The organism is Fulvivirga sedimenti, assembly GCF_020328055.1.
On the sequence record NZ_JAIXNE010000004.1, the window covers coordinates 576,714 to 634,384 of the forward strand.

Annotated in this window: 62 protein-coding genes (1 of these 62 only partly in view); all 62 read left to right on the plus strand. The window is 42.5% G+C overall.

Going from position 1 to position 57,671, the window contains the following annotated elements; genetic code table 11:
* The first annotated feature begins 82 nt into the window (after nt 1–82).
* Nucleotides 83–361, plus strand: coding sequence for a DUF4242 domain-containing protein (locus LDX50_RS20525; protein ID WP_225698079.1), 279 nt, complete (start codon nt 83–85; stop codon nt 359–361).
* A gap of 137 nt (nt 362–498) precedes the next feature.
* On the plus strand, nt 499–690 hold the full coding sequence (locus LDX50_RS20530; protein ID WP_225698080.1) for a cold-shock protein: 192 nt from the start codon (nt 499–501) through the stop codon (nt 688–690).
* An 87-nt stretch (nt 691–777) separates the two neighbouring features.
* The gene (locus LDX50_RS20535) at nt 778–2,016 is read left to right on the plus strand and encodes a DEAD/DEAH box helicase (protein WP_225698081.1); all 1,239 of its coding nucleotides are present in this window, start codon (nt 778–780) and stop codon (nt 2,014–2,016) included.
* 113 nt (nt 2,017–2,129) lie between these two features.
* Nucleotides 2,130–2,564: a hypothetical protein gene (locus tag LDX50_RS20540; RefSeq protein ID WP_225698082.1), complete on the plus strand. Its 435-nt coding sequence runs from the start codon at nt 2,130–2,132 to the stop codon at nt 2,562–2,564.
* Nucleotides 2,565–2,688: 124 nt separating this feature from the next.
* Complete coding sequence (locus LDX50_RS20545; RefSeq protein ID WP_225698083.1) at nt 2,689–4,212, plus strand: LamG domain-containing protein; 1,524 nt, start codon at nt 2,689–2,691, stop codon at nt 4,210–4,212.
* 88 nt (nt 4,213–4,300) lie between these two features.
* Nucleotides 4,301–5,959, plus strand: coding sequence for an N-acyl-D-amino-acid deacylase family protein (locus LDX50_RS20550; protein WP_225698084.1), 1,659 nt, complete (start codon nt 4,301–4,303; stop codon nt 5,957–5,959).
* On the plus strand, nt 5,959–6,201 hold the full coding sequence (locus LDX50_RS20555) for a hypothetical protein (RefSeq protein WP_225698085.1): 243 nt from the start codon (nt 5,959–5,961) through the stop codon (nt 6,199–6,201). Before LDX50_RS20550 ends, LDX50_RS20555 begins: the two co-directional genes overlap by 1 nt.
* 173 nt (nt 6,202–6,374) lie before the next feature.
* The gene (locus LDX50_RS20560) at nt 6,375–6,956 is read left to right on the plus strand and encodes a tetratricopeptide repeat protein (RefSeq protein ID WP_225698086.1); all 582 of its coding nucleotides are present in this window, start codon (nt 6,375–6,377) and stop codon (nt 6,954–6,956) included.
* Nucleotides 6,957–6,987: 31 nt separating this feature from the next.
* Nucleotides 6,988–8,394 carry a sulfatase family protein gene (locus LDX50_RS20565; protein WP_225698087.1) on the plus strand — a complete coding sequence of 469 codons (1,407 nt, stop codon included), beginning with the start codon at nt 6,988–6,990 and terminating at the stop codon, nt 8,392–8,394.
* A gap of 141 nt (nt 8,395–8,535) precedes the next feature.
* On the plus strand, nt 8,536–8,868 hold the full coding sequence (locus LDX50_RS20570) for a hypothetical protein (RefSeq protein WP_225698088.1): 333 nt from the start codon (nt 8,536–8,538) through the stop codon (nt 8,866–8,868).
* 62 nt (nt 8,869–8,930) lie between these two features.
* Nucleotides 8,931–9,113, plus strand: coding sequence for a hypothetical protein (locus LDX50_RS20575; RefSeq protein WP_225698089.1), 183 nt, complete (start codon nt 8,931–8,933; stop codon nt 9,111–9,113).
* A 138-nt stretch (nt 9,114–9,251) separates the two neighbouring features.
* Nucleotides 9,252–9,800, plus strand: coding sequence for a pyridoxamine 5'-phosphate oxidase family protein (locus LDX50_RS20580; RefSeq protein ID WP_225698090.1), 549 nt, complete (start codon nt 9,252–9,254; stop codon nt 9,798–9,800).
* Nucleotides 9,801–9,806: 6 nt separating this feature from the next.
* On the plus strand, nt 9,807–10,256 hold the full coding sequence (locus LDX50_RS20585; RefSeq protein WP_225698091.1) for a GNAT family N-acetyltransferase: 450 nt from the start codon (nt 9,807–9,809) through the stop codon (nt 10,254–10,256).
* Nucleotides 10,257–10,398: 142 nt separating this feature from the next.
* On the plus strand, nt 10,399–12,606 hold the full coding sequence (locus LDX50_RS30960; protein WP_275951757.1) for a molybdopterin-containing oxidoreductase family protein: 2,208 nt from the start codon (nt 10,399–10,401) through the stop codon (nt 12,604–12,606).
* 58 nt (nt 12,607–12,664) lie between these two features.
* Entirely contained in the window at nt 12,665–13,402 is a 738-nt protein-coding gene (locus LDX50_RS20600; RefSeq protein WP_225698092.1) for an MBL fold metallo-hydrolase, read from the plus strand.
* A 55-nt stretch (nt 13,403–13,457) separates the two neighbouring features.
* The gene (locus LDX50_RS20605) at nt 13,458–13,976 is read left to right on the plus strand and encodes a RidA family protein (RefSeq protein WP_225698093.1); all 519 of its coding nucleotides are present in this window, start codon (nt 13,458–13,460) and stop codon (nt 13,974–13,976) included.
* Between the two features lie 34 nt (nt 13,977–14,010).
* Nucleotides 14,011–14,961: an MBL fold metallo-hydrolase gene (locus LDX50_RS20610; protein WP_225698094.1), complete on the plus strand. Its 951-nt coding sequence runs from the start codon at nt 14,011–14,013 to the stop codon at nt 14,959–14,961.
* A 16-nt stretch (nt 14,962–14,977) separates the two neighbouring features.
* A complete protein-coding gene (locus LDX50_RS20615) occupies nt 14,978–15,319 on the plus strand; it encodes a hypothetical protein (protein ID WP_225698095.1) in 342 nt (113 codons plus the stop codon).
* Between the two features lie 59 nt (nt 15,320–15,378).
* Nucleotides 15,379–15,978, plus strand: a complete 600-nt coding sequence (locus LDX50_RS20620) for a GNAT family protein (protein WP_225698096.1) — start codon at nt 15,379–15,381, stop codon at nt 15,976–15,978.
* Between the two features lie 144 nt (nt 15,979–16,122).
* On the plus strand, nt 16,123–18,837 hold the full coding sequence (locus LDX50_RS20625; RefSeq protein WP_225698097.1) for a phosphoenolpyruvate carboxylase: 2,715 nt from the start codon (nt 16,123–16,125) through the stop codon (nt 18,835–18,837).
* Nucleotides 18,834–19,193: a tyrosine-type recombinase/integrase gene (locus LDX50_RS20630; RefSeq protein WP_225698752.1), complete on the plus strand. Its 360-nt coding sequence runs from the start codon at nt 18,834–18,836 to the stop codon at nt 19,191–19,193. Before LDX50_RS20625 ends, LDX50_RS20630 begins: the two co-directional genes overlap by 4 nt.
* A 59-nt stretch (nt 19,194–19,252) precedes the next feature.
* A complete protein-coding gene (locus tag LDX50_RS20635; protein ID WP_225698098.1) occupies nt 19,253–19,930 on the plus strand; it encodes a hypothetical protein in 678 nt (225 codons plus the stop codon).
* A 201-nt stretch (nt 19,931–20,131) separates the two neighbouring features.
* On the plus strand, nt 20,132–20,605 hold the full coding sequence (locus tag LDX50_RS20640; protein ID WP_225698099.1) for a hypothetical protein: 474 nt from the start codon (nt 20,132–20,134) through the stop codon (nt 20,603–20,605).
* A gap of 421 nt (nt 20,606–21,026) precedes the next feature.
* The gene (locus tag LDX50_RS20645) at nt 21,027–21,500 is read left to right on the plus strand and encodes a hypothetical protein (protein ID WP_225698100.1); all 474 of its coding nucleotides are present in this window, start codon (nt 21,027–21,029) and stop codon (nt 21,498–21,500) included.
* 241 nt (nt 21,501–21,741) lie between these two features.
* A complete protein-coding gene (locus LDX50_RS20650) occupies nt 21,742–22,728 on the plus strand; it encodes an AraC family transcriptional regulator (protein ID WP_225698101.1) in 987 nt (328 codons plus the stop codon).
* 105 nt (nt 22,729–22,833) lie between these two features.
* On the plus strand, nt 22,834–23,187 hold the full coding sequence (locus LDX50_RS20655; RefSeq protein ID WP_225698102.1) for a hypothetical protein: 354 nt from the start codon (nt 22,834–22,836) through the stop codon (nt 23,185–23,187).
* 2 nt (nt 23,188–23,189) lie between these two features.
* Nucleotides 23,190–23,699 (plus strand): anthrone oxygenase family protein, encoded by a 510-nt coding sequence (locus LDX50_RS20660; RefSeq protein ID WP_225698103.1) that lies wholly within the window; start codon nt 23,190–23,192, stop codon nt 23,697–23,699.
* A 12-nt stretch (nt 23,700–23,711) separates the two neighbouring features.
* On the plus strand, nt 23,712–24,314 hold the full coding sequence (locus tag LDX50_RS20665; protein WP_225698104.1) for a carboxymuconolactone decarboxylase family protein: 603 nt from the start codon (nt 23,712–23,714) through the stop codon (nt 24,312–24,314).
* A gap of 28 nt (nt 24,315–24,342) precedes the next feature.
* The gene (locus LDX50_RS20670) at nt 24,343–25,185 is read left to right on the plus strand and encodes an NmrA family NAD(P)-binding protein (protein WP_225698105.1); all 843 of its coding nucleotides are present in this window, start codon (nt 24,343–24,345) and stop codon (nt 25,183–25,185) included.
* 288 nt (nt 25,186–25,473) lie between these two features.
* Nucleotides 25,474–26,232, plus strand: a complete 759-nt coding sequence (locus LDX50_RS20675) for a DUF2268 domain-containing putative Zn-dependent protease (RefSeq protein WP_225698106.1) — start codon at nt 25,474–25,476, stop codon at nt 26,230–26,232.
* A gap of 295 nt (nt 26,233–26,527) precedes the next feature.
* Complete coding sequence (locus LDX50_RS20680) at nt 26,528–27,505, plus strand: TolB family protein (protein WP_225698107.1); 978 nt, start codon at nt 26,528–26,530, stop codon at nt 27,503–27,505.
* Nucleotides 27,502–28,845, plus strand: coding sequence for a serine hydrolase domain-containing protein (locus LDX50_RS20685; protein WP_225698108.1), 1,344 nt, complete (start codon nt 27,502–27,504; stop codon nt 28,843–28,845). The genes LDX50_RS20680 and LDX50_RS20685 overlap by 4 nt, the downstream gene beginning before the upstream one ends.
* A 101-nt stretch (nt 28,846–28,946) precedes the next feature.
* Nucleotides 28,947–29,399, plus strand: a complete 453-nt coding sequence (locus LDX50_RS20690; protein WP_225698109.1) for a GNAT family N-acetyltransferase — start codon at nt 28,947–28,949, stop codon at nt 29,397–29,399.
* A gap of 79 nt (nt 29,400–29,478) precedes the next feature.
* Nucleotides 29,479–30,423, plus strand: coding sequence for a TolB-like translocation protein (locus LDX50_RS20695; protein WP_225698110.1), 945 nt, complete (start codon nt 29,479–29,481; stop codon nt 30,421–30,423).
* A gap of 714 nt (nt 30,424–31,137) precedes the next feature.
* Nucleotides 31,138–31,377, plus strand: a complete 240-nt coding sequence (locus LDX50_RS20700; RefSeq protein WP_225698111.1) for a ribbon-helix-helix domain-containing protein — start codon at nt 31,138–31,140, stop codon at nt 31,375–31,377.
* Nucleotides 31,370–31,660 carry a type II toxin-antitoxin system RelE/ParE family toxin gene (locus tag LDX50_RS20705; RefSeq protein WP_225698112.1) on the plus strand — a complete coding sequence of 97 codons (291 nt, stop codon included), beginning with the start codon at nt 31,370–31,372 and terminating at the stop codon, nt 31,658–31,660. The genes LDX50_RS20700 and LDX50_RS20705 overlap by 8 nt, the downstream gene beginning before the upstream one ends.
* Nucleotides 31,661–31,861: 201 nt before the next feature.
* A complete protein-coding gene (locus LDX50_RS20710) occupies nt 31,862–33,574 on the plus strand; it encodes an amidohydrolase (protein ID WP_225698113.1) in 1,713 nt (570 codons plus the stop codon).
* A 170-nt stretch (nt 33,575–33,744) separates the two neighbouring features.
* Nucleotides 33,745–34,080: a hypothetical protein gene (locus tag LDX50_RS20715; protein ID WP_225698114.1), complete on the plus strand. Its 336-nt coding sequence runs from the start codon at nt 33,745–33,747 to the stop codon at nt 34,078–34,080.
* Nucleotides 34,081–34,177: 97 nt separating this feature from the next.
* A complete protein-coding gene (locus LDX50_RS20720) occupies nt 34,178–35,500 on the plus strand; it encodes a serine hydrolase domain-containing protein (protein WP_225698115.1) in 1,323 nt (440 codons plus the stop codon).
* Nucleotides 35,501–35,705: 205 nt separating this feature from the next.
* Entirely contained in the window at nt 35,706–36,827 is a 1,122-nt protein-coding gene (locus LDX50_RS20725) for a hypothetical protein (protein WP_225698116.1), read from the plus strand.
* A 60-nt stretch (nt 36,828–36,887) separates the two neighbouring features.
* Nucleotides 36,888–37,640: a DUF6090 family protein gene (locus LDX50_RS20730; RefSeq protein WP_225698117.1), complete on the plus strand. Its 753-nt coding sequence runs from the start codon at nt 36,888–36,890 to the stop codon at nt 37,638–37,640.
* Between the two features lie 216 nt (nt 37,641–37,856).
* Nucleotides 37,857–38,321 (plus strand): Cif family virulence factor, encoded by a 465-nt coding sequence (locus LDX50_RS20735; RefSeq protein WP_225698118.1) that lies wholly within the window; start codon nt 37,857–37,859, stop codon nt 38,319–38,321.
* 4 nt (nt 38,322–38,325) lie between these two features.
* Nucleotides 38,326–38,625, plus strand: a complete 300-nt coding sequence (locus LDX50_RS20740; RefSeq protein WP_225698119.1) for a hypothetical protein — start codon at nt 38,326–38,328, stop codon at nt 38,623–38,625.
* A 45-nt stretch (nt 38,626–38,670) separates the two neighbouring features.
* The gene (locus LDX50_RS20745; RefSeq protein WP_225698120.1) at nt 38,671–39,153 is read left to right on the plus strand and encodes a nuclear transport factor 2 family protein; all 483 of its coding nucleotides are present in this window, start codon (nt 38,671–38,673) and stop codon (nt 39,151–39,153) included.
* Nucleotides 39,154–39,268: 115 nt separating this feature from the next.
* Nucleotides 39,269–40,810: an amidohydrolase family protein gene (locus LDX50_RS20750; protein ID WP_225698121.1), complete on the plus strand. Its 1,542-nt coding sequence runs from the start codon at nt 39,269–39,271 to the stop codon at nt 40,808–40,810.
* Nucleotides 40,811–40,900: 90 nt separating this feature from the next.
* A complete protein-coding gene (locus LDX50_RS20755) occupies nt 40,901–42,028 on the plus strand; it encodes a TolB-like translocation protein (RefSeq protein ID WP_225698122.1) in 1,128 nt (375 codons plus the stop codon).
* A 31-nt stretch (nt 42,029–42,059) separates the two neighbouring features.
* A complete protein-coding gene (locus LDX50_RS20760) occupies nt 42,060–42,827 on the plus strand; it encodes a DUF6090 family protein (RefSeq protein ID WP_225698123.1) in 768 nt (255 codons plus the stop codon).
* 26 nt (nt 42,828–42,853) lie between these two features.
* Nucleotides 42,854–43,645: a DUF6090 family protein gene (locus tag LDX50_RS20765; RefSeq protein WP_225698124.1), complete on the plus strand. Its 792-nt coding sequence runs from the start codon at nt 42,854–42,856 to the stop codon at nt 43,643–43,645.
* A 74-nt stretch (nt 43,646–43,719) separates the two neighbouring features.
* Nucleotides 43,720–44,211 (plus strand): hypothetical protein, encoded by a 492-nt coding sequence (locus LDX50_RS20770; RefSeq protein ID WP_225698125.1) that lies wholly within the window; start codon nt 43,720–43,722, stop codon nt 44,209–44,211.
* A gap of 159 nt (nt 44,212–44,370) precedes the next feature.
* Nucleotides 44,371–45,876: a serine hydrolase domain-containing protein gene (locus LDX50_RS20775; RefSeq protein ID WP_225698126.1), complete on the plus strand. Its 1,506-nt coding sequence runs from the start codon at nt 44,371–44,373 to the stop codon at nt 45,874–45,876.
* A gap of 35 nt (nt 45,877–45,911) precedes the next feature.
* Complete coding sequence (locus LDX50_RS20780) at nt 45,912–46,424, plus strand: GNAT family N-acetyltransferase (RefSeq protein WP_225698127.1); 513 nt, start codon at nt 45,912–45,914, stop codon at nt 46,422–46,424.
* Nucleotides 46,425–46,495: 71 nt separating this feature from the next.
* Nucleotides 46,496–47,182, plus strand: a complete 687-nt coding sequence (locus tag LDX50_RS20785; protein WP_225698128.1) for a DUF6090 family protein — start codon at nt 46,496–46,498, stop codon at nt 47,180–47,182.
* Between the two features lie 251 nt (nt 47,183–47,433).
* Entirely contained in the window at nt 47,434–48,438 is a 1,005-nt protein-coding gene (locus tag LDX50_RS20790; RefSeq protein WP_225698129.1) for a peptidyl-alpha-hydroxyglycine alpha-amidating lyase family protein, read from the plus strand.
* A 70-nt stretch (nt 48,439–48,508) separates the two neighbouring features.
* Entirely contained in the window at nt 48,509–49,264 is a 756-nt protein-coding gene (locus tag LDX50_RS20795) for a hypothetical protein (protein WP_225698130.1), read from the plus strand.
* Nucleotides 49,265–49,402: 138 nt separating this feature from the next.
* Entirely contained in the window at nt 49,403–49,849 is a 447-nt protein-coding gene (locus LDX50_RS20800) for a DUF6326 family protein (RefSeq protein ID WP_225698131.1), read from the plus strand.
* Nucleotides 49,850–49,905: 56 nt separating this feature from the next.
* Nucleotides 49,906–50,601 carry a DUF4386 domain-containing protein gene (locus LDX50_RS20805; protein WP_225698132.1) on the plus strand — a complete coding sequence of 232 codons (696 nt, stop codon included), beginning with the start codon at nt 49,906–49,908 and terminating at the stop codon, nt 50,599–50,601.
* 119 nt (nt 50,602–50,720) lie between these two features.
* A complete protein-coding gene (locus tag LDX50_RS30850) occupies nt 50,721–50,855 on the plus strand; it encodes a hypothetical protein (protein ID WP_255647359.1) in 135 nt (44 codons plus the stop codon).
* 187 nt (nt 50,856–51,042) lie between these two features.
* The gene (locus LDX50_RS20810) at nt 51,043–52,482 is read left to right on the plus strand and encodes an amidohydrolase (RefSeq protein ID WP_225698133.1); all 1,440 of its coding nucleotides are present in this window, start codon (nt 51,043–51,045) and stop codon (nt 52,480–52,482) included.
* 59 nt (nt 52,483–52,541) lie between these two features.
* Nucleotides 52,542–52,715: a hypothetical protein gene (locus LDX50_RS20815; protein ID WP_225698134.1), complete on the plus strand. Its 174-nt coding sequence runs from the start codon at nt 52,542–52,544 to the stop codon at nt 52,713–52,715.
* A gap of 122 nt (nt 52,716–52,837) precedes the next feature.
* Nucleotides 52,838–54,298, plus strand: coding sequence for an alpha/beta hydrolase family protein (locus tag LDX50_RS20820; protein ID WP_225698135.1), 1,461 nt, complete (start codon nt 52,838–52,840; stop codon nt 54,296–54,298).
* A 143-nt stretch (nt 54,299–54,441) separates the two neighbouring features.
* The gene (locus LDX50_RS20825) at nt 54,442–56,571 is read left to right on the plus strand and encodes a M20/M25/M40 family metallo-hydrolase (protein WP_225698136.1); all 2,130 of its coding nucleotides are present in this window, start codon (nt 54,442–54,444) and stop codon (nt 56,569–56,571) included.
* 120 nt (nt 56,572–56,691) lie between these two features.
* Nucleotides 56,692–57,671: the 5' portion of a hybrid sensor histidine kinase/response regulator transcription factor gene (locus LDX50_RS20830; RefSeq protein WP_225698137.1), read on the plus strand. Its footprint extends 3,088 nt past the window's final position; only the first 980 of its 4,068 coding nucleotides appear in the window; its start codon is at nt 56,692–56,694; its stop codon lies beyond the right edge, outside the window.

Below are 57,671 nucleotides of genomic sequence, written 5' to 3' on the forward strand. Positions count from 1 at the left end.
CTTTCTTTGCTTCCGTTACACCGGTCATACCGGTTATATTATAAGTACGATAGCCTCTTTAAAGAACAAAAAAATACCAGCAATGCCAAAGTTTTTAATTGAGCGTGATATACCCAATGTCGGTAGCCTCTCAGCGGAGGAAATGCGCGCCGTTTCGCAAACATCCTGTAATACACTGCAACATCTCGGGCCTTCTGTTCAGTGGGTCCAAAGCTTTGTGACCGATAACAAGGTTTACTGTGTTTACATTGCACCAAATGCCGAAATGATCCGTAAGCATTCGGAGCATTCCGGAATTCCTGCACATAAAATCAGTCAGATTTCAGGGATAATTGATCCAACTACGGCTGAATTGGTGTAGATTCACCGTCCTAACATGCATTTTACGCCTCAAAAAGGACGATTACCGGAGAATTTTAAAAATAAATCAAAGAATTCGGTAGTATCCATTTATTTAAGCGTACCTTCACACTTTATTATTTTCAATTAATTATTATCATGAGTAAAGGAACAGTAAAATTCTTCAATGAATCGAAAGGATTCGGATTCATCAAAGAAGATGGTTCAAACGAAGAACACTTTGTACACGTATCAGGCTTGATCGATGAGATCCGTGAAGGTGACGAAGTAGAATTTGAATTGCAACAAGGAAGAAAAGGATTAAACGCGGTTAACGTTAAAGTTGTTTAAGCGTTACGCGCTAACTTTATATCGCTTGAAAGCCCTTCGCGAAGAAGGGCTTTTTTTTGCCCCACATTTTTTAGTAACACAACCCCTATGAATTTTAAAGAACTGGGCATTATCACGCCCATCCTTCAGGCCCTGGCCGAAGAAGGATATACATCACCCACGCCCATACAGGAGGCGTCAATCCCTGTATTACTACGTAAAAAAGATTTAATGGCGAGTGCGCAAACAGGAACCGGTAAAACCGCTTCATTTGCGATTCCCATTCTGCAAAATATTGTTTCAGACAGCAACCGAAAAAAAGGCGGCCGTCAGCCATTACGCGCACTGATCGTTACCCCTACCCGTGAGCTCGCCATTCAGATCGGCGAAAGCTTTACAGCCTATGGCCGTCATACGGACGTCCGGAATACCGTAATTTTCGGCGGCGTTAAGCAGGGCAATCAGACCAACGCCCTTCAAAGGCACCCGGAAGTACTGATTGCCACTCCCGGACGATTACTTGACCTTATGAACCAGGGATACATTTCCCTAAGGGATATTGAATATTTTATCCTGGATGAAGCTGATCGAATGCTCGATATGGGATTCATTCACGATGTAAAGCGCATCATTCGCGAATTGCCTGAGCGCAGACAATCGCTGTTCTTTTCAGCAACGATGCCACAGCCAATTATTGAACTGTCGGCCAAGATCCTGCACAACGCCGAAAAGGTGATCATCAAACCAGAGCAAACAACGGCAGAGAAAATTAACCAATCGGTTTATTTCGTTGAGAAAAAACAGAAGGCATCATTATTGATCCATCTGCTTGAAGAAGAGAACATTCCTTCAGCCATCGTTTTTTCAAGGACCAAGCATGGTGCAAACAAAATTGTAAAACAACTGGACCGCGCCGGCATAAGCTCAAGCGCGATACATGGCAATAAATCTCAGGGAGCCCGACAGAAATCACTTTCTGATTTCAAAAACGGCGATATCCGGATTCTGGTTGCCACTGATATTGCCGCACGTGGCATTGATATTGACGAATTGTCACATGTGATCAACTTTGATCTTCCCAATGTTTCAGAGACCTATGTACACCGGATCGGACGTACCGGACGGGCGGGAGCGAGCGGCAGAGCCATTTCATTCTGTGATTTGGAAGAACGCGCATACCTGAAGGATATTCAGCAATTGATCCGTCAGCAGCTGCCGGTGATCCAGCCGCATCCGTATATGGATGCCGACCGGCCGGTGAAGGATGCACCACAAACAAGACAGGATTCAAGGACGGGGAATCCGAGAAACCGGAACTCCCGAAACCGATATTCACGATCACGGTAAACAACACAGAGGCCGGAGAATTACTCTCCGGCTTTTTTATTCCCTGAAGAATCGGCAGCCCTTTAATATTCCAACCAAATTTGTATATTATAGATCTTTCAAAAGAACTGATCATGATAAAACGTGATTATTTGCAGGATCAAATTCAGCAACTCGGTAAGGTCCTGGGGAAAATACTGGCAGAACTCCTGGGCACTTCGCTGGACAGCGATATAAATGATGTCATTGTCGATACGGAGCAGGCGCTGGAAGAACACCTGGATATTCGCCTCAGGAGTGCCGTGCGAATCGACGACCGCGAGTTTATTGATTTTTTGTCGGAAAAAAATATTAAAGGTGATTCAGTCCTTGAACAAATGGCAACCCTGCTTTTTGAACTGGGTTTACGAAAAAAAGAAATGGATGATGACGATGGTGCGCGACTGCTAATGTCGAAAGCCCGGGTTCTCTATCAGTTCCTTGCTGAAAATGCTGCCACATATTCTTTCGACTGGATGTATAAAATTCAGGATCTGGATGATTACCTGGAGTCCGGAAATACACTATAAAGTATACAAATTTTACCTCACAAAAAGAAGCTGAAGAATCATGTCAATCCATGATTTAAATAGCTGATTAGCAAAAATTTAATATTATCAAAGACTGTTTTACAGGTAGATAAGCTCCTGTAAAATGAAAACTTTCAACAGAATTTTTGCACCGTTTATGATAGTGGCCATTTTTGGCCTTTTGCTGTCATGTAACGAAGAGGAAATTTCCGATCCCCTTGCTGAGGGTTATGTGGAAATATCCTTGAATGAAATTTATCAAAACTTTCCATCGGGAAAAGCAGGTGACACGGAACTTCCGGCGCAACTCAATCTGCTGATATCCCTGGAAAATACCAACGGCGGTATTGTTTGGAACTCGGAGGAGATCAAGCTGAAAAAATGGGGTGAATCCTATGCCTCCAAACCTATTCGCCTTCAGGTTGGAGAATACGCGGTAACAGAGTTCCTGGTAGTCGATTACGACTATAATGTATTATTAGCAGCACCTGTTGCGGGCTCACCCCTGGCCTATTTAACCGACAATCCCCTGCCGGTATCATTCATAGTCTATACAGGTGAAACCACGTCCGTCACACCACAGGTTTTGGATGCCCTCAATAAAAAACCTGAGGATTTCGGTTACACCAGTTTCAAGTTCGACAAGATCAAAACCCTCGATTTTGACCTTCGTGTTTTCGATCTGAATCGAACTACCGGCGAATTTGTGTTAAGCGAAGCATTTCTGATGGTCGAAGCCAGCGGTGATATTTTATTTGAAAAACCGGTAGGCAACACTAGCAATCATATCACCGTACGCGACGGTTATGAGGATTATTTGCTGCACGTAACCAAGCCGAACCGTGTTACTCTTGATACGCTCATCAATGAACAGGTACTTAAAAAACTGCTTGAAGGAAAAGACGGGCCACTTGATTTATATCTGTCAGATGGTTTGATCGTCTGGAACAAGCTGGGAAGCACTGATGAACTGGCTAATAGTGAGGTTGGTCCATCATTGGTTGTTCCTGGAACACCAAATTTCGCGCCTGCCAAATTCGGCAACGGTGTGTATCCCAGATATGCATCAGAAATTCCGGAAATTCCTTCGGGAATCTTTAATGAATTCATTCCGAATCCTCTTCTCGAGCCCTGGACCATAGAAGTCTGGTACAAGCCTAATTATTCTGTTGTGGATAACCGCATCGTCGGAACCATTCCATATGGCAGGGCACACGTAATTGTCGCCAATTGCTGGAACTGGGATGGAGCAAATGCCGGAATTCGAATCGTTCCGATCAACGGCGGCTATACCGGCCCAACAGATGTAGTAGCAGATCTGGTATATTATAAAGCTCTGGGTGACTATTATTTCTTCCGAAATGATGTAATAGACAATGACGTTTCATGGAACGCCGGAGACCTTGTACACATGGCAGTGGTTTATGATCCCACCGGATATGACGGGGCACCCAGGTTTGAATTATGGGTTAATGGGGTATTGCACGGTCATTCGCCCGAAACTGAAATCCATGAATATGCAGAACCAGTGGTTGCATGGCCATTCTATGTAGGCGGACATCAATACAGGGTGTCCAACGGAGTGGTAGATAACATGAAGGTTTATCAATGGGCAAAAACAAATTTTGATGATCGTGATACAGAATAAACGATAGAATTCACAAGTATGGGGGCCATAGCATCAGCTGTGGCCCCTTTTATATTTTTCTGCATTTCAATATTTTTTATATTGCTGAATGAAAAATATTCTACCTCTGCTCCTAATTATTTTCTCACTATTCTCATGTCAACAAAATACCCCGGAATACGATGTTATCATCCGTAACGGGTTGGTTTATGACGGCTCCGGTCAGCCGCCTCAAAAGACTGACGTGGGTATACGTGGGGATTCAATCTCTTTTATTGGTGATTTGTCGGAAGCCACGGCTGTTCAGGAGGTTGATGCCGGCGGACATGCCGTTGCACCGGGCTTTATTAATATGCTCAGCTGGGCTGTCACTTCACTGATTACAGACGGAAAATCACAGGGAGATATCCGACAGGGCGTAACGCTCGAGGTTTTTGGAGAGGGTATTTCAATGGGACCTGTAACGGAAACGAGCGCACAGTACATCAAAGGGATGTTCGATGATGATACCAAGCTCGAATGGAAAACTTTGGGAGAATACCTCTCCTATCTTGAAAAGAAAGGGATTTCCACAAATGTAGCCTCTTTTGTGGGGGCTACTACCCTTCGTGTGAATACAGTTGGATTCGAAGATCGCGAAGCCACACCCGAAGAATTGGATCAGATGAAAGCGATGGTGCGCCAGGCCATGGAAGAAGGCGCGCTTGGTGTGGGCTCGTCACTCATCTATGCGCCGGCGTTTTATTCAACGACTGAAGAGCTGATCGAACTCAGCAAGGTGGCAGCCGAGTACGACGGGATGTACATTAGCCATATGCGTAATGAAGGAAACCGATTGCTGGAGAGTGTGGATGAATTAATACGGATCGCTTCGGAGGCGGGCATAGCTGCTGAGATCTATCACCTGAAAATGTCCGGGAAGGATAATTGGGATAAGTTTGACGATGTTGTGCGCAAGGTAGATTCTGCAAGGGCCGCCGGACTTACGATTACGGCTGATATGTATAATTACGTTGCAGGGTCCACCGGACTGGACGCGGCCATGCCGCCCTGGGTTCAGGAAGGTGGTTATGCTGAATGGGTAAAACGATTACAGGATCCTGAAATCCGCAAACGGGTGTATGACGAAATGACTACCCCGACGGACAAATGGGAAAACCTGATGCTTTCCGCAGGAAGTGCCGAGAATGTTCTCCTGGTCGGATTTCGAAATGACTCATTGAAATACTTACAGGGAAAAACACTTAAGGAAGTAGCTGAAATGCGCGGAAAAAGTCCGGAAGAAACCGCAATGGATCTGGTGATCCAGGACAGCAGTCGCGTGGAAACCGTATATTTCCTGATGTCGGAGGAAAATGTAAAAAAACAAATCGCCCTCCCCTGGATGACATTTGGTTCGGATGGTGCATCGATGGCGACAGAGGGTAAATTTCTGGAGAACAGTACCCATCCGCGTTCTTATGGAAATTTTGCCAGACTCCTTGGCAAGTATGTGCGGGAAGAAAAAGTGATCCCCCTTGAAGAAGCCATCCGTAAGCTCACCCTTCAGCCCGCAATGAACCTGGGAATTGAAAAACGAGGTGCCCTCCGCACGGGTTATTTTGCCGATGTGGTGATTTTCAATCCGGAGACTATCACTGACCATGCCACCTTTAGCGACCCGCATCAATATGCCACCGGTGTTGATCATGTTTTCGTGAATGGTGTACAGGTAATAAAGAATGGCGAACACACCGGGGCCCTGCCAGGGAGAAAGGTTACTAAGTAGTGGAGCACTGCGTTCAGCCTGCCTGCCGGCAGGCAGGTGGAGCACTCTATTCAGCCTGCCTGCCGGCAGGCAGGTGGAGCACTGCGTTCAGTGGAGCCTGCCCCGCTACCGTCATCCCTGCCTTCCGGCAGGCAGGCCGGCGTTACTTCCTGAGATCAACGGCGATAGCCGGGGATATTCAACACCCCTTCACCGTCATCCCGGCTTTACTCCCTGAGATCAGCGGCGATAGCCGGGGATAATCAGGGAGTCGGGCCGGGACCTATTTAATACAACCATGGCATCCCATAAGTCCATGGCAATGAATCTATCAGGGATAAACATTAAGATGACAAACAAAAACGGGGGCACATCTTCGTTCGGCAACATTTGTATTTCCCGAAAAATGGAATAATTTTTGAGACAATACTTCAATATGAAAACCCTAAAATTCGCGGTCATTCTGATTTTAATAACTCCCTCGCTGGTATTCGGACAAGCCGGGAGATCTGCCCTGAATAATTCCTTCAAGGGGGGCGTTGACGCGTTCAGGCTTTTTGTAACCAACAAGCTCTACTACCCGAGGGATGCACGGATTAATGGAACCATCGGAACATCCATTTTCACATTTGGCATCAACTGTGATACTGAAATGCCCTTTGATTTTGAGTTCGAAACAAAGATGGGCGACAACATCGAGGATGCCATTATCAATGCTATCATGTCGACGCAAGGCAGCTGGTATGCCTGTTCCACGAGCAATTCGGAACGTATTCGGATCAAGCTTTCATTCACCATCAACGGCGTTGGCCCTGTGGCAAAGGACGCCCTGGCTGTGATAAATGCCATGGATTCAGGAAACCAGGCGCTTGACGACGGAAAGCTGATCGACAGGGCACTTAAAGCGCAGCGAAAGAACAAGATTGACAAGGCAGAAAAATACGTAAACCAGCTCATTGCCCGGTACCCCGACAATAGTGAGTACCGTCAGATGCTTGAAAATCTTCGGAATAATTGATCGGTAAGAACCCAGACCGTATTTTGCCAATGTGATACGCGCGCTGATTTTACTCGTTATTCTAATCTCATTTTCCTGCTCCAATCCGGAAGAAGGCCCTCCCCCGAACATTGTAATCATTTTTACCGATGATCAGGGGTACGAGGACGTTGGCGTATTTGGCAGCAAACAAATAGAAACACCGAATCTTGACAGAATGGCAACCGAAGGAGTTCGGCTGACATCCTTTTACGCAGCACAGGCGGTTTGTTCTGCCTCGCGCGCGGCCCTGCTTACCGGCTGCTATCCAAACAGGGTGGGAATCCACCAGGCGTTTATGCCCCAGGCAAAGAAGGGTCTTCGTGAGGAAGAAACAACCATGGCTGAAATGCTTGAAAGACAAGGGTATGCAACAGCGGTCTATGGCAAGTGGCACCTGGGTGACGCTCCGGAAAATTTGCCACTATCCGAGGGGTTTGATGATTTTTTTGGCATCCCATACTCCAATGACATGTGGCCGTATCATCCACAGCAGGAATCATTTAACTTCAGTCCGCTTCCCCTATATGAGGACAATCAGATTATCGACACACTGGAGGACCAGTCGTTTCTTACCACCGCGATCACAGAAAGAAGCGTCGAATTTATAGACAAAAATAAAGACCAGCCTTTCTTCCTGTACGTGGCGCATCCACAGCCCCATGTCCCCCTGTTCGTATCAGATAAATTCAAGGGAAAATCAGATCGCGGCCTGTATGGTGATGTGATCATGGAGATCGACTGGTCGGTGGGTGAGATCCTGGACGCGCTGGAACGAAATGGCCTGGCCAACAATACGCTGGTGATCTTTACTTCCGATAACGGTCCGTGGCTTTCCTACGGCGACCATGCGGGCTCGGCCGGTCCGTTCAGGGAAGGTAAGGGAACTGCTTTCGAGGGTGGTCACCGGGAACCGTTTATCGCCCGGTTCCCCGGCAAACTTCCGCCAGGAAAAATAATTTCAACTCCTGTGATGGCCATTGATATCATGCCTACGGTAGCAGAACTTACAGGCGCTTCATTGCCGGAATTACCGATCGACGGGAAAAATGTCTGGCCGGTGCTTACCGGCGAAACCGATGTAAGTCCACAACCGGCGTACTTCTTTTACTACCATGTGAATCAGCTCCATGGAGTTCGGTACGGCAATTGGAAAATGTACTTCCCGCATATTTACAGAACGCTAGGCGGAAGACCAGGTGGATCGGGCGGATTACCAGCACCCTACGACTACATCAAGTTGGAAGAGGTGTCCCTTTATGACCTGGAGAACGATCCTTCAGAAACCATGAATGTGGCCAATGACTATCCCGATATCGTTCAAAAGATTAATCACCTGGCCGATTCAATTCGTCATGAACTGGGAGATGCACTTACCGGAGAAAAAGGTGTGGGAAGCAGAGACTTTAGTAGTCAGTAGTCAGTAGTCAGTAGTCAGTAGTCAGTAGTCAGTAGTCAGTAGTCAGTAGTCAGCCTGCTGCCTACCTCCGCATTGGCTCCGGCAGGTAAACCGGCAGGCAGGTAGACAGTAATTTCATCAGGATTTTGTACATTTAGTATAATGAAAAAGCGTTTCTTATTTCTGCTGATCTTTTCATTGCTGGCGACCATCACCATGGCACCGGTGAACGCACGGACTGATTTTAATAAGTTCAGGACAGAGGTGGTTGAAAGAACACCTCAGCAGCAATTAAAACGTACTTTTCATTTTCTAAACCCTGCGACATCAATTCCATCTGGCGGAAATGATGTTATTTGCGGTCTGTCTGACATTGAGACCCATTCCGTACTGGTACGGTTGAAATTGCTGAGGGCCTTCGATCCCCCTTTATTTGCCCTTCTTCACAGCCATTTTTTCATCATCCCATCCAATGATGAGGTTCCCCTGGGCTAATCCATAACCAGGTATAATCAGGAATTTCATCACAAGGCAATCAGCCTTTTACAACCATACGTATGAAAAAAATTAAAGTGATCCTCAGACGGATCGCGCTCATCCTGTTGATCATACTGGGATGCTTTGGTATTGGGATCGTCGGCCCGGTCCCCCTCCTGCCGATCAAAAAAAAGGATGACGAAGAACCGGCCAAAATAGAAATGGTAGACGAAAAAGAAGAGGACGATCTAAACCCATTTTAAATTCAATTCCAAATTGGTTTCAGATGTCCGCAGAGGTATGTATTTTCCCCTTAGTCAGGGGGTTTGGGGTGTCATGGTCAGGATTTTGCATCAACCAAATCCCCTTCATAATCGTTTACAAAAAGAAACAACATTTCCATGGGAAAACGATCTGAATCCATTACACCAGAGTTGCAGGACTTCATTGAAAAACAACATATTTTCTTCGTGGGTACCGCGATGACAGAAGGGCGTGTGAATATTTCTCCCAAGGGAATGGATTCACTTCGAGTATTGGGACCGAATAAGGTGATCTGGCTCAACCTTACCGGCAGCGGGAACGAAACTGCCACCCACCTGCAGGAAAGTTCGCGCATGACCCTTATGTTCTGTGCATTTGAAGGCAAACCGCAGATACTACGGCTTTATGGCAATGCCATAACCCTTCATAGCGGAGATAGCAGGTTTCAAAAACTGATGAAGCATTTTCCGGATATTCCTGGCAAACGGCAGGTCTTTGAAATGGAGGTTGACCTGGTGCAGTCGTCCTGTGGTTTTGCAGTACCGTTAATGGATTTTCAGGCGGACCGTACGATCCTGAGGGACTGGGCGGAACAAAAAGGAGAAGAAGGAATCCGGGATTACTGGCAGGAAAAAAATACCGTTAGCCTGGACGGGCATCAAACCGGTATCCCGAAAGACCACTAGCCGATCATGGAAGGAACTGAGATCAGGAAGCTTCAGCCGGATGACCTGAATTTATTTATTCAGCTCATCGACACATTCGCAGAGGTGTTTGAAATGAAAAGTTTTGTGCGTCCTCCCTCAGATTACCTGGAATCCTTGTTGAAGAAAGAGGGTTTCATGGCATTTGTAGCCATAAAGTCAAATGCAGTCTTAGGGGGGCTGACCGTTTACACACTCGATCAGTATTATTCAGAAAAGCCCCTGGCCTATATTTACGATCTGGCTGTGAAGGTCGATTTTCAGCGCATGGGCATTGGACGGAAACTCGTTGATGCGGTTCGCTCAACTTGCAGGGAACTGGGATATGAGGAAGTTTTTGTACAGGCGGATGAACCCGATGACTATGCTCTCGATTTCTACCGTCTCACTGGCCCTACAGCTGAAGAGCGCGTCCGCCATTTCTATTATACCCTCTAACTGGATTTAATAGTTATTGACCAGTTCAATTTGCTTTTTGCTTAAAACGCGCTTTGATATTATTAATGCGAATTAAGAGTCGGTCTTCGTGCTTGCGAATCGCAATTTCTTGCCATATATTGATTAGCAATCAACCAACCGCATGACCGACCCCGACAAAAAACCAGAATTTAAAGGCTTAACGCGAAGAAAATTCCTGAATAAAGGCATCCAGGGCTATACGGGACTTACGCTTTCGCAGGGCCTGAGCGCCTCGCTCATCAGTACCCTTTCCTGTACGGTAACGGAGGCAGGAGCAAAAACAGCACATGGAGCCTGTTACCATGACTGTCCGGATACCTGCAGCTGGACAGTGACTGCGGATCAGGGTAAAATCACCGAATTCGGTCCGAGTAAAACCAACCCATTCACTGCTGGAAAACTTTGTTCAAAGATGGACAAGTTTCCCATGGATGTCACTTTTCACCCGGATCGGATTCTCACTCCTCTGAAAAGGGTTGGGGCCAAGGGTGAAGGCAAGTTTGAGCCGGTCAGCTGGGAAACCGCCATTGCCGATGTTGCGAACAGGCTGAAACAGACTATCGGTGAGCACGGAGGAGAATCCGTTCTCCCCTATTGCTACGCAGGCACGGAAGGTCTCATTCAACGGAATTCCATTGGCGGAAGGTTTTTCGCCACGTTGGGAGCCAGTAAACTGGATGGGACGATTTGCGGAGATGCGGCAGTAGCGGGCGTTACATCTGTGTACGGACAAACATCCGGGGTGCTTCCGGAGGATATCATTTACAGCCGGTTCATCATTTTCTGGGGAACAAATCCGGTATTATCAAATCAGCATGTCTGGCCGCTGGCTGAAAAGGCACGCGCAGAGGGCGCAAAGATCATTGTAGTCGACCCGTTTAAATCGGCCACCGCAGCCGTTGCAGACCAGCACATTCAACCGCTGCCGGGAACCGATGTGGTACTCGCCCTCAGTATGATGCAGGTAATCATTGAGGAGGGACTGGCAGATCAGGGCTATATCGACACACATACTATCGGATTCAATGAATTAAAAGACTATATCCAGCAGTATTCGCCTGAAAAAGCCTCCGGGATTACCGGGCTCGAACCTGAACTGATCCGGGAATTTGCGCGCGAATATGCTAATGCCCAACCATCACTGATTCGAATGCTGATTGGTATGGAACATCAGGCAAACGGAGCAAATGCCTTCAGGGCCGTTTCCATGCTGCCGGCCCTTACCGGCGCCTGGAAAAACCGGGGTGGTGGATTCATGCATATGACGTATGAATTTTTCGGTCAGGCCCTCAATTGGGAAAAGCTTTCGGTCGCTGAACAACTTTCAAATCCTGATACCCGGGTCATTAATATGGTACAGATCGGCCGTGCATTAAATGATACGGAAAATCCAATACGGGTCCTGTTTGTATACAATTCAAACCCGGCGGTGATCGCTCCCGATCAAAACAGTATAATGACGGGTTTGCAGCGCGAGGATCTTTTCACGGTTGTCCTTGAACATTTCGTCACCGATACGGCCCGGTTTGCAGATTATATTTTTCCTGCCACAACCCAGCTGGAACACTGGGATTTGCTGAGTTCCTGGGGTCAAACGTATCTCAACATCAACGAACCTGTGATACCGCCGCTGGGTGAGAGCAAACCGAATACGGAGTTTTTCAGGCTGCTGGCCAATGAAATGGGTTTTTCAGAAGATTACCTTTTTGAATCAGACCTGGACATCCTGAAAGCTACAGTTCGCAGTGATCATCCGTACATGGAAGGGATCACCTTCGATTCCCTTCGAAAAACGGGCTGGGCCCGGCTTAATATCCCGGAGGGCTGGATGCCGTTTGAAAATGGCAATTTCAACACACCGTCCGGGAAGATCGAATTTTACAGTAAATCCCTCGAGGATTTGGGCATGGCCACGCTTCCGGTTTATACTCCTGTGATCCATACTCCGGAACAGCTTCAAAAGTACCCCCTGAAAATTCTTACCATCAAGTCAACCAAAAATTTCCTGAATACAAGCCATGCGAATGTTGACCACCTGAGAAAAAAGGAAGGAGGTGCACAGCTCGACCTTCATCCCGATGATGCCGAAGCACGGGGCATTTCTGATGGAAGTGCTGTTGAGGTCTTTAATGATCAGGGGCGGGTGCTGCTTACGGCAAAGATTTCAGACCGGGTGGCCAGGGGTGTGGCTTGCCTGCCTCAGGGGTTCTGGCCTTCACTGATGGATGGCGGCAGAAGTGCCAATGCGCTTACTTCTGATCGCCTGACCGACATGGGAGGTGGAGCAGCTTTACAGGAAACCATTGCTGAGGTACGTTTGCGTACCTGACATATCTAAAATATACTTTAAAGAATACGGATCTTTGCTACAGGTTAAACGATTAAATATGGATACCAGCTGGTGGATAAAATGGGATGACACCGTGCTCATTCTTGACCCATGGCTGATTGGCTCTGAAGTGGATGGCTTCAGCTGGTTCAATGAACAATGGCATGCCACTCCTCCGGTACCCATCGGGGAGATCGGAAATTACGATGCCATTATCGTTTCCCAGTCCTATTCGGATCATTGTCATGGAAATACACTGAAAGCCATGGAAAAGGTGCCTGTCTGTACAACCCCGTCGGCCCGCAAGCGTGTTGAAAAAGAAACCGCCGGAAATCGTATCGAGGTCCTGCAGGAATTGGGCACGGATGAATGGCTTGAAATTGGCGATGTGGAACTGGCCTATCTTGATCCCGGCAGAAAACTTGATCCGATCTATAACGGCATTGTTATTCGGAAGGGGAAAAAAGTAGTGGTTTATTTTCCACATGGTTTTACCCTTAACCCAAAGCAGCTGCGCCAGCTACGTGATTATGAAGTTGAACTGCTTATTACAAGCTTCTCCCTCTTCAAGCTTCCGGCATTCCTCGGTGGAGCCGTCAACCCCGGAAAGGAAAATGCCATCCGGTTGGTCAATGAACTGGGGGCCAGGAAAGTCGTCCATACCCATGATGAAAATAAGCATGCACGCGGACTGGTGAAAAAGATTGCCAGGGTGGTTTATCCTGATCCGGAAGATCTCAGATCAATACTAAAAGAACGATTCGAATACCTTCAGTACGAAACGCTCGAATTATAAAAGGACGGGAAAGCCGAAAACCGATCAGAGTAGGCAATTAAACAATCAATGAACTATGAATATTAAATCTTCACACGCACGCCTGATGCTTGCAGTATTATTTTCAATGAGCACACTGGCAGGTTGCCAGCAATCGGAACAGGTAAAGGAAGTAGTTGAGGAAAAAATTGAAGTGCCCGCCGAAACAGCCGAGTACTTTCTGCTTCGCCCGGATGTCGAAAAAGCCTATGGATATTCCCATGCTGTAAAAATCGGTCGGGAAGTAAAGGTTTCTGGTGCGGTGAGCATGGATGACCAGGGAAATCCAACAGCAGTGGGTGACCTGGAGCAGCAGATGAAGAACTGCTACAGCGACCTTGAAAAAGTGCTTGCTCATTTTGGATGCACCTTCGATGATGTAGTCGTGGAAAATGTTTTCACAACGAACATGCCGCAATTCCTTGAATTTTCGGCATATCGAAATGAGATCTATAAAAATCATTTTCCTACCGGATCATGGCTCGGCGTACGAGAACTGGCGCTGCCGGAATTTATGATCGAAATTGAGCTTGAAGTCCTGATCCCGGAGAAGTAAACTCCTGATGCGACCGTCAGTAAATATCAAAAAATTGAATACATCCGCATGTATCCTGCTGGCTTGTTTGCTTGCAGGGTTTGTGCAATCAGCATGCGGACAGGTGGCACAAAAGCCGCCTGTCCCCTACCTGATCATCCTGGGCACCATTCAGGACGGCGGATCGCCCCATATCGGCTGCGACCGGGAATGCTGTTCCGGATTATTTACCGAACCAGATCCGGACAGGATGGTTGTTTCACTCGGGCTCATAGATCCGGTAGCAGAAAAACGATATCTGTTTGAGGCAACGCCGGATATGACCCGGCAATTGCACAGGCTTAACGAGGAAGCACCCTATGGCGATGGGAAAACGGCAGATGGAATATTTCTCACCCATGCGCACATAGGGCATTACACAGGACTGATGTACCTGGGCAGAGAGGCACTGAACAGCAACAATGTTCCCGTCTACACAATGCCTTCAATGAAGGAATTCCTCGAGTCAAACGGACCCTGGGGTCAGCTTGTCTCCCTGAACAATATCAAACTCATTCCGATAAATCACGATGTACCGGTTGAACTTGGAGAGGGACTGTCGGTAACACCGTTCCTCGTCCCTCACCGGGATGAATATTCAGAAACCGTGGGGTTCAGGATAACCGGTCCGAATAAGAGCGCGCTTTTTATTCCTGATATTGACAAATGGCATAAGTGGGAAAAGGATATTTCGGAAGTGATCAAAGAAGTTGATTACGCCTTTATAGACGGATCATTTTATGACGCAGAGGAAATCAGTTACAGGGATGTATCTGAAATCCCCCACCCTTTTATTTTTGAAAGTATGGAGACATTGAAGAACCTGTCGGCTTCCGACAAGGCCAAGGTTTATTTCATCCATTTCAATCACACCAACCCTGTCATCGATGCAGAAAGCGATGCCCGCAAAGCAGTGCTTGAGGCTGGATTCAGGGTTGCAGAGTTGGGGACCGGATTTGAATTGTAAGATAGTTTGTGATGTTATGAAACCGTCCGACAAGCTCCTTTTCATCAAAGTGATTCATACCCTGATTTGGGTGTTCTTTGTAAGTGTAATCTTCTATATCGTTTACAGCGGGGCTACTGATCAGGTATCAGTGTACACCTGGATAGCAATTGGGCTGATCGTTGGTGAAGGTCTTACATTATTGGTTTTTCGGATGTTTTGTCCGCTCACCCTCATCGCGCGGAAGTATTCCGATTCAGACAAGGACAATTTCGATATATTCCTCCCCAACTGGCTGGCAAAGCACAACAAGGTCATCTTCACAACAATTTTTATTGTCGGACTTATTTTGGTACTATGGCGGACATTTGAATCATAAAAGCAATGGGGTGGATTTGCAAAAGATCCCATATTACTGAAGGCAAGCCAACGGGATAAATGAGAAAGGCAACTAAATCTGATCAGGCGAAAGTAGTAGATATCATCTCCAAATCCTTCGCTGAAAATCCTGGTGTAAACTGGATGTTTAAGAAGGGCGGCAACCATGCGAGGATGATGAAAAGCCTTGCCAGTTATGTTTTTATGAAAGGATTGGTGAGAAATGGTGTATATATCTCCTCCAATGAAAAGGGGGTGGCAGTTTGCTATCAATTTAATGAAACGAAATTCTCACTGACGGAAATCCTCCACCAACTAATATTTGTTTTCCATTCCTTTGATTTCAGATCGATACCTAAAATCCTGAAGCGTGAATCATACCGAAAAAAGATTCGGCCAGCATCGGGAGAGTATCTGTATTTCTGGTTTCTTGGGGTTTTACCGGGCGGAAAAAATGCAGGATTTGAACTAAAAAATGCCATTTTCAATGAAGCCAGAAGGAAAAATCTCCCCATTTATTTGGAAACTGCTGTTGCCAGAAATCAGCAGGTATATGAACGACTTGGTTTTAAGACATACCATTACTGGGAGAATACAGCGGAAAACATCAAATTTTGGTTTATGAAATGGGAACCCGGAGCGTCAGTGAACCAGGGCTGAGCGGAACTACATTCCAGTTTAATTCCCTAATACAGCATTCATCACTTTTCATTCACTTGATGAAAGCAGTATTGTCGCAAATCGATTTCTATTTTATTATGTTTATTTGTTGTAAATCCAACGACCGCAGAAACCCCGTACCAGATGACCCAGGAACTACTTCAAAAGAAAGGACTTGAAAAAATAAATACTGACTTCCAGTACCTGGTATCCCTGTTCAGGGAAATGCTTACGTCTATCGGAGAACCGGGACTGGCAGAAGCGCTGCCATTTGGAGATCAACGGGGGTCGCATATTAACGGACCATCTGATGAAAAGCTAAAGCAGGCCATTGGAATCTGTTTTGAGCTTCTGAATCTTGTTGAAGAAAATGCGGCAACACAGTACCGAAGAAAAACCGAAACGCAATTCGGGATTGCCTCGACACGGGGGTCCTGGGGTGAAACCCTGCATCAATGGAAAACTGCCGGATTGAATGAAGAAGACATGGCGCAAAAACTCCGGACGATAAGGGCGGTACCTGTACTTACTGCCCACCCTACCGAAGCCAAGCGTCTGACCGTCATTGATATCCACCGTGAACTATACCTGTTGCTTGTAAAAAAGGAAAATCCCAACTGGTCCGACTCTGAACGATCCGGACTCAAGCAGGAAATCATGACACTGCTGGAACGATGGTGGCTGACAGGTGAGATCTATCTTGAAAAACCCCGGTTGGAAGACGAACGGAATAACCTGATGCACTATTTCAAAAATGTGTTCCCGGAAGCGGTTCGGCTGACAGACCTGCGCTTGCAGGATGCATGGAAAACCATGGGGTTTTCCCCTGAACTATTGCGATGGCCCGAAGACTATCCGCTGGTGCAGTTTGGCAGCTGGGTTGGCGGAGACCGCGACGGACATCCATTTGTAACTGCGGAATTCACGGCAGGCACGCTACGTTTACATCGCGAGGCCGCATTGAAGATGATTCGCGCGCAACTGTTTGATCTTGCGGGCAAGCTCAGTTTCTCTAGCTATCGCATTGATGTTCCCAGGGAGTTTCTCGATGAGATTGATGAAGTAGCGCAATTATTTGGCGAAGCGGGACAGCAGGCAAAGGATCGCAATGTATTTGAACCTCTGCGCCAGTTTTTAAATTTACTTCTGCTCCGGCTTGACAGAACAATTGCCGGTGATCTTTCTCTTGGTGAGAAGGGATATTTCCCAACAGCCAATGATCTCGGATCTGAATTGAGAAAATTACGTGAGCTGCTAATTACACTGAATTCGGAACGGGTCGCAAGAGAGTACCTCTTCCCGGTCGAGCGGACGTTGCAATGCTTTGGATTTCATCTGGCGAAACTGGATATCCGGCAGAACAGCGCATACCACGAGAAAGCGATCAGTCAGATCCTGGCTGCTTCCGGATTTGAAAAATCTGATTATGGCAACTGGAACGAAGAAGAAAGGCTGGCATTTCTGAACCAGGAGCTAAAAAGCAACCGTCCATTCCTCGTGACGGGAACGTCATGCGGACTGGAGGCTGACAACGTACTTGGCTATCTGCGTGAGGTGAAGGCATATATCGATCAATTTGGAACAGCGGGAATCGGGTCGGTTATTGTGAGCATGACACGCAGTGTGAGTGACCTTTTGTTGGTCCACCTGCTATTGCGCGAGGTCGGACTGGGAGATACAAAATTACCCGTGGTTCCGCTGCTGGAAACCATCGACGACCTGGTGGCCGGTCCGGATATTTTAACCGCTTATTTAAGTCATCCCGTTGTCGAAAGCAGGCGACAGTCTGATGAAAACTTCACCCAGGAGGTTATGCTGGGTTACAGCGATAGCAATAAGGACGGAGGAATTTTAGCCAGTCGGTGGAATATTTACAAGGCGGAGGAGAACCTGACAAAAGCTGCGGGAAAACTGGGAGTTAAGTTATGCTTTTTTCATGGTCGTGGCGGAACGATCAGTCGGGGCGGCGGAAAAATTCACCGGTTCCTGGACAGCATGCCTCCCGGTTCAGTGAGCGGGGATATAAAAATAACCGTTCAGGGAGAAACCATTGCCAACCAGTTTGCTAACCGCCTGACCGCCACCTATAACCTGGAGATGTTTGTAGCCGGGACTGCCCGGCAAGCCATGGTACAGGGAACGAATACAAGGAATGACAAACGGTATGAGGCGATGGATCATTTGGTTGCTCTTTCCAGAAAGGCTTATCGAAAATTGCTGGATCATCCGAAATTCATTGAATTCTACGCTGCTGCCACTCCCATTGATGTTTTGGAGCAAAGCAAGATCGGCTCCCGGCCGGCAAGGCGTACCGGAAAGCGCTCCCTGGAAGATCTGCGATCGATTCCATGGGTATTCAGCTGGAGTCAGGCCCGGTTCAATCTTACCGGTTGGTTCGGTATGGGCAGGGCGCTGGAGGAATTCATGAAGGAATATCCTGACGAGTTTGAACTTTTGAAGAATTTGGCTGCAGAGTGGCCCTTCCTGAAATATTTTCTCATTCAGGTGGAATCGAACCTGCTGGATGCCGACAGGGAAATCATGGAGCGGTTTGCCGAATTATACCCGGATCCACAGGCTCGGCAGGAACTAATGAATTTAATCGTGACTGACTTTGAAATATGTCATAACATTATTGAAGGAATTATGCAGAAGCCGGTCGAAGAACGACGTGTTTCAAAGCTGGAGAACGTCCGCCTGAGAAGCGAGGCCCTGAAGGTGCTTCATGGCATACAGATCGATTATCTAACGAAATGGCGAAGCATCCGTGATACAAACAAGGAAGAGGGCGAAAAATACCTGATTCACTTATTACTGCTGGTAAATGCGTTGTCGGGCGGACTTAAGAGTACGGGATAGAATTTTGTGAAGGTCCGTGCAGCCAAAGACACAGTGCATCGAGTATCCGGAAGATATTGAAAAGGTCCTGCACAACGGCCGGCATCTCTAAGCGGGTCACGCCGCATACGCTTCGGAACTCGTATGCGACGCATATGCTCGAGCTGGGGGTGGATATCCGTTATATTCAGGCGATGCTGGGCCACCGGCGGCCGGAAACGACGATGATCTATACACACATCAGTACGCACAAGATCCAAAACCTGCCCAACCCTCTGGACGAACTGGTCCGTGAGCAGCTCGAATCCCTCCCGAATAAAGAACACTCAAATCCATCAAATTTTCCTCTTATCCCGGGAAAATTATGGGGTTATTGATATATTCAGGTACGCATATAACTAGTTGGCATTAATTACGAAAAGCAGAACGTTGAGGAATGTTTAATATATTTAAAAAGAAAAAGTCAGAACCAACAATAGAGGAGAATAAACATAAAAAGGCTTTTGAAACTCCTTCAAATTGGGACCATAATTATATCTATGGATTTATAAATGGAAATCCACAACAAACTATTTCTGACACAAATGCGGTCAAAGAAATTGTTCAAAATACAGCTGGAAATAAAGGGTTTGTAGCCATAGACTCTATATTTCATCCTTACAATTTAGTAAACCATAAAGGAGCAACTGCTTGGGATTTAGCTTGGTTTAAAGTAGCCTTTCATGACAATGGAAAATTCATAGGAGAAATTGCTCGCGATAAATCGGCAACTGTGATTAAATCCGAAGAATTAAACTTAAAGGATAATTATAGGGTATGGCCAAATAATGATCTCGACCCTGAAAGAAATCCACACTACGCGAAATACGTCCCGTTTGTATTTCCATACTTAACATATCAAAGTAAAGATGAACCTCATTGGTCGAGAATGATTAATAGTGAATTAAAAGATTACGGACATGCACACACATACATAGAATACTTCAATTCAATATTTTCTAAATATGTTAGTGGACATATCATGACTTTAGGATTTGGAGAATTTGATAGAGAAAACCTGGATGGTTTGATTGAAAAGTTCACAAGCTTCTATGACCGAAATATTAAAAACTAATGCCAACAATGGCTATACCCAAGTCCCACACTCCTGCCCCGGTTCGCCATTTTTCTCCTTGTTTACTTTTTCGTTTATTAACAGTATTCAACCCTAAAAACGGTCCCTGGGCATAGCCCAATCCGTAGGCCATTCGCCAAATTTATCCTGTATGGAAAATAACGTTATGACAATTTAAGATTGACCGTTGAAATTTGTCTTATGAAAAAAATACATTTATTATCACTCTTGATCTCAATGTTATCCCATTCTTTATTTGCTCAAGCAAGTGAATCTGTAGAAATAGTTGTTCCTAAAAAGATTGAAAGATTTATTGATGGTTATGTCCAGGCATGGTCGAGAGGTGATGTGAAATATATTATGGACAATGTTTATGATGTTCCTTTTTCTATTATAGATGGGGATTCTACGACAGTATTCAATGCTTCCGCAAATCTTGAAAACTTTTTAGTCGAAACATTTAAATCATTGAGAAACCAAGGTTATGGTTATTCAAAAAGAAATAAATGGGAGAGATTTGAGGACCATTCAGATAGTAAAATTACTATTACCCTAAACTACACCAGGTACCTGACAACAGGTGAAATCATGGGAATTAAAGAACGAAGAGCAACTTATATCATTCAAAAAAATGGCAAAGGCTATAGAATCACGCAGTTGATTGGAAATAAATAGAAGTCGGACTTTTTATTAATTGACTGATTAACAGATACGACTCGGCGAACATAGCAGTACAGTTGAAGTGAACGACCTACAACAACAGCTATAATTCAGCGCCTTGACTGCAAAGGATTTTATCACGACATTAATATCTGTAATCTGCTATGATCAGCGATGTTTCCACCGCTAAAATGCAAACGCATTTCTGAATCGCGGCGTAAGCCAGGCATAGAATGAAGAGCGCCTAATCATAGCCAAGTACGATGCTGGTCATTTAATTTCAGGTAACTCCAGCAATCCTTCATCAATTAGACACGGAAAATGATGATTGATGGAAAAAGTTATGATTTTGGTTTTGGTGGCACAGAAGATGGAGATATGGCAACACAGAAGAATGCGTCAAAGCGAGTTTTTCATTTCTTATCCAAGTTAAAAAATGAATGACCATCAACATAAATTGCGTTTATCTTTATATACAACATTCGTTTTGGCTGCTTTGGTAATCTTATTTGATTTTATTTTACCGGGAAGAGTGGTAAACGATGAAATCATAGATGTTAAAAGAGAACGACAGCAATATTTCAATGCGGCCAGAAACTATCACTATTCATATAAAGTAATCACGAGTGAGCATCAATTTTCGGTTGCAGAAAATTTTGCACAATTAGTTCAGGATCATGAAAAAATCGAATACTCGGTTTCTCGAATATTTAAAGAAGTAAATTGGTATAGATTGCTTTCATCTGAAAACAATTCTTTTTATTCTTTAAGAATCTTATCAGGACTTGTACTTCCATTGCTGACAATTATTTCGATTTTAGTGGCTTATCTATATAAAAAGAATATTGGCATATTAGTTTTTGTACTTCAGGTCTTGTTGGTTGCGGATCTGATATTTTTAATGACATAAATAAAGGCAGTTGCCAACAAAGCATATAACTTATGGCGAGAGAACGGCTGTCAGCAAGGTTCTGGATTCTTAGCCAGCTTTGGATTCTGTGGACCCGCCTCCACAGAGCTACGGAAGGGCAGGCAGGAAAGTGCTTCGAAACCCTGCCTTGCGGGCAGGCAGGCGCCACAAGCCATATGTAAAACGTTAGCGATAATGAAAAAGTCAACTTCATTAGATATTTTGCATAGTAACTAAAAAGGTGAAATACATTTCAATCAATCTATATCGTAAAGTGATTAATCATGCTATCGCTGAAGGCATGACCAGAAATGATTTCATTAAACTTCCAACACCGATGTCTGATATTGACAACATTCAAGCTGTACCAGCTGATGAGTTTTTTAAACTCCATGAGATGATCGATGAAAGGCTAGGGCCTGGTTTCTCGGTTAGAGTAGGCCAACAAATGAAAATTGAAGATTATGGTGTTCTGGGGCTCTCATGGCGGACCTGTTCCTGGGCAGGTGAGATTTTCGATAGAAGTGAGCGCTATTTCAAATTACTCTCCAATACTTACGTTTTTAAAGTTGATAAAAAATCAAATATTTCAACTATTTACTTACTACGCGAGCCACATCGAAGAGGTTTAGAGCTTTCTAATGAAGCTACCCTTTCTGCTGCTGTGGTTGTATTAAGAGACATGACAGAAACGAATATTTCGCCCATTGAGGTTTCTTTTAAGCATAACCCTCCCAGCGATCTCAGCACTTATGAAGAAGCATTCAAATGCACAATACTTTTTAATCAACAGCATTACGCAATTACTTACAAGACTTCTGACCTGGAAACCCGTACAGCTAAGGCAGATGCAAGTATCAATCGTTTTCTCGTTGAGCGAGTCGAAGAAGAAACCAATAAACTTGAGGTTGCGGGTAATAAACTGGTTTTTGATGTAGAGAAGCTGATAACAGACGCACTCCCTAGCGGCATCCCTAGCATTCATCACATTGCCGAACATATGGGCATGAGCAATCGTACGTTGACACGAAGATTAACTGAAGCTGGAGTCTCTTACCGCGATCTAATTAAAAAGATTCAGGAAAGCGTTGCTACAAATCTGCTGAAAAAATCATCGAGAAGTATAGCTGAAATTGCATTCGAAACTGGTTTTTCAGAGCAAAGTGCTTTTAACCGTGCATTCAAGCGATGGAAGGGCCTTTCTCCTGTCGAATTTCGGAAAAACTAATTCACACCTCCATTTTGGCGTAAAGTATCAAAGCTTTGGCTCAAAATGTCAAGCATACCCCCTCCCTTACTTTCAATTTTACACTCGTAATCAATTACGATTAAAATGAAAGCAAGATTCATTAAAACATCATGGCTAGGAGTAATAACAGCAGCGCTGATTGTGATTAGCGCTTTTAATACCCAAACAGATATCCATAAGAATCATGGCGAGCTACCTTTAAAGGACGAAAAGCTAAAAAAAGAAGCATTTAAGATTCTTGATACGAAATGTAATGTCTGCCATCGCAAACAGAACCCTTTCATGGTCTTTAATGAAAAGAACATATCCAGAAGGGCAAAAAAAATCTATCAGATGGTCTTTATCGAACGGAGAATGCCTAAAGGAAACGAGATCCAATTGACCAATGAAGAATTCATCAAGCTGAAAAAATGGCTGTTCACTGAAAACATACTATAAATATGGAAAATTCACTAAAAGCAATGGTCTTGTTGGGAGCAGTAATCCTGACTGGCCTTTCAGCAGGCTTGTTATTCGCCTGGTCGGTTTCGGTAATTCCAGGAACTAAGCTAATAGGGAATCAACCCTACCTAGAAACTATGCAGTCTATCAACAGGGCAATTCTCAACCCAGCATTCTTTACTGTATTCTTTGGCAGTGTGATTTTGCTAAGCATTGCCAGTATTTATGAGTTTCATTCTAACAAAGTCGTGTTCGGACTTATGCTCTCCTCTGCTATATCCTATATGGCAGGAACGATACTAGTGACAGGGCTTGGCAATGTACCACTCAATGATCAATTAGATGTTCTCAAAATTGCAGAAATGAACGCCTCACAGATAGCACAATTCAGACAGTTCTACGAAACCAACTGGAACAAGCTTCATCTAATTCGGACAGTATTTGCAGTAGTCTCATTCCTTCTGTCGGTAGTAGCGCTCTTTGTTCATGTAAAAGAATATAATCCTTAAATCACAAATCAAATGGCCTTTTTTAGTTATCTCAACGAAAACTCCGATATAACAGATATCACCTTCAATGATCGTCCAAGGCTCGGCCCTATGGATAAAGCGTCACAGGAAATCATGAGAGGTAAATCCTCTTTTACCGAAGCAGAGCGCGAAATAATGGCTGCTTATGTTTCAGGGCTCAATGCTTGTGCATTTTGCCACGGCTCTCATAAAGCCGTAGCTGAGCAATTCGGTATCAGTCCTCAGGTAATAGAACAGCTGATTGAAGATGTCGATTCAGCACCTATTAACGAATCACTAAAGCCGGTCTTTCATTACCTGAAAAAATTAACCCTGACCGCAAGCAAACTCACCAAAGCCGATGTGGAAAAAGTAATAGCAGCAGGCTGGTCAGAAGATGCGCTGCATGAAGCCATTCTAGTCGGCTGTCTATTCAATTTCTACAACCGATTGCTAGACGGACACGGTATCAAAGGCAACCACGCAATTTACCAATTTGGAGGGCAGCACCTCGCAAAGAATGGCTATGGTGTCCCTTGGTTCATAGGACTTATTAAGAACACCATCAAAAAAAGCAAACTCAAAAAGCTGCATGAATTAGAGAAGCAGCTTTGAGCAAAGATTTAAACTCAAAATAATAAAAATGAAAGACAATATCTTAGTAATCGGAGGAACCGGTAAGACTGGTCACCGAGTAGTAAAAGGCCTCTCTGAATTAGGCCACCATGTAACCGTAGGGTCAAGGAAAGGCACTCCTGCATTTGATTGGGAAGACTACTCCACTTTTGCGCCTGCCCTTAAAGGAATGGATCGTGCCTACATCGTTTATTATCCTGATCTGGCAGTTCCGGGCGCCAAAGAAGCCATCACAGCATTAACCGAGGCAGCTTTGAAAGAAGGTGTAGAAAAAGTTGTGCTGCTATCTGGAAAGGGAGAAACGGTAGCAGAAGCCTGTGAAGAAATCGTGGCGAATTCGGGGCTTAACTATACTCTGGTAAGGGCATCATGGTTTAACCAGAATTTTAGCGAAGGAGCTTTTCTTGATTTCGTCTTGGCGGGACAAGTAGCGCTACCTATGCCAGAGGCAGAGATTCCATTTGTAGATGCAGACGATATCGCTGAAGTAGTGACGAAGGTGCTGGTAGACGATTCCTACAATGGTGAAACCATCACCGTGACCGGCCCCAAAAAACTAACCTTTGGCCAGATAGTAAAAATAATGGAGCAAGCCATTGGAAGAAACATCCAATACATCCCTATCTCTATCGAAGAGTTCAAAGCAGGAATGAAAGCTGCAGGCCTTCCGGATTCTTATGTATGGCTCTTTGGCTATCTATTTAAAGAGGTGCTTGGAAACCCTGACAATCAGGCAGTGTCTAATGATGTCAAAAGAGTGCTAGGCCGCAGAGCCACTTCTTTTGAAGAATATGTGCAAAAGACCTTAGATACGGGTGTTTGGAATCAAGCCGTATCAGAAAGCATCTAACATCAACTACACACGGACATAGTCATAGCTAATTGGGGTAATAAATCGATGGAATGTATTAAAGAAACAGGCCGACTCTATAGAGACGCAATGATCTTAATCGTTGGCCTGGTCTTTTTGGGGCGTTCCAGAATGTCGGTCGAAAAGTAGAGTATTTAGTCATTTCAACTACTCAATTATCCGATTATCAAGAGTTGAGTGATAGCTATAAATTAATTAAAACGTACAATTTTAATTCGAACGAAAAACTACACCCATAAACTCAATATCATGAATCTAAGGCACTTAATGAACACATTCACGGCTATAACATCAATTATTATTTCATTTTTAGTTATTGGAATAGATGTTCAATTAAACCCAAATAGCTCAGAAAAATTACTAGAAGTTAAAACGGTTCTTTTTACATATACCTCAGATACAACACTAACACTAGAAGAGAAAAGTGTGATAGAAAAAGCACTAACTCAACATACAAATCAGGTGAGTATGGTATTAACAAAGCTTCCAGATACCATTATGTATAAAGTTAATATAGTAGATCACAATCTGGATATAGTCAAAGGTGTCTCGGGGATGACTTTAAGGCATAAGATGAACGCGTTAATTCAAGTTGATCTTTCAAGTCAATATCCTGGAGGGGTAGTTAAAGCTGGGCAAGATGGTTTAAAGAGCTTGCTATGGCACGAATTACATCATGTTCAACGAGGCTGGTCTATTGAGCAAAATGAATTTGACCAGAGTATAGATATCGCAGCAATAAATGAAGGATTGGCGGTAGTTTTTGCTGAAGAATATACGGGAGAGTCAGAAGTGGTGAACTCTCATGCCGATGTTACCGATGCTTGGGTAGATGAAATCCTACAACTGCCAAAAGAAGCCGATTATATGACATGGGTATCGGGAATACACCCTGATGGTAGAAGCTACATTGGCTATAGAACAGGCAATTATATAATCAGAAAAGCAATGGAGAAATCAAGCAAAAGTATATTAGCCTTGAGTGAATTAAGTCCGACTGAGATTTTTGAATTGGCTGGTTATTAACATGAATAAAATAATTCACAAAAAAATAACTCCACCTAAAATCATTGTCACCAATGCTCTGCTATCACCAAGCTCCTTGGCTAATTCAATGTAGCACTTATAGTGCTCAGTAGTTAGTTGAAACAGGAATTGAATCTAAATGATGTTTGCCAAGTAAATGAATATCAAACCAATCAATATTGTGGAACCTTGCTGGGGATGCTGTTTTATCTGGGTTTAAAACCATTCCGCATAAAAGTACATAACCTCAAATAGGTTCTTATAGCAGCCTTATAAACTTGATTTTTGAAATAAAATGAGATCTACAAACCTGCTTAAAAATACGAGACTGTCTACTCGAACTACTATATTCTTAACAGTCGGATTGATTGTTATTTGGTGTTCTAATCATATTACAAAAAAGTCGAGATTAATTTCGCTTAGTCAGTCACCTGCCTATGATGAGGCAGTAGTTTTTGGTGAAGGAAAAATCTCAACAGATGCCTTTGAGTTTGCGATCACTTTCACACCAGCAATGGACGAAGTATTTTGGACCAGAAGGCAGCCTGACTCGAACAATGAGATTATGACGATGCAACTGGTGGAAGGTCATTGGACAGATCCGAAACCTGTGTTTTTTAAGGCTAAATCTGGATGGGACTTTGAGCCACAAATCAACCCTCAGGGAACGCGACTCTTTTTTGGAAGTACCCGACCTCTGCCAGATTCCTCTACATCTAATGGACTGCACCAATGGTATAGTGTGAGGAGTCTAAACGGATGGAGTAATCCGGTTCCATTAGAAAGCCCATTCATTGATAAGTCAGTAATCATGTACTTAACTTCTTCAGAAAAGGGAAATCTCTTCTTCACTACCGGAGAAAAAGGCGACAAACCTGAAGACTGGGTAATCTATCAGTCTATCAATCAAGAAGGAAAGTATCAGCCAATTGAAAGAATGGGAAGTGCCATCAACTTTGAGGGCAAATATATAGCCCATTCTTATATAGCACCTGATGAAAGCTACCTCATCTACGATGCAAAACGTGACTCAGGTCAAGGTGGCAGTGACTTATACATCAGTTTCAACCGAAAGGGTCACTGGACGAAAGCATTGAATATGGGACCTCAAGTAAATACCCCTCTAACTGAAATGTGCCCGAGTGTTTCTCCCGATCAGAAGTACCTGTTTTTCCATAGAGGTGATGAAAACAAGGGAAATATTTATTGGATAGAATTCCAGCCTATAAAAGCACAATTAGAGTTTCAAAGTAAAAACAATTCAAAAAAATGAATAACAAAATATTAATTCTGGTAACACTTGCTCTGGTGTTTTCTTGCAAAGAAAACGACAAGCCTCAGAAAGCAGAAACGCAATCAATAAATAACTACGCGGTTGAAATAGACAGTTTTTTGACGAATCTTGCAAAGGATCAGGTATTCATGGGAAGTGTATCTCTCTCAAAGAATGGTGAAGTTGTCTATTCCAATGCGATAGGTTACAGCGACCTTGAAGGTGAGATAAAAGCGAATAAAAACACAAAATACAGAATAGCCTCTATTACAAAAGTCTTTACTGCTGTCCTTATCTTTAAAGCAATTGAAGATGGCAAAATTCAACTTGATCAAACAATTGATAGTTTCTTTCCGACATTATTAGATGGATACAAAATCACTATAGCTCACTTATTGCACCATCAAAGTGGAATTATGAGTTATACTAAAGACCAGTATTTTTGGGATAATCGCACTCAAAATCAATCTACAAAAGATTTAATGAATGTGATAAGCAGTCTTGATAGAAATTTTGAGCCAGGTGAAAATACCGAGTACAGTAACTCCAATTACTTTTTACTTGCACAACTGCTTGAGCTCATTTATGACGATCGCTACGAAAACTTATTAGAAAAAAACATCATCAAACCGCTTGGGCTTCAAGATACCTATGTGGGTAAAACCACTCATTCAGATCATAACGAAAGCTTCTCATACACTTCAGAAAATGGAGAATGGAAATTATTCCCTGAAACTCATTTATCCATCGCTAAGGGTAGTGGCTCACTACTTTCAACTCCTTCAGATCTAAACATCTTTTTTAGAAGTTTGATGAATGGTCAATTAATTTCTTCAGCATCGATAGAGAAAATGACCACTATTATTCGCAATCATGGTATGGGTATTTTCAGATACCATATACATGATCAGTCTGGGTATGGGCATGGTGGAAATATCGATGGTTTTACAGCCAATAGCATTTACTTTATGGATCTTGATGTAGCCTTAACTATAAGCTCAAATGCATCATCCATGCCTATTGAGGAAGTATATTCTGAAATCTTGAAAGCCTATTTGGGAAAACAGGAAGTCACCATTTCTGAAGAAGAAGTTGCACAGTTTGTAGGAGTTTATATTTCTGAAAATGACCCTGAAGATCAATGTGTTTTCATTCAAGACAACAATGTTTTAGTCAATTTCATAAAAAATGAATTCAAAGCACCATTAGTTTATTGGGGCAATAATAGGTTTGTTTTAGAACAACTTTATGCAGAATCAATCTCGTTTACTTTTTCGGATGATGGGAACCAATTGATTTTTGACCAAGGTGATTATAGGGGTGTCTACAAAAAAGAATAACCACCTAAAATACGGCACATGCACTATGCTCTTTGGGCTACGGAATTTATCCACATCGAAATAGTATTATTTATAAAACAGACTTCAATAATAGAGCTCAAATGATGATCAGAAAAGCAAAAGAGATTGATTTACCACTAATTGTAGCAATGCTAGCTGATGACAAGCTCGGAAGCATCCGGGAAGATTACCAGCTACCACTACCCTCTTCATACATTGAGGCTTTCCATAAGATTGATAGGGATTCCAATCAGAAACTCATAGTGGTTGAGAACGAGCAGGGTGAGATCATTGGTGCCATGCAGCTTTCATTCATACAGTATCTGACTTATCAGGGCGGAATTCGAGCCCAGATGGAGGCAGTACGTATCCATAAAAATTATAGAGGAACTGGGCTGGGTACTAAGATGTTGAAATGGGCTATTTTCACAGCCAAAGAAAATGGTGCCCATGTGATACAGCTAACAACAGACAAAAAGCGACCTGATGCCATACGTTTTTATGAATCTCTTGGATTTAAGACCACACACGAAGGAATGAAAATGCATCTATAGAGCATGTGAATGGTATGCTCACATTAACAATACTTACTTTTTAACCTGCAGTAATCCCTCAGAACAAATTTAACACCAAATGAATAAAAAACATTTCCTATTGCTCGTAATTGGACTTCATTTAATGTTGCTTGGCTGTAAGCAAACTAATTCTAATCAATCGTATTTAGATCAAGCACCTCCTGCATCTACTCCCAAAGTATTTGCATCATCAATTGTTAACACCGACAGTATTGAAATTAATACAGTGTTTAACACTTCTTTTACAGAAGTATTTTTCACAAGAATCATCAATAAGAAATTTGTTATCCATCATTCTGAGTTCATTGATGGTCATTGGAGTTCACCAAAACCTTTACAAATGTTTGCTGATCACGAGAAAGAGTCAGTTGCCATTGATCCTTCCATCAGCCAAGATGGAAATACAATGTATTTTCTGGGGATAAGTCCAGAGGACCGGTTGAAAAAATCTAAACCTGATATTTATAAAAGTCAAAAAGTTGATGGGAAATGGCAATTAGCTACTAAGGTTGAACAGCCTATATCAACTCAGGAATATGCAGAATCATACCCTGTTGTGGTTTCAGACGGTAGTTTATACTTTACATCTGATAGACCTGGTGGTTTTGGAGGAAGAGATATTTATCGTGCGCAATACTTAGGAAATGGAAAGTTTGATACACCAGTAAATATTGGCGCAGAAGTAAATTCTGAAAAAGGAGAAAGAGGTACTTATGTTTCACCAGATGAAAGTTTCCTTATCACGGCTAATACCTATACTGATGAAAGGGGCTTTGCAGTTTCATTCAAAAAAAATGGCAAGTGGCAGAGACCTACTGTTTTTAACCTTGGTGAAACTATAGATGAAAACTGGGTTTATTATTGTCCTTATATGTCACCCGACAATAAATATTTTTTCTTTTCCAAAAGATATAGCTATCCATCAAATAGCGGATGGACAGGTGTTATGAAAGGCAATGTATACTGGGTCAATTCTACTGAGATTTTTAAAAAATGCAATTAAAGTTTGAATCAAAAGAAAAAATAAAGAGTGCGCCTTTATGAAAAGATGAGGGTATGAAGCTATATCTATGATCAGGCGTTGATAATAAAAAATGAGTTACAGGCATATTATGAAGCCAAAATTAGCTATTCGATTTCTACTTTCGATCTTAATTCCTCTTACCCTATTTCACATAAGTGTACTCCTAAAGATCATACCACAAGACATAATATGGGGAGGAAGATTAGGTAGTGATAGTGAAATGTATATGCTTGAGTGCATTTCGATAATAGTCTCCATTTATTTGACAGTAGTTCTAATGATAAAAGGATCATTTATACGACCGCTTCTTACTTCGAAAGTTGTAAACTTCTCTCTTTGGGCATTTCTGGTGCTGTTAATCCTAAATACGGTTGGAAATGTGCTAGCAAAATCAGCTACAGAGCAACTTTTTGCACTGCTTACGATGGTAATGTCAGTTTTGCTATGGACTGTCTTGAAAAAACAGGATGCCTAAAAGAGTTCATAAGTAGGGGTATTATTAATCGCTAACAATAGCTATACGTAAGCCGGGGTTTAGTGCTAAATTTATATTTAGAGAACATTAGCAAACATATTGGTAACCGGAAAGAGAAGTGCCATGAAATCCCGCACTACGAATAGCCAAACCGTTGGCAAGCATCTGCCGACTTATGAAATGATGCGATTATGGTGTATATTTACATCAAAAAAATTATGCCAAGACAGAGCATCTCTTTCACCGAGCCCAATGATAAATGGCTTAAAAGTCAAATTGACAGCAAAGAATATACGAGCAAGAGTGAACTGATCAATGACTTAATCAGACAAGCAAGACAGCAGCAACGGCAGGTCGACTGGATTAGGCTAAAACTCGAAAAAGCTGAAAAGTCAGGATTCACCAACGATTCCGAATCTGAGATATTGAAAGACTCGAAAAGTCGGCTGAATGGCTAACTACAAGTTAAGTAATGATGCCAGGGAAGATTTGATCAGAATACATCAGTACGGGATTCAGAAATTTGGTGTAAGGCAAGCTGACAAATATTTCCATGCCTTTTTTGAGTGTTTTGATCGAATAGCTTTAAATCCGTATCATTTCGAATCAGTTGACCACATTAAAATGGGATACCGCCGATTTGTATGTGGAGTGGACAGTATTTACTATCGCATAAATAATGATACTGTAGAGATTATTTCAATCATTGGCCGACAGGACGTCAACCAAATATTAAAATAAAACGCTTGCCAACAACGGCTATAATTCAGCGCCTTGACCGCAAGGGATTTTATCACGACATTAATATCTGTAATCTGCTATGATCAGCGACGCTTGCGACGCTAAATGCTGGCGCATTTATGAACCGCGGCGCAAGCTGGGCTTAGAATGAAATGCGCCAAATCATAGCCAAGTACGTTGGCAATAATTATAATTAATCTTATGAAAACATTAAAAACACTAACCATTATTTTCGGAATCATCATCCTAATATCTTGTAAGCAAGATCAAAAAGAGGCACTTATTAATACTGCTGTTGTGTACAGTGGAGGGGACATTATAACTATGCAAGGTGATTTGCCAGAATACGCAGAAGCCCTAGTGATTAAAGATGGTAAGATTGAATTTGTGGGCTCATCTGCTGATGCAATGGTAGCTGCAGGCGAAGGATATCAAATGATAAACTTAAATGGAAAAACTTTAATGCCAGGTTTTATTGACCCTCATAGCCATTTTATAAACTCTTTGGGGATGAGTAGTCAAGCCAACTGCTCACCTTCACCGGTTGGTGAAGCTGATGATGTAGCTGGCATTATTAAATCATTAAAAGACCTGAAAACCCAAAAAAGCATTCCTGATGGGCAATTGATTATGGGGTATGGATATGATGATAACGCAATGCCTGATGGACATCTATTAAATCGTGACGATTTGGACAACGCTTTTCCAAATAACCCCATAATGGTCATGCACGTATCGTTACATGGTGCTGTCTTGAATTCAAAGGCAATGGAGCAGTTTGGTATTACTGCTAAAACTGAAACGCCACCTGGTGGAATTATTGTAAGAAAGCCAGGAACAAATGAACCCTATGGTCTAATAATGGAAACCGCATTTTTACCCGTTTTCGCAAACTTGCCCAAACCAACAGATGAACAATTATCGCAACAAGTAAAAGATGGTCAGATGATATATGCAGCTGCAGGTATTACTACTGCACAAGAAGGAGCTTCGCATATAGGGGATGTTGGAATTATACAAAAAGCCGCAGATAATAATTCTTTATTTATAGATGTAGTATCCTATCCTTTTATTACAGAATATGACACTATTTTTAAACTGTATAGCCCTGAAGATTTTGGTAAATACAACAACCATTTTAAACTTGGTGGCATAAAAATTACCATTGATGGCTCACCGCAAGGAAGAACGGCATTATTTACAACACCTTATTTGACTGGGGGACCAAGTGGAGAAAAAAACTGGATGGGCGAATCAACTTTCACACAAGAGGAAGTAAACCAGATGCTCAAAAAGGTATACGATAAAGGCTTACAATGTACGTTTCATGCAAACGGCGATGGAGCTATAGATATGTGTATAAAAGCTCATGAATATGCTAGTAATGGAAATCCAACAAAAGAACGTAGAACTACCATTATACATTCTCAATTTGTACGCCTAGACCAACTAGACAAATATGTAGAATACAAAATGATACCTTCACTTTACACCGAACATACTTTCTTTTTTGCCGATGCACATATTAAAAATAGAGGTTTAGAGCAAGCATCCTTTATAAGCCCTATGAAAACAGCTATTGCAAAAGGATTAAAACCTACAAATCATACCGATTTCAATGTGGCACCTATAGACCAAATGATGGTCGTTTGGACTGCTGTAAACAGAATATCTAGAAATGGTGAAATTATTGGTGCGGATGAAAGAATTTCACCCTATCAAGCCCTGCAAGCAATCACCAGTAGTGCCGCTTATCAGTACTTTGAAGAGGATAAAAAAGGGACATTAGAAAAAGGTAAACTGGCAGATTTGGTCATTCTAGATAGTAACCCCTTGAAAGTAGCCCCGATGAAAATAAAAGAAATCAAAGTTTTAGAAACCATTAAAGAAGGAACTACAATTTTTAAGAAATAACTATTGCCAACAATGGCTATAAGTAATTGCTTGTTCTCGCCTACTTTGGAAATTCCACAGGAATTTCCAACTTGGTGTGTACCTGCCGGCAGGCAGGCAGGCTTGCAAAGTTAACCACTAAACCACGCAACTACTCATAGCCGAGATCGTTGTGCAACAATTAAATTGAAATGAATAAAAAGAATAAAATTATCCGAACTTGGAAAGGTTGGACAACATTAAAAAATGCACCTATTTATGAAGATATGCTCATTAATGAGGTATTTCCAACAGTAAAAAAAAGGGGTGTTGAAGGGTTGGAAAAAGTCAGTATTTCCACAATGGTAAAGAATGATGAAATGGAGTTTTTTCTTGTTCTTCAATTTGATTCACTGGATTCCGTTAAAGTGTTTGCTGGAGAAGACTATGAGCAAGCTTATATACCAGACAATGCTAAACATGTACTATCGAGATATGATAAAACTGCTCAACATTTTACGTTGAAAGAAGAACTGATTTTAAAATAAACTCTGTTGCCAACAATGGCTATAAGGAATTGCTTCGCAACTACTCATAGCCTAGACCGTCGGTAAGATTTTGGAGAAGCAAAAGTATTGAAATAATATGACAGAGAAGAAACCTCGATTATTAGACCAAGGCGGCATAGCGGTCTTGAAGTGTCAGGACCAGAATCCACCGGGAGCAATCATGCTGATGAAGTGGGCGCTCACACTCGCAAGCCTGGTCGTCGTTTCGGCGTGCACTGTGGGGACGGCCGAGCGCTCGCCTGACCAACGCGGCGCCGCGTCTGAGCTTAAAGCGCTCCTGGACGAGGCCGTCGCCTCTGGCATTCCCGGAATCTCTGCCGCCGTAGCAACGGGTGACAGCGTCCTCTGGACGGGGGTTGCCGGTAAAGCGGACCTGCAGACGGGCGCGCCCGTACGCCCCGAGATGCTCTTCGGCATCGGCAGCATTACCAAGACTTTCGTGGCCGTCGTGATTTTGCAGCTGACGGAGGAAGGGCGACTGGATCTCAACGCCACAGCGGCGAGTCTGCTGGGGGCGGCGGTGGATGGAATACCCAATGCGGAGAAAGCCACACTAGCGCAGCTACTTAACCACACTGGAGGAGTGCGCAGCTGGGAGGACGACCCCGCCTGGATCCACGAGGGTCGGGGCGACCGGCTCGAGCCGGCCCGCATCTGGGACAAGACGGCGACGCTCCCTTACATCAAAGGGCAAGCGGCGCTGGCCCCGCCAGGTGAGAAGTTCAGCTACGCGAACACGAATTTCACACTGCTCGGCATGGTCATCGAGAAGGTGACCGGTAATCAGGCGGTGGACGAGATCCATCGGCGGATCCTCACGCCACTCGGCTTGAAGGACATCCATCTTGAAGGCTTCGAGCCCATTCCCCCAGGGCAGCTGGCGCACCGGTATCACTGGGCGACTCCGACCTTCCAAGAGGACGCCGGAGTGAACGCCGCCTTCCCCGAGGTTCGCCCGGGCTTGATTGACGCCAGCAGCTCAAATCTCTCGGTGGAGTGGACGGCCGGTGGGATGGTGGCGACAGCGCGGGACCTCGCGCGCTACGCCGCAGCGCTGCGCGATGGCCGACTGCTCAAGCCTGCGAGCATGAAGTTCATGACCGAGTGGTCTCCGGCGGGCGATGGGGAACAGGTGGGGCACGGCCTATTTCGCAGCGCGTATCCGGGCGATCTCGCGGTCATCGGGCATGACGGCGACGTGCTGGGGTTCACTGGATCGTTCTACTGGGTCGAGGGCACAGACGTGGTGGTGGCCGTGGTCAGTAACGTGGGATCGATGCACTCGACGAGCGCCGGCACTGGCTCCGCCGCGGCGGGGAACGTGCCAGGGACGGCGTACCTGGTGGCAAAGGACAAACGGTTCATCGACCTGGCGATGAAAGTGGCGGCAACAAGATGACGGAGGCGCAGCGTCAATAATTATTGGAATCGTAGAATCGTTTGAATTTGGGCCTGAAAGAGTATTGGAATCTATTGCATCATATACAATTTATCAACTTTGGATTTATGCCGGACTTGGTATACTTCACGGATTATTAGGCGGAAAATTACTAGCTAAGGACTTAAGCTTGATTCTTACGGAAAGTCAGGCAAAACAGACCACTATGAAAATAAAACTTTTACTAATAGCTTGTGTTTGCTCTCTCACAACAGCATGCCAGGATCAAAAAAATGATTCTCAGACGGGTATTGAAAGCAATAAATCAGAGAGTTATTTTGATTTGCCCGATAGTTTATCGACACGAAGAATTTCTTTTGTTCTTAAACTGAAAAAATCTGTAGCTGAAAATACCTGGCCAGACTTTGGCACAAAATACAATGAAGGAACTCTTATTTACTTCGATTCAGAATGGTCGGAAGTTTTCTTTCCAGATTCCTATATGATTAAAAAGTTACAGGACATCAAAAAACATAGTGATAATTATTGGCTCTCAGGAAGGACTGACAGCATTCCTTATCACATGGAAGTAATGATCAGTTTCAACGAAGAAGATTCTACAGAGTTCTTCTTTAAAAATCCTGTGGAACAATATTCTTCTGTTGAAGAAATTGGTAAATACATTCCTTCTGTAGAAAGCACAGAAATGTGGTCGACCATGGTTATTCATGAAATGTTTCACCACTTTCAATACAACAATGAAAATTTAGTGAAGTACGCTGAATCCGTAATTGGGGTTTTGCCTTTTGATTCCAGAAATTTGGTAGCCCTTTGCCAGGAAGACGAGCAGTTCCTTCCCATGATTCAAAATGAAAACAAAATTCTAATGAAAGCCATTTCAGAGGGCAATAAAGATTTGCGCGACTCTCTAATTACTTCATACCTGGGCCAGAGAGAAAAGCGGATTATCAAATACGGTTCAGAACATCCACATCTTGAACAGGTAGAAAACTATTATATCATCCAGGAAGGATCAGCCAGGTACATTGAGTATCAAAGCATGTTTAACCTTAAAAGCTACTTTAACAATTCTGATGCTCCTACGATCCTAAACGATCCAAAGTTTAAATCTTTTTCGGAATTTGAAGAAATTGATTTGGAAAATAGTGCTTTTAATTACTTAGTATATGCCGGCCCAACCGACTATCACTACACGATTGGCTTTAATATAATGCGCCTGTTAGATGAACTGAAAATTGAGTTTAAAAAAGATCTGCTCAATAATCCTGAAAAAGGATTACATCAATATTTACAGGATTATATAAACTCTTTACCAAACAATAACTAAAAAGCATTAAAGCGCAGTTCAGCAAAACCATTGTGCTTAATTCTAAGCAATCTTAAAAAAATGCTAAAATTCTTCAGAAAAATCAGACATAATTTGCTTTCAGAAGGAAAAACCTGGACGTATTTGAAATATTCTGTCGGAGAAATTATTCTTGTTGTAATTGGAATCCTGATTGCGCTACAGATTAACAACTGGAATGAACAACGAAAACAATCTATGCAGCTTAATACCGCGATGCAATCCATCTATAAAGATCTTGTCGCAGATAGTGTTCTTATACACAATGCGAAACCAATAGTTGATTTAAGATATCGCACTATAGTAGCGCTGATAAAGCGTTCTTATGCAACAGAGGTTACGCTTGATTCACTTATCAACATAATGAAGAACGAGTTTCCGGTTCGATGGTACTCATCGCCAGTGTACAATACAAATACATTTTCTAACTTAAAATCCACCAGCACGTTTGACCTCCTGCCCATTGATATCAAGGAACAATTATCTGACTATTACACCACGCTGGATGAATATAAATACAGAAATGAAAACACCCTGGACCAGTACCGAAATCACCTTGACGAATTTGTAAAAAAATACAACATCATTGGACGGTTGTATGACCCTAATTACAAAAACAGTTATATCTACAATAACACCTGGGAAAATGTAGATGAACGTGATTTTACCCCACGCGTAGCGGTACTCATGGCGGCATATAAGGTGTTATATGACAACGCTCAAAATGAATTAGAAACAAACCTGGAAAACATCCATTCTATTTTACCAAAACTCGAGCCCTATGCTGCTCAATAAGAAATGTTTTTTCAGGAGGTCCTCCGATCAGGAATTGTTATTTTACAGAGTTGTCGTTGACAGTGCCGGGAGGATTAGGTTGAATTCCCCCTGCTAAATAATCCCCTTATCACGGGAAAGTTAAGGGGTTATTTATATATTCAGACAGGCATAAACGGTTGTAAACACATTTTACAATGGTTGTTTATGACCGGATAAAAATTTAAAATATTCCTTATGAAAAAATTAACAATATTCATTTCAGGAATCTTAATTGCATTCAGTTGTTCTGAAAAGAAAGTAAGTGAAAATGATATAAAGAATCAGGTATTAACTACTTACAATGACATGTATAATTCCTATGGCGAGGGTACAGATGAATTTTTTAGATTTTTTGAGAATGACTTTTTACGAGTTACTCCTTCCGGGAATTTTCAAAGAGGTGTTGAGGAACAAAAAACCAATTGGAATGACTATTTAAAAGTCAAAAAATTGGCATTAGAGAGTTTTGATGAACCCGAATTGATAATAAGTCAAGATCAGGTAATCACAATCGGAGGTTACGTTGAATATTTTATAGATAGGGCTACAAATGACAGTTCTTATAACCGCGGAGTGTATGTTGCTACCTGGAGGAAGCAAGAGAACGGAGATTGGAAAATATGTATGGACACCTGGCATTCGGGATTAGAGAAGAAATAATACTATGAAAGAAATTCCAAAGGAATATGCATTAATAGCTGAAATTACATCTGCACTTGCCATTATCATTTCATTAGTTTTTGTCGGCGCACAGATGAAAGCAAATACAAAAGCAACCCAAGACTCAATGTTTCAGGGAATAGAGGATATTAAAGGTACTCGTGGATTTTGGTGTTTATTCTTGTCGTTGGTGGTCATTAGAGATAGAAAAATTTGGCTGACCACGAGACTTGAAAGTATAGAAAAAGTAATCCGGAATATCGATATGGAGCTTAACCACCAACAAAAGATGAAATTGATTTAAAACTCATTTTATCAAAACGTTGTGAGCAACGAGAAACAACCACATATGAAACTAATAAAAATAATTTCTATCCTGTTAATTGTCTTTACTGTATCGTGTCAAAAGAATGCTGACAAATCTGAAATTAATTCTATTCCGGATGATAGTAAAACCCAATTTGATGTTGCTGAAGCTACGGCAATTATTAAAAAACGAAATAAGGATTTTGAAGATGCGCTGAAAGCTGGAGACTCAATTGCCGTTGGAGATATTTATACGGTTGATTCAAAAATAATTGGCGCCTATGCTGGTAGGGATAATCTCATTAAAGAGGTTCACGAATTAGTGCGGGATAGTATTACTGACATAAGGTTCAAAATAATCAACATCTGGGGAAACCAAAACATTATTGTTGAGGATGCCTATGTTGAATTTTATCATATGAATGGAACGCTTGTGAGTAAAGGAAATTCACTTTTCGTATGGAAAAAAGAGAGCGATACATGGAGAATTTTCCGTGATGTTTATAAACCGGAAAAGATTGAATAGCACCTGGTTTCCATTAATAAAAACATCTTGCCACCCTGAGTATCATTAATGCTAACCTCCTGCTTCACTAACACCAATACATTCTGTTCAATTGAAGACTAGATAGTATTTAAACATGAAAAAATTTAAATCATATTTAAAATGGTTTTTTGGCATTAGCCTTATCTTGCTTTTAACCTTAATCGCATTGGCATGGTGGTATATTAGGTCGGAAGAAAACCAACTTTCTGGTGCGAACACATCAATCGTTGATGCTTCCCAATTTAAAACTCAATTTGGCAAACTGGCAATAAAAAATATTAATGTTCTTGCGGCTGACCAGGATTCTATACTTCCAAATCAAACTATTCTAATAAACAATGAACTTATTGAATATGTAGGTGAAGACAATAATATCCCACATAACTACACGATTATTGACGGAGAAGGAAAGTTCTTAATTCCTGGTTTAATTGACACACATATTCATCCATACAGAAGTAAAAATGATCTTTTACTTTTCCTGGCTAATGGAGTAACGCAAGTTGCCACTATGAGTTCCTGGCGAGGGCTTTATCTTGAATGGAGAGAAGAAGCAAAAAGAGGAGGATTAATGCCCCGGATGTATGTAGCCGCAGGACCAATGAATACTGCAAACGATTTTCGGAGTAAAGTATATGGTTTACTTGGTCCAATCCCTTTGTTCAATGATACCGCCAAAACTAAGAAAAAGGTTGCTGAGTTTAAGTCATTAGGCTACGATGGGCTCAAGGCCTATAGTTTGGATAAAGAAAATTACTATGCCGTTTCAGAAGCATCTAAAAAGTACAACATTCCAATGACTGGCCACCTCACACCAGCGGTCGGACTTGAGGATTTATTTCGCTCAAATCAATCTCAGGTTGCGCATGTGGAAGAAATTGCCAAGGCTGTGGAACGCGAATTTGGTGGTCGTTCTAAAATATTCTATGATAATACAGAAGCCTACCTTTCCTTTTTGAAAAATAATGCAGATAGCATCGCCAGAAGGATTAAAGATAAAAACATTACAATATCCACTACTGTAAATGTTTACCCAAGAGCGAAACAACAAGATTTGGATTTAATAACATACCTTAAATCCATCGAAATTGAATATGTAAACCCGGGCATTTTAGAAGGTTCTGTATTCAATCCAGGATGGTTACCAGGAAGCAACCGATATGAAGTCGCTTTTAATACCGACCCGGAAGGAGTTAAGAATGCTGAAATCTATTGGAGTACCTACATCGAAGCAGTTAATATTATGACTCTTGCCCTTGTTCGCAATGGGGTTACTATAACTGCAGGCACTGACGCAGGTAATGCAGGCATTGTACCGGGATTTTCAATTCATGATGAATTACAACATCTCAGTGATATTGGAATCGATAATAAATATGTCCTGGATGCGGCAACTAAGATGGCCGCCGACTGGATCGGAAGCAATACCGGAGTTATACAGGGTGGAAAAGCAGCTGACCTTGTGATACTAAATGACAATCCACTACAGGATATTAGAAACACTCGAAATATATATGCAGTGATTGTCGGGGGGAAGTATTTGGACAGAAATCAACTGGATGAAATGTTAGAATCGGTACGATATGCTAATAATCAAAGCAGAAAAATTAGTATAGATAGCTATCTGTCAAAGTAACGTATGCAAATAACTACGCACAACCACAACTACGAGTAATTGTATAATTTCAGACGAACTTAATCCGCACCACTTTTAAAATTCGACCATATGTCAGCCATAATAAAAACTACTCTTTCCCGACAAATACTCCTTTGGTGCATAGTACTACAGTCCGTAGGTGCATTCGGACAAAGCCTTGAAAAAACAGACGCTGACTTAATTAATGGAAGTCCGGCAGATAATTTACCGCCCTATATCAAACTTGCCAGCGGTTTTGGAGAACGTCCGGATTGGTCCCATGATGGCCGGTTCATTCTATTTCTGGACAAACCCATGGGCGAAGTATATGAACTGGAATTAGCCACCGGAATCATCAGTCCGAAAACAAGGCACTTCAATCATTACGGATTTACAAGGGCCATGTATTTATCCAATGGAGATATTCTGCTCTCCGGTCCGAAAGAACTCTTTGACCCTACCGACACCCAGGAAAGGGACAAAGCCCGCGACCTTACCTGGTTGTATGTCATGGATAAAAGTGGCACAAAACCTCCGGTTCCGCTAAATACCCTCTGCGCTGAAGGGCCTGCTGTTTCCAGGAACAGGATGAGAATCGCCTGGACCCATCGGGATCGCCAATTGCCTGAGCTGGGGAAAAACAGGGCGAAGTTATTAATGGCTGAAATTATTTATGAGGACGGGATACCCAGGTTATCGAACCAAAGGACGATTTTTGATTCGAAACAGTTACCCTTTTCACTGGGTCATGCAAGCCTTGAAACGCAAAGTCTTGTACCGCCGGAAGACATAAAAGTAACATTTGCGGTATACACCATTAACAATGGAAATAATACGGATGTCTACATGGTAGACAGCGAAACCGGGGAATACAGAACGATCACCAATTCTCCCTGCTGCTACGATGAGCCTGAAGGAATATTCCCTGATGGTTTACACACGCTGGTCGAACACGGACCATCCGATAAAACTGCCTGGCCCCTGCTTGATCTGTATAAATTGAAATTAGATGGTTCGGGGGAAATGCAAAGATTAACTCATTTCACCGACTATAAAGGGTACAAAGCCAATCAGGGAGTAATTTCAGACGATGGTAAATTTATGTGTTTTCAGATAGGAAAAGATAATACAGAACCCGGCGTTGGCTTTGGTTTTCTGATTATGGATCTGGAAGAAGCCGCCAAGCACCTGGAGGATTTTAAAACGTATGATGAATAACTTTTTCAGGCGAATCCGCCAAAATATGTTTATGGAAAATAAAAATGAAGAGCCTGCCTCTCCGGAAGGGAGGCCTGAATCTAAAGTAGGCAGGTATTTAAAATATGCCACCGGAGAAATAGTACTTGTTGTGATCGGAATTTTAATCGCACTGTCCATTAATAATTGGAATCAAAACAGACTGAAGGAAAAAAAGGAAATACAGATATTGAAGTCGTTCGAAATTCAATTCCAGGATGATATAGCTCAGTTTGACCAAAGCATAAAGTTTTATGAAGCCGCATCACGGTCAATTGATATAATTTTCCATCATTTCCAACAAAATTTGCCCTACTCTGACTCTCTAAGTCGGCATTTCTATATTTCAACCAGGTTTTATGGAGATTCAGATCTGGACAATAACGTTTTTGAATCCTTAAAATCGCTGGGGGTTGACTTTATTTCAAATACGGATTTAAGAAAAAGGATCGTTCAATTATATGAAGATGATGATGAATGGATAGTAAACTTTGAAATAGTATACAGAGACTTCCTTTTCGATGCTAGCAAAAATATATTTAACACCCGGTTTAATAATTTTTGGGGTGGAAATTATAAAGATTTAACATACAGTCAGGGAGAAATGATTCCTCTGGATTTTGAAAGTTTAAAAACTGATCAGGAATACCTGTATTTTTTACGAAATCAGAAGAACCTTCTGGGATGGCTTATCTATAAACCAATTGAAGAAACCAAATTGAAAATGAACGGGCTGTTGAATGATTTAAGTACGGAAATCGACCGGCTTGAGAAGAAATAACGAACCACACGCAATTGATAAATTGAATGATAAAATTCTTTAGAAAAATCCGACAAAAGCTACTTTATGAAAACACGCCATCCGGACAGGCGGGCAAATTCAGCAAGTATTTGATTTACGCTATTGGAGAGATAATCCTCGTGGTAATTGGAATCCTGATTGCACTACAAATCAATAATAATAACGAATTGAATAAACAGAGAGCGAAAGAAGTACAGTTCTTGAAAAATCTAAGGAGTGATCTGATTTTTGAAGAAAGCGAACTTGAACGCTACACCCGAATTAGAGAAAGTATAGTGAACTCTGCTCAAATTGCACTCGAACACTTTAATGGAAAGCCAGTAGAGAATATTCAAATGTTCAATTTCCATACTTTTAACGTGGGCATTTGGCAGGAGTTTCAGAGAAACAACAATACTTTTCTTGAATTATTAAATTCTGGAAACCTCACCATCATTTCAAATGATTCAATCAAGAACGGTTTGCTGAATTTAGATTTAATTCACAAAGAAATTATCTCAAACCGATCACATTTAAGAAATGACTTAGAGCAATATTTCTATAATCCCTGGTTTAATACTGTTGATTTGGACCCATTAGCTCAAAGCTATATTTTCTATGCCAATAATGGAGAATTTGACCAGAGTATAGAGCTTTCGAAGCAAGAATTAGAAAAACTCTTAAATGACAAGGTGTTTAAAAATGGGTTTGTCTTATCAGTATTTACCAATTCCTTAATTATTGATGATTATAAGAAAATGAAAGATTTGAATAAAAAAGTGGTTGCGTTGATTAATAGAGAAATATCGAAAGACTAATAATGGTTATTCTCCCCCGCTGCTGAAAATCAGCCTGGGATCGACACAGTGGAATAATTATTAATCCTTTAAATATGAGCTATCAAAAAGTTGTTGCATACTTTTTCTTTATTGTTCTGGTTTTCCTGAATAATTCAATTTTCTCCCAAAACCTGAAGCAGGAAAAGATGGAAAACCTAAACTACCTTATTGGGGAATGGGTAGGAACATCTAAGATTTATGAAAATGGTGTTCTTGTGAAACAAGGTTCAGCATATGAATACATTTCCTATGACCTTGATAAGAACATTCTCGTAATTGAGTTGAATACCGAGTTTTTGCAGCTCCATACAATAATCCTTTACGACGAAAATGACCAAAAATATTATTACCACCGGTTCTCTAAAAATGGCGCTGCCAGGTATTCCGCAGAATTCAAAGACGGGCAACTCATTGTGTGGAAAGACGACAAAACCAGGTTTTTCTTCAGAAATACTCCGGATGGAGGCTTTCAGGAACGCGGAGAACAACTGATCAACGGAAAGTGGATCATAACTTTTGAAGATACATTTGTGAATACTCAATGAATAATTCTTATGGGCGTTTAAGCAAGACCCGATGCTCACACCTCCATTTGAAAAAAGCCATTTCACTTCATTGGGTAAATGACCTGATAATTATTCCGAATAGACATATATCGCTGGAGGGGTCTGTGATTTTTACATGCTATGATGTAGATTAAAAAAATGAAGTCAAATGCGAATAAATTGTTCTTTCAGTTTTTCCTGTTGTTTTTTATTGGCTCCTGTACCTCACAGCCAAATGACACGAGTGATCTGATAGATCACGTGAACAAACCGGGTTGCATCTTGCCTGATGAATCTGTCGCAGGAAAGGAACAGCTTGAGCAAGGCATACGCCGACAAGTTAAGTTTTCGGGTGAGCCGGAAAATTTCAGTTCCATTCCAGATAAAATGAAAGAATATCAGATTCCCGCATTATCGCTCGCCATCATAAAGAATGGGGAGATTGAATGGTCAGACGTCTATGAAAATGAGGATTTCGCTGATGAACAAACCCTGGACTGTACCAGTATATTCCAGGCAGCATCATTGTCCAAGCCAGTAACCGTTATGGCGGCCGTTCGTATGTATTCCGCCGGTGAGATAGACCTGGATACAAATATTCAGGATTATCTCAAGGATTTTGAAATACCTGAAGGCAAACAAAGAGCAGAGAATCCCGTCACATTTCGCAATATCTTTTCCCATACTTCAGGCATTAATCCGGGTGGATATCAGGGTTATAACAGAAGCCTTCCGATGCCCACTGATATGGATATTTTAAGAGGTAGCGAAGGAGTCAATACCCCGGCTATAGAAGTGACCAGTACACCAAACGAAACACTGGCTTATTCCGGTGGCGCATATACGCTGGCGGAAGTGGCTCTTCAGAATATATTCAATGACGAGTTTTCAACCATTATGAAACGATGGATCCTTGATCCTGCCGGAATGAATCATTCTGAATTCACGCAACCGCTCCCTGCTTCAGATTCCAACCGGGTTGCAAAAGGATATACGTTTTCGGGAGATATGGTGGAAGGAGGTTGGCGAAACCATCCCGAGCAGGCTGCGGCAGGACTTTGGAGTAATTCTGTTGACCTCGCAAAATTTCTGATTGAAATTTACAAAGCCTACAATGGCGAAGTCTCGATATTCTCACAATCTGAAATCAATTCATTGCTAAACGACGAAAGAAATGGTCATGTATATGGCTTCATCATTGACAGATCCGGCGATGATATTTCTATCACCCACTATGGCGGCAACGAAGGGTACCGGACTGGCATGACCATAAGCCTGACAAGTGGTAATGGATTGGTTTACCTCACCAATTCTGATAACGGGGGAACACTTGGAAATGAATTGCTTTTATCGGCATCCCAGATCTATGACTGGCGGCACTTTAGTCAAACTGAAGTTCAGCGGAAACAAGTAGATCAGAAAATTTTAAAGGCGCTACCTGGTAATTACAGGTGGAACAATCAGATAGACCTTTCGATCACGTTCGACGCAAACGATGGACTCATTTCACTCATCTTCCCAAATGGCGATGAATATGAGCTTGTCCCAATTGACGGAGATGAACTTGATTTCATTCATCCGGGAACCGGTGTCACGGTTTCGTTTTCAAAGCAGGATGAGTTCCATTCTTTCATCCTCTATGGACAATCTGCTAAAAAGTTGTGATTCACGAAGGATGCACACAGAAATCAAAGCCTTAAATGGCTTGGGGAACATTAGTAGAAGCACGATATTGGCGTTACGTTGACCAGTTTTGTATTATGAAAATTATTTCCATAAGAAAAAATCCTGAATATAAAGATGACGCAATCGCCTATTTTCAAAAGAGTTGGCCAGACGTTTTGCCTATAATTTATGAAGATTGCATCAGTCACAGTATCAATGCTAAAAACGCATTACCTCAATGGTATTTATTACTGAATGATGACAAAATTATTGGGTGTGCCGGGCTTATTACGAATGATTTTATCAGCCGAGGAGATTTATACCCCTGGATTTGTGCGCTTTTTATTGATGAAAAGTACAGAGGAAATGCATATGGTTTAATACTCATTGAATATGCCAAAACCGATGCTAAAAATGCTGGTTTTGAATTTTTATATCTCAGCACTGAACATATCGGATACTATGAAAAGTATGGATTCAAATATATTGGGAACGGATATCATCCATGGGGAGGAGAATCGAGGATATATGAAATTGAGTTAAGATAAAGAAACGTAATAATATAGAATTAGAACTGCTGCGGCATATCCCTTAAACATTCAGGACCAACCAATAATAAATGATAAAATTCTTTAATCGCATACGCCAAAAACTCGTAACTGAAAGTAAATTCAGTAAATATCTACTTTATGCTTTTGGCGAAATTATTCTGGTTGTAATCGGGATTCTAATCGCTTTATCAATCAATACCTGGAATGAGACAAGAAAGCAAAATATTGCTGAACACGAATTTATTGAGGGCATAAAAAATGACCTGGCTCAGGATAAGGAATACATTAAGTATATCATTCAACTGGCTCAGGATAAAGATTCTGTATACTCAGTTTTAAGTAAAGACTTATCTTTTCTGTATGATGCCGACAGACCATTGTTGGATTCTTTGCTCCGAAACTACTTTGCCACTCATCGGACATTTTATCCAATATCAGGTTCTTTTCAAGCTGCAATAGCCGGAAATGAAATAAGTAAATTCAAAAATAAGGCTTTTTGTTCTGCGGTAACGAAACTGTATAATTCGACTTACACAAGGCTCATGGATAATGCAAAATCTGCAGATGATAAGTGGTTTTACTTTACCAGGAAATACAGCGAAATCAGAAGAACCGGTCACATACCGGATATGAGCGAAGCTCAATTGAATGAATTAATTAATGATATGTACTACCATACGTTCTCACTAAATTATTATGGGGATAATTTGAGCAGTACAATTGCAGAAATTGACGAAATAGTTTCATTGCATTAATTAACAGAGCCTAACCCTGGTTCTCTCGTCCATAGCCGGAAAGGACTATAGCTCCGGCCCGTATTAGGTATGCCGGCCTTGGACCTAGATAGCAATATACATGATGACTTAACGAACGAAGCTACGTTTTTTGGTACTTTCATTGTGGTTCTGATTATATTGCTTTTAGCATTTACCTGTAAAAATAAACTGATCCCGTCTAAAATTCCGGCCGTTGGAAATCAAACCAAAATTCGAACCTTAATACGCTTATGATAAAAACAAAAATCAAGGAATGTTATTTTATCCTTTTGGCTTTGATTTGTTTCTCCTGCAATGAGGTTAACAAATCCAATTCAGAGGATAAAGGTAATTCCTATGTATTGGTTAAGGACTGGCCTCAATTATCACAAGGATTTTCATTTAGTGCCGTTTCAGCTGTAGGAGTTGATAACGAACAAAATATTTTCATGTTTCAAAGAACCGGCAGAGAGTGGACATGGACCATTCCCGACTCTTTGATTTCATCCAATACCATATTTCTCCTGGAAAAGAATACCGGAAAAATTTTGAATAGCTGGGGATCCCATCTCTTTATAATGCCACATGGCTTGTCGGTCGACAATAAAAATAATGTCTGGGTGGCTGATGTTGGTTTACACCAAATTTTTAAATTCAGTCACGAGGGTGAATTGTTGATGAAATTAGGTGAGGCAAAAATCCCGGGAAATGATTCGCTGCATTTTAATCTTCCCACAGACGTTGCTGTGGCAAATGATGGTTCATTATATGTAAGTGATGGATATGGTAACAGCAGGGTTGTAAAATTTTCAAAGGAAGGGAAATATCTTTTTGAATGGGGAACAATGGGAAACAAACCTGGCGAATTTAATACCCCCCACAGTATTGATTTGGATGCACAGGGTAATGTCTTTATAGCCGACAGAGAGAACAATCGAATCCAGAAATTTGATCCCGACGGAAATTTTCTGAATCAATGGGAAAATAATATGGCAACACAACTATATTCAATAGCAATCGACCAGAAGGATAATTTATTCGCAATAGATAATTTAACTGTGAATGACACTTTGATAATGGGCGCTGATATTTTGCTTTTTGATGCAGCACTAAATGAATTGGTCCGATTTGGCAGGACTGATTCAATTGCTGCTCCCCGTTATCATGATATAGACATTGATGGCGAGGGTAATATTTACGTTGCCGAAACAGGAGGCAGAAGAGTGCGGAAGTTTAAGAAAATAACAACAGAATGAGACGGTGATGTACGAACGAAAAACCTTCAACTGTTTTGTCCTTTAACTAATCGGGGATAAACCTTAACCAATGATAAAATTCTTTCGAAAAATTCGGCAAAAATTGCTGACTCAGAACCCGGCTGACGGACAGGCAGGCAGATTGGGCAGGTATCTGCTTTATGCGGTTGGTGAAATAATTCTGGTCGTAATCGGAATTTTAATTGCGCTTTCAATTAATAACTGGAATCAAAATAGAATTGATGGCCGAAAGGAGAGTTTGTTGCTAAAAGAAATTAATGCCGAATTTAAGTACAATAAGGAAGAGCTGGAAAGTACCGTAAGAACGTATAACCTCATTTTAAATGAGTGTGATTTATTGATAAAATTGTTCCCAATAAACCAAAATGAAATAAATAAAGACACTTTATCGATAGCATTGGAGCTGATCCGAAACACCATTTCTGCAGATCTTTCCATGGGATCCATTTCTACTTTGATCAATACGTCATCCTTTGAAATTATTTCAAATAATGAACTTCGAACTTTGCTCATACAGTGGGAAGACCTGATATCAGATTATTTTGAAAGGGAAGAGCAGGCAATTAATTATACCCGGCAAACTATTACCCCCTATTTGGCAACAAGATTACCACGTCCGTACAAAAGGGGATTAGATGATGAACGTGTTGATCTGTCATTTTTGACATCGATCGAATTTGAGAATTTAATTAATGACCGTCGCAGAGATGTAAATGTATTGTTGAATATCGTAAAAGATGAGGACACTGAAATTCGAAAAGCCATAGATCGAATTATCTTACTAAGCGAGAGTAGCAATGATTGATTTCCAATCCGAGAGTGAGGCATTTTTTGTTTTGAGCTATCAACTATGAATATGATTTCAGCCGAACAAATTTACCGGTTTGTAACATTCTTGCTTTTTCATCGTCTTTGCTAAAAGCAAAACACTAAAATCATAACCATGGGTATAAATTCGACGGGATCGGAATCATCAACCAACTTCAAAATCAACATAAAAATTAAACTTGCCAGTCTTTGGACCTCGTTGATGTTCCTGTACATTTATGCCGATTATTTCCAGCTAATGACCCCCGGGAAATTAGAGAGAATGATGAACCTTCAAACTCCTGTAGGACCAACATCTCCAGGAATTTTAATGATATTTTCCCTGATTTTAATTATTCCGGCCCTGATGATATTTCTTTCCATCTTTCTCCAGCCCCAACTCAATAAATGGTTAAATATCATCCTTGCATTCGTGTATGCTTGTATCTCGGTGCTCATTATTGTTTCCAGCATTACAGATGAATGGCATACATTCTATGTTATGTTCAACTTTGCGGAACTTGTAATTTTTGCCATTATCATTTCACAGGCATGGAAATGGCCCAGGGGAAATAATTCATAACAAAATGCTCCGGCAAAACCGAAATACCAGTGTGTAAGATCAGATAAAAATAAAACATGTTTCCAGAACACAACCAACGTCAATTAGTAACTACCGCCAGAATCGCCGGGATCTGGTACCTGCTTATGGCCATATCCGGCATTTTGGGATTTATGATATTTCACCCCCAGGTATATGTATCCGCAGACCCGCAAAAAACACTTGCAAATCTGATTGACAACGAATCACTCGCCAGAACCCGGTTGCTATTGGAATTTGGCATCATCGTTTCACAAGCCCTTACCGCGGTATGGTTCTTTAAACTGTTCAGAAAAATAAATGACTGGGCTGCATGGGCCGTCGGAATCTGGGGAATGGTCAACTCAGTAGTCATTATCATCAGCGCCATTTCAATGGGTACGGCGATTGATATTGCCGGTTCATCCCAGAATGTTGAAGACAAGTTGATTTTAATAGAACTTTTGACCGACCTAAGTTCCAATGCCTGGCGGGTGGGCGGACTGTTTTTCGGACTATGGCTGATCCCCCTGGGATACATTATCACCAGTTCAAAAAGGATGCCCTTATGGCTGGGGCGCACGCTCATAATAGGCGGTATTGGCTACCTGTTAAGCACGACAATCAGTTACTCGGGAATTGAATTCCCCCCGGCTAAATACTTAACAATTCCAGCAACTATTGGAGAATTCTGGATGATCGGATATTTATTGATTTTTGGAATACGACCTTTGAAAGAATCACCGTCAAATTAAGATAATAGTTAAGGAGGTATCTCTAAGTCGGTATTCTTGAATACCCTGCACATCATATTTCGCATTTTGAATTCTTAACACTATTTCTTCTAGAAGCGAAATTTGAACTCCGTTCCCGAATGAAAGAAGAAGCAGTAAGCGATAAGGATAAGTTTCTTTACCCTGAATTCTTTGATAATCCTGAATTCAGGAATACGTTGTCAATTGGACTATTACACATGGAACTGATCTATGATGAAGGAGAAATTGTTTGAAAGGAGTTGGAAAAATTAAATCGAGTGATTGAAAATAATATCAAGAGATTTCAGGAATAGTGTAAATTAAGTCCGGGGACCTTGTAATTTGGGAATATATCCCGACTAATAGCAGAGCTCTTGCAAGGATTATAAACCCTGATTACTAACAAATTACGACACCTAACCCTCATTTAAATAAAATCTAATGAAATCCTTCCTGATCATCGTTTTATGCATATCGGTCACCTGTACCACCCTGGCTCAAAAACCCAAGGCCGTGGAAGCCATGAAAAATGAAACCGCTGCTTCAATTCAGTCTGACTACGACACCTATAAAGAACTCGCACTGGAAATCTGGGACTACGCAGAATTGGGATACAAGGAAAACCAGAGCTCTGCCCTACTCGCCAGGACTTTGGAGGAAAATGGGTTTGCGGTTGAAACAGGTGTAGCAGGCATGCCCACCTCGTTTGTAGCCACCTATGGCAGCGGCAGCCCTGTGATCGGGGTCCTGGCCGAATACGATGCACTGCCTGGCATTTCCCAGGATAATACACCAACACGGTCCCCTGTTGATGGCAAGTCAAATGGTCAGGCCTGCGGTCACCACTTGTTCGGCGCCGCAGCAGTGGCAACAGGAATTGCCATTAAGCAACACCTTGAGAGTGGAAAGCTGAAAGGAACGATCCGGGTTTACGGTACACCGGCAGAAGAAGGTGGCAATGGCAAATCCTATATGGTTCGCGCAGGACTTTTCAACGATGTAGACGCAGTGCTCCACTGGCATCCATGGGATAAAACCGGTGTGATTGGGACAAGCACATTAGCCAATAAAACAGCAAAGTTCCGTTTTCACGGAATTGCCTCGCATGCCGCAGTGGCACCAGAAAACGGGCGTTCTGCCCTTGATGGTGTAGAGGCTATGAATGCAATGGTGAACATGATGCGGGAGCATGTTCCGCAGGAAAGCCGGATCCATTATGTTATTACCAGCGGCGGTGAAGCACCCAATGTGGTCCCTGAATATGCAGAGGTCTTCTATTACGTACGCCATCCGAAAAAGGATGTTGTACAATCAATATTCGAACGGATAGTAAAGGCCGCAGAAGGCGCTGCGCTGGGAACCGAAACATCCATGGATTACGAAATCATCAGCGGTTCCCATGATTTGCTGATCAACAATACACTGGCCGAAAATATGAATACCAACCTGCAACGGGTTGGCGGGGTAATTTACAGCGAGGAAGATAAAAACTTTGCGAAAACGTTGCAGGAAAGTTTTCTCAAAAAAGCCCCTGATGTATCTGACGCCGCTCAAATTTACCCGACGGGCAGCCTCCCTCTGAGCGGCTCAACAGATGTTGGGGATGTGAGTTATATGGTGCCAACTGTTGGGTTATTAATAGCAACCTGGGTACCCGGAACCAGTCCGCACAGCTGGCAGGCCGTCGCATGCGGAGGAACGGATATTGGCATCAAAGGCATGATGGTGGCCGCAAAGACTATGGCACTCACGGCCATAGATTTATTTACGCAGCCTAAATTGCTGGTGGATGCAAAGGAAGAATTCATTGAGGCCAAAGGTGATTATGTGTACAAGGCCCTGCTGGGTGACCGACAGCCGCCTTTGGATTACAGGGATTAAGTTTAACAATGAAGGTCAGACATTAAAAAAATACTTTAAAATCACATCGATACGAACAAATGAAAAGCATACTCATCAAAACAGGCATGATCATTTATCTGCTCCTGTTTGCCTATATCCTGATCTTTAAATCCCTGAGCATCGACAACACAGAAACAAAAATATTTTTCCTGTTAAGTCCGCTCGTCCTCTACTTCGGCCTGCGGAATTCCAAAATTTTAGAGAAGAAATAACACCCTATGGTCATTTAAGCAGTATTCTGTCGACAGATAACCGGTTTACATCGGGATACGACATTGCCCTTTCTATTAAATCCGTTGATTTTTGGTCATCAAAAAACCAATAAAAACAACGTATGCAATTCTTCGAATTACTGATAATTATCGCCTCTTCCATTACGATCATTTTCAATCGTATTCTTTACAGATATGTTAATAAACGCTATGTCATCGGATTCCTGATCCTGATCCTGGGCATACACCTGATCGCGGAAGGACCCCGTTGGCAAATAACTCCGGCCTACCTCCTCTTTCTTGTCGCAATCATCACCAGTTTCAGAAACCCGGAAAGGAAGTCGTCGATCTTTCTGAGGATCATTAAGACCATCGGCCTTGCTGTACTCCTGGCAATGGCCATTCTGCTGCCTTCGGTTTTCCCGGTATTTGAACTGCCGTCCCCCACAGGACCCTACGCGGTAGGAACAACAGATATCCTGTTGAATTCCGACCGCCCGGAGCCCATCACAACAGATGAAGGCGATCAAAGGCGGTTTATGATCAAGGTTTGGTATCCATCGACAGAACCTGGCGAAGAAATGGATTCATACATCGACAAGGGAGGCAGAAATGGCTTTGCCCAGAAGTACCAGCTTCCGGGATGGATGTTCAACTATCTCGATAAGATTGAAACCCATGTTTACCGAAATACTCCGGTTGCCGGTGAAACCTTTCCGGTACTGATCTTCTCGCACGGCTATAACTCCAAGGCGAACGGATACTATGCAATTCTCTCGGAGCTCGCCAGTCAGGGTTATATCATTTTCGCCATCAACCATAGTTATGAAAGCACCGGCTCAACCTTTCCCGACGGATCTGAAATTTATTTCGATTACGACTATGCTGCCCGTATCGAAGCGGGAACCTGGGAGAAGATTCAGCCTGTGCAGGAGGCATTCAGGAACGGGCTCTCCTTTGAAGAAAGACATCCCATTGTTGAGAAGGCACTTACAACCTATTTCGTCAGAGATATTGTGGAACGGTGGGCACTCGATATCATGGATGTTATTGACGAACTGGATAACTGGAATAAGGAAGGCTTGTTCAAAGGCCGATTGGAAGTAGCGAATGTAGGAGTTTTCGGACATTCAAGAGGCGGTGGGGCTGCCGGACAATCACTGTTAGTTGACAACCGGATTAAAGCCGGGGCGAACCTGGACGGTGTGCAGTGGGGACAAATCGTTGATACGGTGTTCCAGAAGCCCTTTCTTTTTTTATCGGCCGACTGGCCCGCGGATCACGAGGACCTGAACAGCCATGCTTACATCAACAAAAGTACCTCCTGGTTTTATGAGGCCAAACTACTGAAATCAGAACACAGCAACTTCATGGATATCCCCTACATGATTCCGGTAAGAGCACTCAGCCAGGCGGGACAAATTGATCCGGATCTGGCCATGAAAATTACGGGCAGGCTGACAACATCCTTTTTCAACCGACACCTTAAGAATGATGGCACATCGCCTGTTGAAACGCTTGATTCAACCTATGAAATGCTGGAAATGAATATCTATAAGGGGGATTCATTATTGCTCCATTAAAAGGGGTAATCTCTTCAGAGCGCGTATATTAACGTGTATATGAAATTCCGTTGTTTCACTGGTTCCCTTTTACTACTTTGGGGATTATTCGGCAGCTGATGTTGTCTCACTGCTGCCGGATTTCAACGGAACCCCTAAACTATATGCACATTTTCAAATATGCTGTGATCCTATTTGCAGCTGTAATTCTTGATATCAGTAATTCCCTCGCACAAAGCGATAAAAACTACAACAGCCTGATCCCCCACCTGCAGGCATTCGCGGAAATCTCTTCCGTAACAGGAAGAGAGGATGCCGCAGCTGCCTATATCCGGTCATTACTCCCGGATGCTGATGTAAAAACCGATAAACTGGGCAACCTGATCCTGACCATCGGCTCGGGGTCTCCCAAAAAACTGATCACCGCACCGCTGGATGAGCCGGGATATGTGATAAGCCAGATCCAGGAAGATGGCTATCTACGACTTGCCCCGATTGGATTCGGACATGCAGGCAATCTTTATCATCAATTTTTACAGGGGCATGAAGTTGTCATCACAACAGAAAAGGGGCCCTTAACGGGTGTTTCAACGGTGCGATCCATGCACTATGAAAGACTCCGGATCATCCTGGAAAGTTCTAAAACTCCCTTTACATGGCACGAAGCATTTGTAGATGTTGGTGAATCATCCGAGAAGGGCGTCGCTCAAAAAAACATCAAACTTCTCGACCCTGTAACACTGAATAAAAAAGTAAGTATAATCAATAATACCATGATGGCGGCGCCGGCTATGAAAACTAAGTCGGCAGCGATAGCGCTTGCCGCCGTGGCCAACAGCATCCGTGAAAAAGATATCAAGGGTACGGTGGTCATTGCATGGACCACCCTCGAACTGATCAACGGAAAGGGACTGGAGGCAGTGATCAATACGCACGGACCCTTCGATGAGATCCATCGGTTTAACCGTTTCCTGGAATCGGATAATCTTGCGGCGAACACCCTGCTTACAAACGGCCGATCATTCAACAGCGATGTGAACTACGCAGATGTGAAACCGTCGATTCCCTTCGGTAATCGTGCCTCTACTGTTAATTTCGATGAGCTTAACGTTTATGAAATCGGTTTACCCGGACTGTATGAGCACACTCCGGTTGAAATGGTTGCTATATCGGATGTGGAGCACCTGGCAGATTACTGGCTCAGAGTAGTGGGCGGAAAGAACAAATCAAATGACTTGCCGGCAGTAAAGACTGAAATACCCGGAGCGACCTACAGAACTTTCAACGATGAACACAATGTAGTTTCAGAACTCGTAGCACGTTACGGGGTAAGCTCCGATGAGGGACAGGTAAGGGAGCATATACTGACTCAATTGCCCGATTGGGCGAAGCCTGACGTCGATTCTGAAGGAAATATTCGTCTCAGCTTCGGCCAGGGAGACGAGCATATCGTGTTTGTTGCCCACATGGATGAGACCGGATATATTGTGGATTCCATTACCGATGATGGCAAACTGGTACTCGGGACCAAGGGCGGGATGCTCCAGTGGTTATGGGAAGCGCAGCCGGCATTGATCCATGTATCAAACCAACCGATACCGGGAGTCTTCGAGCCAAGAAAGGATTATAAAACTGCTGAGGCAAGAGCACTCCCGTCGGACCTTACCGTATTTGCCGGCTTTGATTCAAAAAGTGAGGCATTGGCTGCCGGAATTAAGATTGGGTCCACTACCGTAACCATGCCCAAGAAAATGATCCGTCTGAGTGAGAACCGTGCGGCCGCGCGTGGCTTTGATGACCGCGTAGGCAGCGCTGCGTTGCTGATGAGTTTAAAAGATTTAAATCCTGCTGAACTTGACCGAAGGGTAACCTTCGTCTGGTCGACCGCGGAAGAAATCGGGCTTACAGGCTCTTCCTATGCCGCAAAAGATCTCACAGATGCGGATATTGTCTACCCTATTGATACTTATGTCTCTTCTGATGATCCGTATACTGATGAGACATTTGCGAACATGCCATTGGGTGATGGCGCAGTCATACGGGTGCTGGAAAGTATTAATTACGTAAGCCGGAAAAATCTCAGGGCCGTCCAGGACCTTGCCGCCAAAAACGCAATTAAAACGCAATACGGCATGACGTCTGGGGGAACCGACGGACAGGCATTTCTGGGTTATGGGATTCCATCTATTCCCCTATCCTGGCCGGGAAGATATTCGCATTCGCCGGTGGAAGCGATGGATTACCGGGACATGAATAATCTTGTTAAACTGATTCAGGCGATTATTCATGAGTAAAGACAATTTCAGAATTTCATACGAATTCCTTAAAGTATAAAACTCCGAAACCACAATGATTCTGCATTCATCAGACAAATAAATCATTTCAGAATATTAAATTGGGGTAATTGCGGTCAAATGAAAAATGACTGCAGGGTCTTACTTGTAGAATCCATGGTATTTAAACAGAGTAAGCTTACCGCTCTTTTGTGGTTTACAATTCACCTCGGCTGTATATATACAACATCCGCCCAGAGTAATATTGAAATCACGCATCGCACCACCGATTACGGAAAGAACTTCCGGTGGGTTTATGACATCACCCAGGATGATGATGGCTTCATCTGGCTTGCCAATCATACCGGACTCAGGAGATATGACGGCGAGAATTTTATTACCTGGCAGCATTCAGATAATGATTCTGCAACGCTTAGCACCAATACCATCATTCGAGTCAGCAAAGATCAGCAAGGTAATATTTGGGCATATGGTAACGATGGAGTTTTCAACAAACTGGAACTGGCATCTGGAAAAATTACAAGGGTTCAACATACATTCGATGAGGGCAATCTCAATGCTGAAATGAAACATTTCGGCCCTCTGAGTAACGACGATTTTATTGCACTTTACTATCAATCGGGGACCAATACCATATGGAGATACAACCCCGCGAAAAACAAATTTGAAAACATATTGAATATCCCGGTGGCAGGTACGACACTGGAATATTTTACCGAGCGATCGGATGGAAAATTATGGCTCTGGGGTATGGGAGCAGGCTATTATCTGGCCGATATTTCAAACAACACTATTGAATACTTTCCGGTGAATGCAAATGGATATGCTATTCCTGTCGACAAGGATCGCAAATTCTGGTACCCTTCAAACAATGTCGATCCGCTAAATGAGGCATTATTAAATTTTAGTTTACCCGATGACATTGACGTATCGAAAATTGAACGGGTACAACTGGATAATGCCGGGAACATCTGGTTCTATCATGGGGAAGGAGACGTTTATCAGTATGATGTGAATTCAAGAACACTTGAAAGATTTGTCGACCCGATGTTCAAAAGATCCAATGGTGTACAATTGATGTATCATTTCTTTGAGGACCA

What these genes read in the sequence shown, in the direction of transcription:
- LDX50_RS20735 (WP_225698118.1), top strand. Translation starts at nt 37,857, where the DNA reads ATGAAAAAATTAACAATATTCATTTCAGGAATCTTAATTGCATTCAGT.
- LDX50_RS20660 (WP_225698103.1), top strand. Translation starts at nt 23,190, where the DNA reads ATGGAAAATTCACTAAAAGCAATGGTCTTGTTGGGAGCAGTAATCCTG.
- LDX50_RS20545 (WP_225698083.1), top strand. Translation starts at nt 2,689, where the DNA reads ATGAAAACTTTCAACAGAATTTTTGCACCGTTTATGATAGTGGCCATT.
- LDX50_RS20700 (WP_225698111.1), top strand. Translation starts at nt 31,138, where the DNA reads ATGCCAAGACAGAGCATCTCTTTCACCGAGCCCAATGATAAATGGCTT.
- LDX50_RS20770 (WP_225698125.1), top strand. Translation starts at nt 43,720, where the DNA reads ATGAGCTATCAAAAAGTTGTTGCATACTTTTTCTTTATTGTTCTGGTT.
- LDX50_RS20560 (WP_225698086.1), top strand. Translation starts at nt 6,375, where the DNA reads ATGAAAACCCTAAAATTCGCGGTCATTCTGATTTTAATAACTCCCTCG.
- LDX50_RS20815 (WP_225698134.1), top strand. Translation starts at nt 52,542, where the DNA reads ATGAAAAGCATACTCATCAAAACAGGCATGATCATTTATCTGCTCCTG.
- LDX50_RS20720 (WP_225698115.1), top strand. Translation starts at nt 34,178, where the DNA reads ATGACAGAGAAGAAACCTCGATTATTAGACCAAGGCGGCATAGCGGTC.
- LDX50_RS20525 (WP_225698079.1), top strand. Translation starts at nt 83, where the DNA reads ATGCCAAAGTTTTTAATTGAGCGTGATATACCCAATGTCGGTAGCCTC.
- LDX50_RS20745 (WP_225698120.1), top strand. Translation starts at nt 38,671, where the DNA reads ATGAAACTAATAAAAATAATTTCTATCCTGTTAATTGTCTTTACTGTA.
- LDX50_RS20740 (WP_225698119.1), top strand. Translation starts at nt 38,326, where the DNA reads ATGAAAGAAATTCCAAAGGAATATGCATTAATAGCTGAAATTACATCT.
- LDX50_RS20605 (WP_225698093.1), top strand. Translation starts at nt 13,458, where the DNA reads ATGAATATTAAATCTTCACACGCACGCCTGATGCTTGCAGTATTATTT.
- LDX50_RS20760 (WP_225698123.1), top strand. Translation starts at nt 42,060, where the DNA reads ATGGAAAATAAAAATGAAGAGCCTGCCTCTCCGGAAGGGAGGCCTGAA.
- LDX50_RS20680 (WP_225698107.1), top strand. Translation starts at nt 26,528, where the DNA reads ATGAGATCTACAAACCTGCTTAAAAATACGAGACTGTCTACTCGAACT.
- LDX50_RS30960 (WP_275951757.1), top strand. Translation starts at nt 10,399, where the DNA reads ATGACCGACCCCGACAAAAAACCAGAATTTAAAGGCTTAACGCGAAGA.
- LDX50_RS20690 (WP_225698109.1), top strand. Translation starts at nt 28,947, where the DNA reads ATGATGATCAGAAAAGCAAAAGAGATTGATTTACCACTAATTGTAGCA.
- LDX50_RS20550 (WP_225698084.1), top strand. Translation starts at nt 4,301, where the DNA reads ATGAAAAATATTCTACCTCTGCTCCTAATTATTTTCTCACTATTCTCA.
- LDX50_RS20755 (WP_225698122.1), top strand. Translation starts at nt 40,901, where the DNA reads ATGTCAGCCATAATAAAAACTACTCTTTCCCGACAAATACTCCTTTGG.
- LDX50_RS20750 (WP_225698121.1), top strand. Translation starts at nt 39,269, where the DNA reads ATGAAAAAATTTAAATCATATTTAAAATGGTTTTTTGGCATTAGCCTT.
- LDX50_RS20575 (WP_225698089.1), top strand. Translation starts at nt 8,931, where the DNA reads ATGAAAAAAATTAAAGTGATCCTCAGACGGATCGCGCTCATCCTGTTG.
- LDX50_RS20615 (WP_225698095.1), top strand. Translation starts at nt 14,978, where the DNA reads ATGAAACCGTCCGACAAGCTCCTTTTCATCAAAGTGATTCATACCCTG.
- LDX50_RS20640 (WP_225698099.1), top strand. Translation starts at nt 20,132, where the DNA reads ATGAAAAAAATACATTTATTATCACTCTTGATCTCAATGTTATCCCAT.
- LDX50_RS20585 (WP_225698091.1), top strand. Translation starts at nt 9,807, where the DNA reads ATGGAAGGAACTGAGATCAGGAAGCTTCAGCCGGATGACCTGAATTTA.
- LDX50_RS20620 (WP_225698096.1), top strand. Translation starts at nt 15,379, where the DNA reads ATGAGAAAGGCAACTAAATCTGATCAGGCGAAAGTAGTAGATATCATC.
- LDX50_RS20580 (WP_225698090.1), top strand. Translation starts at nt 9,252, where the DNA reads ATGGGAAAACGATCTGAATCCATTACACCAGAGTTGCAGGACTTCATT.
- LDX50_RS20705 (WP_225698112.1), top strand. Translation starts at nt 31,370, where the DNA reads ATGGCTAACTACAAGTTAAGTAATGATGCCAGGGAAGATTTGATCAGA.
- LDX50_RS20785 (WP_225698128.1), top strand. Translation starts at nt 46,496, where the DNA reads ATGATAAAATTCTTTAATCGCATACGCCAAAAACTCGTAACTGAAAGT.
- LDX50_RS20800 (WP_225698131.1), top strand. Translation starts at nt 49,403, where the DNA reads ATGGGTATAAATTCGACGGGATCGGAATCATCAACCAACTTCAAAATC.
- LDX50_RS20820 (WP_225698135.1), top strand. Translation starts at nt 52,838, where the DNA reads ATGCAATTCTTCGAATTACTGATAATTATCGCCTCTTCCATTACGATC.
- LDX50_RS20655 (WP_225698102.1), top strand. Translation starts at nt 22,834, where the DNA reads ATGAAAGCAAGATTCATTAAAACATCATGGCTAGGAGTAATAACAGCA.
- LDX50_RS20670 (WP_225698105.1), top strand. Translation starts at nt 24,343, where the DNA reads ATGAAAGACAATATCTTAGTAATCGGAGGAACCGGTAAGACTGGTCAC.
- LDX50_RS20715 (WP_225698114.1), top strand. Translation starts at nt 33,745, where the DNA reads ATGAATAAAAAGAATAAAATTATCCGAACTTGGAAAGGTTGGACAACA.
- LDX50_RS20625 (WP_225698097.1), top strand. Translation starts at nt 16,123, where the DNA reads ATGACCCAGGAACTACTTCAAAAGAAAGGACTTGAAAAAATAAATACT.
- LDX50_RS20675 (WP_225698106.1), top strand. Translation starts at nt 25,474, where the DNA reads ATGAACACATTCACGGCTATAACATCAATTATTATTTCATTTTTAGTT.
- LDX50_RS20635 (WP_225698098.1), top strand. Translation starts at nt 19,253, where the DNA reads ATGTTTAATATATTTAAAAAGAAAAAGTCAGAACCAACAATAGAGGAG.
- LDX50_RS20645 (WP_225698100.1), top strand. Translation starts at nt 21,027, where the DNA reads ATGAATGACCATCAACATAAATTGCGTTTATCTTTATATACAACATTC.
- LDX50_RS20795 (WP_225698130.1), top strand. Translation starts at nt 48,509, where the DNA reads ATGATAAAATTCTTTCGAAAAATTCGGCAAAAATTGCTGACTCAGAAC.
- LDX50_RS20710 (WP_225698113.1), top strand. Translation starts at nt 31,862, where the DNA reads ATGAAAACATTAAAAACACTAACCATTATTTTCGGAATCATCATCCTA.
- LDX50_RS20790 (WP_225698129.1), top strand. Translation starts at nt 47,434, where the DNA reads ATGATAAAAACAAAAATCAAGGAATGTTATTTTATCCTTTTGGCTTTG.
- LDX50_RS20695 (WP_225698110.1), top strand. Translation starts at nt 29,479, where the DNA reads ATGAATAAAAAACATTTCCTATTGCTCGTAATTGGACTTCATTTAATG.
- LDX50_RS20775 (WP_225698126.1), top strand. Translation starts at nt 44,371, where the DNA reads ATGAAGTCAAATGCGAATAAATTGTTCTTTCAGTTTTTCCTGTTGTTT.
- LDX50_RS20810 (WP_225698133.1), top strand. Translation starts at nt 51,043, where the DNA reads ATGAAATCCTTCCTGATCATCGTTTTATGCATATCGGTCACCTGTACC.
- LDX50_RS20730 (WP_225698117.1), top strand. Translation starts at nt 36,888, where the DNA reads ATGCTAAAATTCTTCAGAAAAATCAGACATAATTTGCTTTCAGAAGGA.
- LDX50_RS20530 (WP_225698080.1), top strand. Translation starts at nt 499, where the DNA reads ATGAGTAAAGGAACAGTAAAATTCTTCAATGAATCGAAAGGATTCGGA.
- LDX50_RS20805 (WP_225698132.1), top strand. Translation starts at nt 49,906, where the DNA reads ATGTTTCCAGAACACAACCAACGTCAATTAGTAACTACCGCCAGAATC.
- LDX50_RS20540 (WP_225698082.1), top strand. Translation starts at nt 2,130, where the DNA reads ATGATAAAACGTGATTATTTGCAGGATCAAATTCAGCAACTCGGTAAG.
- LDX50_RS20685 (WP_225698108.1), top strand. Translation starts at nt 27,502, where the DNA reads ATGAATAACAAAATATTAATTCTGGTAACACTTGCTCTGGTGTTTTCT.
- LDX50_RS20725 (WP_225698116.1), top strand. Translation starts at nt 35,706, where the DNA reads ATGAAAATAAAACTTTTACTAATAGCTTGTGTTTGCTCTCTCACAACA.
- LDX50_RS20665 (WP_225698104.1), top strand. Translation starts at nt 23,712, where the DNA reads ATGGCCTTTTTTAGTTATCTCAACGAAAACTCCGATATAACAGATATC.
- LDX50_RS20780 (WP_225698127.1), top strand. Translation starts at nt 45,912, where the DNA reads ATGGCTTGGGGAACATTAGTAGAAGCACGATATTGGCGTTACGTTGAC.
- LDX50_RS20570 (WP_225698088.1), top strand. Translation starts at nt 8,536, where the DNA reads ATGAAAAAGCGTTTCTTATTTCTGCTGATCTTTTCATTGCTGGCGACC.
- LDX50_RS20765 (WP_225698124.1), top strand. Translation starts at nt 42,854, where the DNA reads ATGATAAAATTCTTTAGAAAAATCCGACAAAAGCTACTTTATGAAAAC.
- LDX50_RS20825 (WP_225698136.1), top strand. Translation starts at nt 54,442, where the DNA reads ATGCACATTTTCAAATATGCTGTGATCCTATTTGCAGCTGTAATTCTT.
- LDX50_RS20600 (WP_225698092.1), top strand. Translation starts at nt 12,665, where the DNA reads ATGGATACCAGCTGGTGGATAAAATGGGATGACACCGTGCTCATTCTT.
- LDX50_RS20535 (WP_225698081.1), top strand. Translation starts at nt 778, where the DNA reads ATGAATTTTAAAGAACTGGGCATTATCACGCCCATCCTTCAGGCCCTG.
- LDX50_RS30850 (WP_255647359.1), top strand. Translation starts at nt 50,721, where the DNA reads ATGAAAGAAGAAGCAGTAAGCGATAAGGATAAGTTTCTTTACCCTGAA.